This is a genomic window from Amycolatopsis sp. NPDC003731 (assembly GCF_053586895.1).
Window position 1 is genome coordinate 1 of the sequence record NZ_JBSFNC010000048.1, and the last position, 56,400, is coordinate 56,400.

General features: G+C 72.9%; 53 protein-coding genes (1 of these 53 only partly in view). 23 read left to right on the forward strand and 30 right to left on the reverse strand.

Annotation, left to right across the window (positions count from 1 at the left end; genetic code table 11):
- From ACWDN5_RS21350 to ACWDN5_RS21365, 4 genes are all read left to right on the forward strand, one after another.
- A partial coding sequence (locus ACWDN5_RS21350; protein WP_449677508.1) for an AMP-binding enzyme occupies positions 1–358 on the forward strand: 358 nt, incomplete at its 5' end.
- Complete coding sequence (locus ACWDN5_RS21355; protein ID WP_449677509.1) at positions 358–1,338, forward strand: phosphotriesterase family protein; 981 nt, start codon at positions 358–360, stop codon at positions 1,336–1,338. The genes ACWDN5_RS21350 and ACWDN5_RS21355, both read left to right, overlap by 1 nt.
- 14 nt (positions 1,339–1,352) lie before the next feature.
- Entirely contained in the window at positions 1,353–1,979 is a 627-nt protein-coding gene (locus ACWDN5_RS21360) for a TetR/AcrR family transcriptional regulator (RefSeq protein ID WP_310977220.1), read from the forward strand.
- A gap of 60 nt (positions 1,980–2,039) precedes the next feature.
- Positions 2,040–2,858 (forward strand): hypothetical protein, encoded by an 819-nt coding sequence (locus ACWDN5_RS21365; protein ID WP_449677510.1) that lies wholly within the window; start codon positions 2,040–2,042, stop codon positions 2,856–2,858.
- A 7-nt stretch (positions 2,859–2,865) separates the two neighbouring features.
- Here the strand turns inward: ACWDN5_RS21365 and ACWDN5_RS21370 are convergent, their stop codons facing one another.
- The 9 genes from ACWDN5_RS21370 to ACWDN5_RS21410 all read right to left on the reverse strand — a co-directional run bounded on the left by ACWDN5_RS21370 (position 2,866) and on the right by ACWDN5_RS21410 (position 12,648).
- A complete protein-coding gene (locus tag ACWDN5_RS21370) occupies positions 2,866–3,744 on the reverse strand; it encodes an alpha/beta fold hydrolase (RefSeq protein ID WP_310977222.1) in 879 nt (292 codons plus the stop codon).
- 138 nt (positions 3,745–3,882) lie between these two features.
- A complete protein-coding gene (locus ACWDN5_RS21375) occupies positions 3,883–5,397 on the reverse strand; it encodes a hypothetical protein (RefSeq protein WP_449677511.1) in 1,515 nt (504 codons plus the stop codon).
- A gap of 95 nt (positions 5,398–5,492) precedes the next feature.
- On the reverse strand, positions 5,493–6,587 hold the full coding sequence (locus ACWDN5_RS21380; RefSeq protein WP_449677512.1) for an acyl-CoA dehydrogenase family protein: 1,095 nt from the start codon (positions 6,585–6,587) through the stop codon (positions 5,493–5,495).
- A complete protein-coding gene (locus ACWDN5_RS21385; RefSeq protein WP_310977225.1) occupies positions 6,584–7,768 on the reverse strand; it encodes an acyl-CoA dehydrogenase family protein in 1,185 nt (394 codons plus the stop codon). Before ACWDN5_RS21385 ends, ACWDN5_RS21380 begins: the two co-directional genes overlap by 4 nt.
- Complete coding sequence (locus ACWDN5_RS21390) at positions 7,765–8,988, reverse strand: acyl-CoA dehydrogenase family protein (protein ID WP_310977226.1); 1,224 nt, start codon at positions 8,986–8,988, stop codon at positions 7,765–7,767. Before ACWDN5_RS21390 ends, ACWDN5_RS21385 begins: the two co-directional genes overlap by 4 nt.
- Positions 8,989–10,005 (reverse strand): phosphotransferase family protein, encoded by a 1,017-nt coding sequence (locus ACWDN5_RS21395; RefSeq protein ID WP_310977227.1) that lies wholly within the window; start codon positions 10,003–10,005, stop codon positions 8,989–8,991.
- An 89-nt stretch (positions 10,006–10,094) separates the two neighbouring features.
- The gene (locus ACWDN5_RS21400; RefSeq protein WP_310977228.1) at positions 10,095–10,547 is read right to left on the reverse strand and encodes a MaoC family dehydratase; all 453 of its coding nucleotides are present in this window, start codon (positions 10,545–10,547) and stop codon (positions 10,095–10,097) included.
- Positions 10,548–10,552: 5 nt separating this feature from the next.
- Positions 10,553–11,314: a 3-oxoacyl-ACP reductase FabG gene (gene fabG, locus ACWDN5_RS21405; RefSeq protein WP_310977229.1), complete on the reverse strand. Its 762-nt coding sequence runs from the start codon at positions 11,312–11,314 to the stop codon at positions 10,553–10,555.
- Positions 11,315–11,517: 203 nt separating this feature from the next.
- Positions 11,518–12,648, reverse strand: a complete 1,131-nt coding sequence (locus ACWDN5_RS21410) for a polysaccharide deacetylase (protein WP_449677513.1) — start codon at positions 12,646–12,648, stop codon at positions 11,518–11,520.
- A 206-nt stretch (positions 12,649–12,854) separates the two neighbouring features.
- Here ACWDN5_RS21410 and ACWDN5_RS21415 point away from each other — a divergent pair, with 206 nt between their 5' ends.
- Positions 12,855–16,994, forward strand: coding sequence for a hypothetical protein (locus ACWDN5_RS21415; protein ID WP_449677514.1), 4,140 nt, complete (start codon positions 12,855–12,857; stop codon positions 16,992–16,994).
- 13 nt (positions 16,995–17,007) lie between these two features.
- Positions 17,008–17,433, forward strand: coding sequence for a hypothetical protein (locus ACWDN5_RS21420; protein ID WP_449677515.1), 426 nt, complete (start codon positions 17,008–17,010; stop codon positions 17,431–17,433).
- 30 nt (positions 17,434–17,463) lie between these two features.
- Here the strand turns inward: ACWDN5_RS21420 and ACWDN5_RS21425 are convergent, their stop codons facing one another.
- Both ACWDN5_RS21425 and ligA read right to left on the reverse strand, forming a co-directional pair.
- Complete coding sequence (locus ACWDN5_RS21425) at positions 17,464–17,904, reverse strand: hypothetical protein (protein ID WP_310977233.1); 441 nt, start codon at positions 17,902–17,904, stop codon at positions 17,464–17,466.
- Positions 17,905–18,004: 100 nt separating this feature from the next.
- The gene (ligA, locus tag ACWDN5_RS21430) at positions 18,005–19,996 is read right to left on the reverse strand and encodes an NAD-dependent DNA ligase LigA (protein WP_310977234.1); all 1,992 of its coding nucleotides are present in this window, start codon (positions 19,994–19,996) and stop codon (positions 18,005–18,007) included.
- A gap of 72 nt (positions 19,997–20,068) precedes the next feature.
- Between ligA and ACWDN5_RS21435 the strand changes: the two genes are divergently transcribed.
- A complete protein-coding gene (locus tag ACWDN5_RS21435; RefSeq protein WP_310977235.1) occupies positions 20,069–20,908 on the forward strand; it encodes an LLM class F420-dependent oxidoreductase in 840 nt (279 codons plus the stop codon).
- Between the two features lie 3 nt (positions 20,909–20,911).
- On the opposite strand, the gene ACWDN5_RS21440 is transcribed toward ACWDN5_RS21435, so the two are convergent.
- Both ACWDN5_RS21440 and ACWDN5_RS21445 read right to left on the reverse strand, forming a co-directional pair.
- Entirely contained in the window at positions 20,912–21,370 is a 459-nt protein-coding gene (locus ACWDN5_RS21440) for a redoxin domain-containing protein (protein WP_449677516.1), read from the reverse strand.
- Positions 21,371–21,382: 12 nt separating this feature from the next.
- Positions 21,383–21,898: an RNA polymerase sigma factor gene (locus ACWDN5_RS21445; protein WP_449677517.1), complete on the reverse strand. Its 516-nt coding sequence runs from the start codon at positions 21,896–21,898 to the stop codon at positions 21,383–21,385.
- A gap of 673 nt (positions 21,899–22,571) precedes the next feature.
- Here ACWDN5_RS21445 and ACWDN5_RS21450 point away from each other — a divergent pair.
- From ACWDN5_RS21450 to ACWDN5_RS21465, 4 genes are all read left to right on the forward strand, one after another.
- Complete coding sequence (locus tag ACWDN5_RS21450) at positions 22,572–22,940, forward strand: roadblock/LC7 domain-containing protein (RefSeq protein WP_310977238.1); 369 nt, start codon at positions 22,572–22,574, stop codon at positions 22,938–22,940.
- Between the two features lie 43 nt (positions 22,941–22,983).
- Positions 22,984–23,355 carry a hypothetical protein gene (locus ACWDN5_RS21455; RefSeq protein WP_449677544.1) on the forward strand — a complete coding sequence of 124 codons (372 nt, stop codon included), beginning with the start codon at positions 22,984–22,986 and terminating at the stop codon, positions 23,353–23,355.
- Positions 23,356–23,361: 6 nt separating this feature from the next.
- Positions 23,362–24,030, forward strand: coding sequence for a hypothetical protein (locus ACWDN5_RS21460; RefSeq protein WP_310977239.1), 669 nt, complete (start codon positions 23,362–23,364; stop codon positions 24,028–24,030).
- Positions 24,031–24,096: 66 nt separating this feature from the next.
- Positions 24,097–24,660, forward strand: coding sequence for a copper resistance CopC family protein (locus tag ACWDN5_RS21465; RefSeq protein WP_449677518.1), 564 nt, complete (start codon positions 24,097–24,099; stop codon positions 24,658–24,660).
- Between the two features lie 6 nt (positions 24,661–24,666).
- On the opposite strand, the gene ACWDN5_RS21470 is transcribed toward ACWDN5_RS21465, so the two are convergent.
- A complete protein-coding gene (locus tag ACWDN5_RS21470; RefSeq protein WP_449677519.1) occupies positions 24,667–25,785 on the reverse strand; it encodes an epoxide hydrolase family protein in 1,119 nt (372 codons plus the stop codon).
- A 63-nt stretch (positions 25,786–25,848) separates the two neighbouring features.
- Between ACWDN5_RS21470 and ACWDN5_RS21475 the strand changes: the two genes are divergently transcribed.
- The 5 genes from ACWDN5_RS21475 (at position 25,849) to ACWDN5_RS21495 (ending at position 30,767) form a co-directional block, all read left to right on the forward strand.
- Positions 25,849–26,799, forward strand: a complete 951-nt coding sequence (locus ACWDN5_RS21475) for a helix-turn-helix transcriptional regulator (RefSeq protein WP_449677520.1) — start codon at positions 25,849–25,851, stop codon at positions 26,797–26,799.
- Between the two features lie 256 nt (positions 26,800–27,055).
- Positions 27,056–28,471 (forward strand): DHA2 family efflux MFS transporter permease subunit, encoded by a 1,416-nt coding sequence (locus ACWDN5_RS21480; protein ID WP_449677521.1) that lies wholly within the window; start codon positions 27,056–27,058, stop codon positions 28,469–28,471.
- A complete protein-coding gene (locus ACWDN5_RS21485) occupies positions 28,464–29,219 on the forward strand; it encodes an isocitrate lyase/PEP mutase family protein (protein WP_449677522.1) in 756 nt (251 codons plus the stop codon). The genes ACWDN5_RS21480 and ACWDN5_RS21485 overlap by 8 nt, the downstream gene beginning before the upstream one ends.
- Positions 29,212–29,811, forward strand: a complete 600-nt coding sequence (locus tag ACWDN5_RS21490; RefSeq protein WP_449677523.1) for a maleylpyruvate isomerase N-terminal domain-containing protein — start codon at positions 29,212–29,214, stop codon at positions 29,809–29,811. Before ACWDN5_RS21485 ends, ACWDN5_RS21490 begins: the two co-directional genes overlap by 8 nt.
- Entirely contained in the window at positions 29,808–30,767 is a 960-nt protein-coding gene (locus ACWDN5_RS21495; RefSeq protein WP_449677545.1) for an RNA polymerase subunit sigma-70, read from the forward strand. Before ACWDN5_RS21490 ends, ACWDN5_RS21495 begins: the two co-directional genes overlap by 4 nt.
- Positions 30,768–31,107: 340 nt before the next feature.
- Here the strand turns inward: ACWDN5_RS21495 and ACWDN5_RS21500 are convergent, their stop codons facing one another.
- From ACWDN5_RS21500 to ACWDN5_RS21510, 3 genes are read right to left on the reverse strand one after another with little or no spacing between them, the layout of a single operon-like run.
- Positions 31,108–31,743, reverse strand: a complete 636-nt coding sequence (locus ACWDN5_RS21500) for a DedA family protein (protein ID WP_449677524.1) — start codon at positions 31,741–31,743, stop codon at positions 31,108–31,110.
- A gap of 39 nt (positions 31,744–31,782) precedes the next feature.
- Positions 31,783–32,157, reverse strand: a complete 375-nt coding sequence (locus ACWDN5_RS21505; protein WP_310977263.1) for a bacteriophage spanin2 family protein — start codon at positions 32,155–32,157, stop codon at positions 31,783–31,785.
- Positions 32,158–32,159: 2 nt separating this feature from the next.
- On the reverse strand, positions 32,160–33,083 hold the full coding sequence (locus ACWDN5_RS21510; protein ID WP_449677525.1) for a TerC family protein: 924 nt from the start codon (positions 33,081–33,083) through the stop codon (positions 32,160–32,162).
- Positions 33,084–33,268: 185 nt separating this feature from the next.
- On the opposite strand from ACWDN5_RS21510, the gene ACWDN5_RS21515 reads away from it, so the two are divergent.
- Positions 33,269–33,583: a helix-turn-helix transcriptional regulator gene (locus ACWDN5_RS21515; protein ID WP_310977265.1), complete on the forward strand. Its 315-nt coding sequence runs from the start codon at positions 33,269–33,271 to the stop codon at positions 33,581–33,583.
- On the opposite strand, the gene ACWDN5_RS21520 is transcribed toward ACWDN5_RS21515, so the two are convergent.
- Complete coding sequence (locus tag ACWDN5_RS21520) at positions 33,564–35,213, reverse strand: glycoside hydrolase family 13 protein (RefSeq protein WP_449677526.1); 1,650 nt, start codon at positions 35,211–35,213, stop codon at positions 33,564–33,566. The genes ACWDN5_RS21515 and ACWDN5_RS21520 overlap by 20 nt on opposite strands.
- A 47-nt stretch (positions 35,214–35,260) precedes the next feature.
- On the opposite strand from ACWDN5_RS21520, the gene sigJ reads away from it, so the two are divergent.
- Both sigJ and ACWDN5_RS21530 read left to right on the forward strand, forming a co-directional pair.
- Complete coding sequence (gene sigJ / locus ACWDN5_RS21525; protein ID WP_449677527.1) at positions 35,261–36,205, forward strand: RNA polymerase sigma factor SigJ; 945 nt, start codon at positions 35,261–35,263, stop codon at positions 36,203–36,205.
- 82 nt (positions 36,206–36,287) lie between these two features.
- Positions 36,288–37,451, forward strand: coding sequence for an NAD(P)/FAD-dependent oxidoreductase (locus tag ACWDN5_RS21530; protein WP_449677528.1), 1,164 nt, complete (start codon positions 36,288–36,290; stop codon positions 37,449–37,451).
- On the opposite strand, the gene ACWDN5_RS21535 is transcribed toward ACWDN5_RS21530, so the two are convergent.
- Genes ACWDN5_RS21535 through ACWDN5_RS21555 form a run of 5 tightly spaced genes read right to left on the reverse strand, consistent with a single transcriptional unit; the run spans position 37,417 to position 43,505 of the window.
- Entirely contained in the window at positions 37,417–39,402 is a 1,986-nt protein-coding gene (locus tag ACWDN5_RS21535) for a DUF2264 domain-containing protein (RefSeq protein ID WP_449677529.1), read from the reverse strand. The genes ACWDN5_RS21530 and ACWDN5_RS21535 overlap by 35 nt on opposite strands.
- Complete coding sequence (locus ACWDN5_RS21540) at positions 39,399–40,412, reverse strand: hydroxyacid dehydrogenase (protein ID WP_449677530.1); 1,014 nt, start codon at positions 40,410–40,412, stop codon at positions 39,399–39,401. The genes ACWDN5_RS21535 and ACWDN5_RS21540 overlap by 4 nt, the downstream gene beginning before the upstream one ends.
- Complete coding sequence (locus ACWDN5_RS21545) at positions 40,409–41,218, reverse strand: carbohydrate ABC transporter permease (RefSeq protein WP_449677546.1); 810 nt, start codon at positions 41,216–41,218, stop codon at positions 40,409–40,411. The genes ACWDN5_RS21540 and ACWDN5_RS21545 overlap by 4 nt, the downstream gene beginning before the upstream one ends.
- Before the next feature lie 41 nt (positions 41,219–41,259).
- Positions 41,260–42,192: a carbohydrate ABC transporter permease gene (locus ACWDN5_RS21550; protein WP_310977271.1), complete on the reverse strand. Its 933-nt coding sequence runs from the start codon at positions 42,190–42,192 to the stop codon at positions 41,260–41,262.
- Positions 42,192–43,505: an ABC transporter substrate-binding protein gene (locus ACWDN5_RS21555; RefSeq protein ID WP_449677531.1), complete on the reverse strand. Its 1,314-nt coding sequence runs from the start codon at positions 43,503–43,505 to the stop codon at positions 42,192–42,194. The genes ACWDN5_RS21550 and ACWDN5_RS21555 overlap by 1 nt, the downstream gene beginning before the upstream one ends.
- 105 nt (positions 43,506–43,610) lie before the next feature.
- Between ACWDN5_RS21555 and ACWDN5_RS21560 the strand changes: the two genes are divergently transcribed.
- Both ACWDN5_RS21560 and ACWDN5_RS21565 read left to right on the forward strand, forming a co-directional pair.
- A complete protein-coding gene (locus ACWDN5_RS21560) occupies positions 43,611–45,419 on the forward strand; it encodes a heparinase (protein WP_449677532.1) in 1,809 nt (602 codons plus the stop codon).
- On the forward strand, positions 45,416–46,525 hold the full coding sequence (locus ACWDN5_RS21565; RefSeq protein ID WP_449677533.1) for a substrate-binding domain-containing protein: 1,110 nt from the start codon (positions 45,416–45,418) through the stop codon (positions 46,523–46,525). The genes ACWDN5_RS21560 and ACWDN5_RS21565 overlap by 4 nt, the downstream gene beginning before the upstream one ends.
- A 142-nt stretch (positions 46,526–46,667) precedes the next feature.
- Here the strand turns inward: ACWDN5_RS21565 and ACWDN5_RS21570 are convergent, their stop codons facing one another.
- The 4 genes from ACWDN5_RS21570 to ACWDN5_RS21585 form a co-directional block, all read right to left on the reverse strand.
- Positions 46,668–47,513: a protein kinase domain-containing protein gene (locus tag ACWDN5_RS21570; RefSeq protein WP_449677534.1), complete on the reverse strand. Its 846-nt coding sequence runs from the start codon at positions 47,511–47,513 to the stop codon at positions 46,668–46,670.
- A 94-nt stretch (positions 47,514–47,607) separates the two neighbouring features.
- Entirely contained in the window at positions 47,608–48,708 is a 1,101-nt protein-coding gene (locus ACWDN5_RS21575; protein ID WP_449677535.1) for a LacI family DNA-binding transcriptional regulator, read from the reverse strand.
- Between the two features lie 113 nt (positions 48,709–48,821).
- A complete protein-coding gene (locus tag ACWDN5_RS21580) occupies positions 48,822–50,174 on the reverse strand; it encodes a serine/threonine-protein kinase (protein ID WP_449677536.1) in 1,353 nt (450 codons plus the stop codon).
- A gap of 195 nt (positions 50,175–50,369) precedes the next feature.
- On the reverse strand, positions 50,370–51,761 hold the full coding sequence (locus ACWDN5_RS21585) for a protein kinase domain-containing protein (RefSeq protein WP_449677537.1): 1,392 nt from the start codon (positions 51,759–51,761) through the stop codon (positions 50,370–50,372).
- 260 nt (positions 51,762–52,021) lie between these two features.
- Here ACWDN5_RS21585 and ACWDN5_RS21590 point away from each other — a divergent pair, with 260 nt between their 5' ends.
- Positions 52,022–52,447, forward strand: coding sequence for an STAS domain-containing protein (locus ACWDN5_RS21590; RefSeq protein ID WP_449677538.1), 426 nt, complete (start codon positions 52,022–52,024; stop codon positions 52,445–52,447).
- A 34-nt stretch (positions 52,448–52,481) separates the two neighbouring features.
- Complete coding sequence (locus tag ACWDN5_RS21595; RefSeq protein ID WP_449677539.1) at positions 52,482–53,666, forward strand: MFS transporter; 1,185 nt, start codon at positions 52,482–52,484, stop codon at positions 53,664–53,666.
- Here the strand turns inward: ACWDN5_RS21595 and nrfD are convergent.
- The 3 genes from nrfD to fdh form a co-directional block, all read right to left on the reverse strand.
- Positions 53,626–54,612, reverse strand: coding sequence for an NrfD/PsrC family molybdoenzyme membrane anchor subunit (gene nrfD / locus ACWDN5_RS21600; protein ID WP_449677540.1), 987 nt, complete (start codon positions 54,610–54,612; stop codon positions 53,626–53,628). The genes ACWDN5_RS21595 and nrfD overlap by 41 nt on opposite strands.
- A gap of 130 nt (positions 54,613–54,742) precedes the next feature.
- Positions 54,743–55,768, reverse strand: coding sequence for a 4Fe-4S dicluster domain-containing protein (locus ACWDN5_RS21605; protein WP_449677541.1), 1,026 nt, complete (start codon positions 55,766–55,768; stop codon positions 54,743–54,745).
- Positions 55,765–56,400, reverse strand: partial view of a formate dehydrogenase gene (gene fdh / locus ACWDN5_RS21610; protein ID WP_449677542.1) — the end only. 2,643 nt of this gene lie beyond the right edge of the window; 636 of the gene's 3,279 nt are visible here — the last part of the coding sequence; its start codon lies off the right edge, out of view — the gene reads right to left on this strand; it ends in the stop codon at positions 55,765–55,767. Before fdh ends, ACWDN5_RS21605 begins: the two co-directional genes overlap by 4 nt.

Below are 56,400 nucleotides of genomic sequence, written 5' to 3' on the forward strand. Positions count from 1 at the left end.
GGCATCGCGCTCTCCGGCGACTTCCTCTCGGCGGCGTCGTTCCTCGGCATCGCGGGAGGACATGATCAACGCGTCCGGCTTCAAGGTCTGGCCGCGCGAGGTCGAGGACGTCCTGTACACGCACCCGGCGGTCCGCGAGGCGGCCGTCGTCGGGATCGCCGACGAATACCGCGGCGAGACGGTCAAGGCGTACGTCAGCCCGGCGCCCGGGGCCACCGCCGATCCCGCGGAGCTGGTCGCCTGGTGCAAGGAACGGCTCGCCGCCTACAAGTACCCGCGCACCGTCGAAGTCCTCGACGAGCTGCCGAAGACGACCAGCGGCAAGATCCTGCGCCGCGAGCTGCGGGCGAGGGGCTGATGATCGACACGGTGCGCGGCGCGATCGCGCCGGAGGCGCTGGGCCGGGTGCTGATGCACGAGCACCTCTTCGTGCTGAGCCCCGAATTCGCCGACAACTACCCGGAGCACGAAGGGTTCCGCGAGGAGGAGCAAGTCCCCGAAGCGATCCGGCGGCTGACGGAGCTGAAGGAAGCCGGGATCGACACGATCGTCGACCCGACGGTGATCGGCCTGGGCCGCTACATCCCGCGCGTGCAGCGGGTGGCGGCCGAGGTGGACGTGAACATCGTCGTCGCGACCGGGCTCTACACGTACCACGACGTGCCGCACTACCTGCACTTCCGCGGGCCCGGGACGCTGTTGCAGGGCGAGGACCCGCTGATCGCGATGTTCGTCGGGGACATCCGGGACGGCATCACCGACACCGGCGTGAAGGCCGGGCTGCTCAAGTGCGCCACCGACGAACCGGGGGTGACGCCGGGCGTCGAACGCGTGCTGCGCGCGGTGGCGAAGGCGCACGTCGAGACGGGCGCGCCGATCATGACGCACACGCACGCGGGCACCCGGCGCGGGCTGGAGCAGCAGGAGATCTTCGCGGCCGAAGGCGTCGACCTGACCCAGGTGCTGATCGGGCACTCGGGCGACTCGGCGGACCTGGGCTACCTGACCGAGCTCGCCGACTCCGGTTCCCTGCTGGGGATGGACCGGTTCGGCCTGGACCTGCTGCTGCCGTTCGAGGAGCGGGTGAACACGGTCGCCGCGCTGTGCGAACGCGGGTACGCGGGCAGCATGGTGCTCTCGCACGACGCGTCGTGCTACATCGACTGGCTGCCCGCGGCGCAGCTGCCGGTGATCGCGCCGAACTGGCACTACCTGCACATCACCCGCGATGTGCTGCCGGCGCTGCGGGAGCGCGGAGTGTCCGAAGCGGACATCACGACGATGCTCGTGGACAACCCGCGGCGGTTCCTGTCGTGGCGTTATCCTGGTGCGTCCTGAGAGGGGGTCCTGCGGTGACTCGAGCAAGCACCCGCAAGCCGGGCGAGGCCACCGGCGACGACCAGGCCGCCGTGCCCCGGCGGCTGCTGGAGCACGCCACGAAGCTGTTCGCCAAGAAGGGCTTCGACCGCACGTCGGTCCAGGAGATCGTCGAGGCGGCGGGCGTCACCAAGGGCGCGATGTACCACTACTTCGGCTCGAAGGACGACCTGCTCTACGAGATCTACGCCCGGGTGCTGCGCGAGCAGACCCGCCAGCTGGAGAGCGTCGCCTCGTCGGCCGCGCCCCTGCGCGAGCGGCTCGCGGCGGCGGCGTCCGACGTGGTGGTGTCGAGCATCGACAACCTCGACGACAACACGATCTTCCTGCAGTCGATGCACCAGTTGTCCCCGGACAAGCAGAAGGCGGTCCGGGCGGAGCGCCGCAAGTACCACGAGCGGTTCCGCGGGCTGGTCGAGGAGGGGCAGGCGTCGGGGGAGTTCCGCACGGACAAGCCGGCCGACGTGGTGGTCGACTTCTTCTTCGGCTCGGTGCACCACCTGGGGTCGTGGTACCGGCGGAGCGGCTCGCTGACGGCCCGGCAGATCGGCGACCACTACGCGGACCTGCTGCTGGACGCTCTGCGCCCGCCCTCGGCCTGAGGCCCGTGTCAGCCGGATGAAGTCTTTCCCCGCCCGGGAGGGGGTCCGCATACTGGCCGGGTGGAGGGGACATCCGGGCACCAGCGGCAGCCTCGGCCGCCGGTGCGGCGGGAGGAGGTCACCGGCGAGGCCCGGACCGGTGCGGTCCCGGCCGACCCGTTGCTGCTGCTCCAGCGCACCGCCGGCAACGCCGCGGTCGGCGACCTGGTGCGCGTGTTCCTCCAGCGTCAGTCCCGGCCCGGTCCGGCCGCTCCACCCGCTCCGGGAGCACCGCAGCGGGTGGTCAGCATCTACGTCATCACCACGGGCGACCGCGCGGAACCCCGGTTCACCGGCACCGCCGGCCGGCATCCCCGGCGGCCGCGCACGATGACGGACATGTTCCGGCTGCGGGCCCGGTCCGCCGGGGCCGACTACGTCGTCGCCGCGTCGAGCGTCGCCGGGGTCCAGGCGGAACTGCGGCGGATCGCGCAGGAGCTCGCCCGGCAGGGCGCCCGGGTCGGCACCCTCGGCTTCGTCGGCCACGGCGCGGGGGACCGCGGCGACTTCATCGTCGCGATCACCGGGTCGGCGGCCAACCCCAGCCGTGAGCTGATCGACGACGCGAACTTCGCGGACGTCGTCGCACCGCTGGTGGAAGGCCACGGCCTCCTGACGCCCGGCGCCCGCGTCGTCCTCGAAGGCTGCTGGACCGAGAACGGCCCGCTGCCCGGCCGGATCCGGCAGGTGCTGGCGCAGCACCACGTGTCCGGCACCGTCTCCGGCTTCGCCGGCCAGGCGAACTTCGCGTGGGACCCACCTGCGCCCGGGACGAGGCGGCCGCGGCGGGGTCCGGCGGGGCAGGTGACCGTCACCGGAACCTCGCTCAGCGACCTGTGAGCACCCGCTAGTGCCGCTGGACGTGGTCGAGCAGCAGGGCGCTGACCTCGTCCGGGGCCTCCATGGCCATCCACTGGCTGGCGCCCTCGATGATCTGGAAGCGGTACTCCGCGTCGATGTGGTGGACCGTCTGCTCGGCCGCGCTCTGGCCGAGGTACGGGTCCTCGCGGCCCCATAGGTAGAGCGTCGGGACCTTGATGCGGCCCGCCGGGATGTCGAACTCGTCGTTCGTGGCTCCGCGGTACCAATTCAGCGTCGCCGTGAGGGCGCCCGGCTCGGAAAGCCTGGTCACCGTGCCTTCGACGACGGCTTTCGGAATGCGACGGCTGTAAACAGCCCGTAATTGCGCGGCTTCGTCGCGTAAGAGGTATTTCTCGGCTTTCCCGGCCTCGCGGCGGAAGAAGCGGATGTAGCCGAGGTCGTGGGACTGGCCGTCGTCGGTGGCCACCGCGCGCTGGAGCGCCGCCGGGTGGGGCGTGGACAGCACCGTCAGCGACCGGAGGCGGTCCGGGTGGGCCGCCGCTAGGGCCCAGGCCACCATGCCGCCCCAGTCGCGGGCGACCAGGTGGAAGCGGTCCGCGCCTTGGCTTTCGGCGAACGCCAAGGCGTCGCCGACCAGGTGGTCCAGTGTGTAGTGCTCGACACCCTCCGGGCGCGCGCCCGCCGCGTACCCGCGCTGGTCGACGGCCAGCGCGCGGTAGCCGGCCTCGCCGAGGGCGTGGAGCTGCTCGGTCCAGGCGTCGGCGAACTCGGGCCAGCCGTGCAGCAGCAGGACCAGCTCGCCCGACGCGGGTCCGGCCGCGAGCGCGCTGTGGCGGTGACCACCGACGGTCACGGTCAATCGCTCCAGCACCCCGGCGTCCGTCGGCGCGACGGCTGTTTCCATGGCGCACAGGTTAGATCCGGGCGTCGACAAGAACCATGGGAAGAAGGGCATTTTTGTCACCCTTTTACCCGTGAAGTGGCCTGGCTCACAAGATTTTCGCTCAGGTGAGCACAAACTCCGAAAGAAACTGAACTTTCTTCATGAAAACTGGCCCAGTCGCCGGAGGTCGAGCACGGCCTTGTCGAACGTGAAGACGTCGGCCGGGAGGTGCTTCGCCGAGTCCGCGGCCGCGCCGCCGAGCAGAGTGACGTAGCAGCCGTAGTCGATGGCGTACCCGTCGTACAGCCGCCCCGGGCGGCGCGGGTCGACGACGCCGCGCCGGAGGATGTGGAGCAGCCGCGCGTCGCAGAGCGTGTCGATCGCCGCCGGGCGGTCGCGGGCCGGCAGCAGGAACGTCCGGCTGCGGCGCCGGCCGATCACCTCGTCGACCAGCAGGCCCAGGACCCGGTCGGCCTCGTCGTCGCGGCTGATGACCGACTGCTTGTCGCGCAGGTACCAGTCCCGGGCCGCCCGGCGGACGTGCGCGAGGGTGATCCGCCCGTCGCGGGCCTGCTGGGCGGCCAGGGCCGCGATGTTGATCGCGTCGCGCGGGACGCCCTCCGCCGCCCGGACGAGCTCGGGGAAGGCGCCGCGGTGGAAGGCGGCGTCGACGAACTCGCCGGGCACCGCCGTCCGCAGCATCGAGGCGAGGATCGGCCGGACGTGGCTGGCGAACAGCTCCCGGAAGAACGCCTGGGCCGCCTCCGGCGACTGGTCGAACACCAGGGCGTCGTCGAGGCTGACGGCGGACGCCGCGTCCGAGCCGACCTCGATGCCGAGGTAGTCGTCTTCGAGGGGCACGAAGAACCGCGCGCGGTGCTCGATCGCGGCGATCTTCACCGTGACGCCCCGGACCGGCAGGACGCTGCGCCGCAGCAGGTCGGCCAGGAACGGCTGCAGGTCTACGGGCACGCTGCTCCACTCGTCGAGCAGCAGCCACAACCGGGCGGGCCGGACGCCGTCGGCCACGGCCTGGACCGCCCGGCTCAGCGGCCCGAACAGCACCCGGTGCTGCTCGACGCCGGTGCGCTTGCGGCGGCTCGACGCCGTCGCCGACGTCTTCTGCCGGGCGGCGGCCCGGGCCCCGCCTTTCGGCGTCACCGACAATTCCGCCGAGCATTCCCGTTCCACGGCGTCGCCGAAAGTCTGTTCCTGTTCGGTTTCGCCGATGACTTCCACTTCGGTGGCCGCGGACACGAGTGCGTCGAGACCGCGCAGAAGCGCGTCCTGATCCGCGGAACGGCCGTCGACGGCGTAGGCGAAAAGCCGGTCGTGCACGGCTTCGAGGGTGTCGACCAGCAATTGCGTGCCGCGCTGGGCCGGGCTCAGCGCGGTGTTGGCGTACAGGCCGCCGGTGGACCCGATCGTCCGCAGGTCGAGGTGGATCGCGAGGTCACCGGTGCGCTCGACGAGCTCCTGCAGGTGGAGCAGCGCGTGCGTCTTGCCGGTGCCGCGGCGGCCGAACAGGATCTGGTGGTCGGCGGAATTGATCATCGCGGAAAACGATCCCGCGGCGACGTAGGTGGCGGCCAGTGTCGGACGGTCCGCGCTTTCGGCCCGCCGGGGAATGCGCATCAGAGCCTGGTTGAGGTGCATCTGGATGGCCTGCGCCATGGCAGTCAGGGTACGGCAGCGGCCGCACCGCCCGGCACGGCCGAATGAGTTGCGGAAACGGCCCGTTCGCGGGAACGGGCCGTTTCCGGGAAGAGTCAGGCGGGCAGGTCGATCAGGTCCGCCAGCCGGGCCCGGTGCCGTCCGGGGGTGCCGAGGGCGAGCTCGTCCGCCTTGGCGCGCTTCAGGTACAGGTGGGCCGGGTGCTCCCACGTCATCCCGATGCCGCCGTGCAGCTGGATCGCCTCCTCCGTCGCGCGGACGGCGATCGGCGCGTTGCGGGCCTGGGCCACCGCCACCGAAATCGGCACGTCGGTGCCCGTGGCCAGCGCGTCGGCGGCGTTGCGCGCCGCCGCGCGGGCCAGGACCAGGTCCGTGTACAGGTTCGCCAGCCGGTGCTTGAGCGACTGGAACCCGCCGACCGGACGGCCGAACTGGTAGCGGCCCTTGAGGTAGGTCACCGTCTCGGTGAGCGCCCACTCGGCGACGCCCGTCTGCTCCGACGCGAGGATGCCCGCGCCGAACAACAGCGCTTGCTCCAGCGCCGCCGCGGCCTCCGGGCCCGAGGCGACCAACGTGGCCGGGGCGTCCTCAAGCGCCACGTCGGCCACCCGCCGCGTCAGGTCGAACGACACCAGCTCCGACACCGTCGCCGCGGTCGCCTCGACCACGTACAGCGCGGGACCGTCCGGGCCGGCGGCCGGGACGACCAGCAGGTCCGCCACCGACGCGTCCGCCACCGTGCCCACACGGCCGCTCAAGGTCCCGTCCGCGGAAGCCGTCACCGACGACGGGAAGCCCGCGCCCGGCGCCGTCGACAGAGGCACGGCCAGCGCGCCGATCGCCTGGCCCGCCGCCAGCTTGCCGACGAAGTCCCGCGCGCCGACGTGCACCAGCGCCGTCGTCGCCAGCACGACGCTGCCGAGGAACGGCACCGGCGCGACACTGCGGCCCAGTTCTTCGGCGACGACGGCGACCTCACGGGCCGAAGCGCCGTGCCCGCCCAGCTCCTCCGGCACCGCCAGCCCGGCCACGCCGACCTCGTCGGCCAGCGTGCGCCACAGCTTCAGGTCGTACGGCTCGGCCGTCTCCACGCGCGCCAGCAGCGCTTCGGCACCGGCCTTGGCCTTGAGCAGGTCCCGGACCGAAGCCCGCAGGTCCTCTTCGACGTCCGAATACAGCAGGTCAGTCATCGGGGGAGGTCCTTCCAGGCGACGTCCTTGTCGACGCGCGGCTCCGAGGGCAGCCCCAGCACGCGCTCGGCGATGATGTTGCGCAGGACCTCCGAGGTGCCGCCCTCGATGGAGTTGCCCTTCGCGCGCAGGTAGCGGTAACCGGCTTCACGGCCGGTGAAGTCGACGATCGCCGGCCGCCGGAACGTCCAGTCGTCGTAGGCCAGGCCCTCTTCGCCGAGCAGCTCGACCTCCAGGCCGGTGAGGGCCTGGTTGAGCTCGGAGAAGGCGACCTTCATCGCCGAGCCTTCCGGCCCGGGCGCGCCGACGGCGAGCTGCTGGCGCAGCCGGGTGCCGGCCAGCCGCAGCGTCTCCGCCTCGACCCAGCGCTGGACGAGCCGGTCACGCAGCTCCGGCGTGCGCAGCTCGGGCCGTTCGCGCCAGGTCTTCGCCACGATCCCGATCAGCCCGCCTTCGCGCGGCTGGACGTGCCCGCCGATCGCGACGCGCTCGTTCATCAACGTCGTCTGCGCGACCTTCCAGCCTTCGCCGACCGCGCCGAGGCGCTGGGTGTCGGGGATGCGGACGTCGGTCAGGAAGACCTCGTTGAACTCGGCCTCGCCGGTGATCTGGCGCAGCGGCCGGACCTCGACGCCGGGCGCGGTCATGTCGCACAGGAAGTACGTCATGCCCTGGTGCTTGGGCACGTCCGGGTCGGTGCGGGTGACCAGGATCGCCCACTGCGACTCGTGCGCCCCGGAGGTCCACACCTTCTGGCCGGTGACGATCCAGTCGTCGCCGTCACGCACGGCCCGCGTGCCGAGCGCGGCCAGGTCGGAACCCGCGCCCGGCTCGCTGAACAGCTGGCACCACACCTCCTCGCCGGTCCACAGTGGACGCAGGAAGCGTTCGCGCTGTTCCGGGGTGCCGAAGGCGAGGATGGTCGGCGCGGCCATGCCGAGGCCGATGCCGATCCGGCGCGGGTTGTTGTCCGGCGCGCCCGCGTCGGTGAACACCTTGTCCACCACGGACTGCAGGGCGCGCGGCGCGTTCTGCCCGCCGAGCCCGGCGGGGAAGTGGATCCAGGCGAGGCCGGCGTCGAACCGGGCCCGCAGGAACTCCAGGCGGTCGGTCGACGCGGGGTCGTGCGAGGCCAGGAACTCGGTGGCCTGGCGGGTCAGATCTTCGGCGGTGACAGTCACTTCGCGCCCTCCGAGAGGTACTTCTTCAGTTCGCGCCGGGCCAGCGAGCGCTTGTGGACCTCGTCCGGCCCGTCGGCCAGGCGCAGCGTGCGGTTCCCGGCCCACATGGCGGCCAGCGGGAAGTCCTGGCTGACGCCGCCCGCGCCGTGCACCTGCACGGCCTTGTCGAGGATCCACTCGACCGCGGCGGGCGTGGAGATCTTGATGGCCTGGATCTCGGTGTGCGCGCCCTGGTTGCCGACCGTGTCCATCAGCCACGCGGTCTTGAGCACGAGCAGCCGCTGCTGCTCGATCCTGACCCGCGATTCGGCGATCCAGTCCTGCACCACGCCCTGCTGGGCGATCGGCTTGCCGAACGCCTCGCGCGAGATCGCCCGGCGGCACATGAGTTCCAGCGCGCGCTCGGCCATGCCGATGGCGCGCATGCAGTGGTGGATCCGGCCGGGGCCGAGCCGGGCCTGGGCGATGGCGAACCCGTCGCCCTCGCCGGCGATGAGGTTCTCGACCGGCACGCGGACGTCTTCGAACAGTACCTCGGCGTGGCCGCCGTGGTCGCTGTCGTCGTAGCCGAAGACGTGCATCCCGCGCTTGACCGTCACACCGGGCGTGTCGCGGGGGACCAGGATCATGCTCTGCTGCTTGTGCGGCGCGGCTTCGGGGTCGGTCTTGCCCATGACGATGAAGATCTTGCACGCGGGGTTCATCGCGCCGGAGATGTACCACTTGCGGCCGTTGACGACGTACTCGTCGCCGTCCCGCCGGATCGCCGTCTCGATGTTGCGGGCGTCGGAGGAGGCGACGTCCGGCTCGGTCATCGCGAAGGCGGACCGGATTTCGCCGTTCAGCAACGGTTCCAGCCACTGCTTCTGCTGCTGCTCGTTGCCGAACATGGCCAGCACTTCCATGTTCCCGGTGTCCGGCGCGGCGCAGTTGAGCGCGGTCGGCGCGAGCCGGATGCTGCGGCCGGTGATCTCGGCCAGCGGCGCGTACTGCAGGTTCGTCAGGCCCGCGCCGTGGTCGCCGGGGAGGAAGAAGTTCCACAGGCCGCGCTTGCGGGCCTCGGCCTTGAGCTCCTCGACGACCGGCGGGATGGCCCACGGGTCGTCGCGTTCGGCGAGCTGCTGCTCGAACACCGGCTCGGCAGGGTAGATGTGCGAGTCCATGAACTCGAGGAGCTTCCCGCGCAGCTCCTCGGTCTTCTCGTCGAACGCGAAGTCCATTTACTTCTCCTCTTTGAGAATCTCGTTGCCGTGCGCGATGAGCGGCGCGACCCCGGCGCCGACGCCTTCGAAGCCCGCCCCGACCGTCTGGCCCTTGCTGAAGCGGTAGTAGATGCCCTCCAGGATCACGGCGAGCTTGAAGAAGGCGAAGCTGACGTACCAGTTCAGCTGCGAGACGTCCCGCCCGGACAGCTCGGCGTAGCGGGCGACGACCTCGTCGGTGCCCGGGTAGCCCGGCGCCGAGCTGGCGTTGGACACGAACGGCAGCGACACCTTGTCGCGCTCGGCGTAGGCCACCAGCAGCGCGACGTCGGTCAGCGGGTCGCCCAGCGTCGACATCTCCCAGTCGAGCACCGCCGAGATCTTGTCGTTCCGGTCGACCAGGACGTTGTCGAGGCGGTAGTCGCCGTGGACGATCGACGGCCGGCCGGAGACCGGGACCGCCGCCGCGAGCCGGTCGTGCAGCTCGTCGACACCCGGGAGGTCCCGGCTGCGGGAGGCGTCCAGCTGCTTCTTCCACCGCCGCAGCTGCCGCTCCAGGAAGCCGTCCGGGCGGCCGAAGTCGCCCAGCCCGACGGCGGCCGGGTCGACCGCGTGCAGGTCGACGAGCGTGCCGACGAGGGCGTCGGCCATCGCCCGGGTGCGCTCCGGGCCGAGCTCGCCCAGCTGGTCCGCGGTCCGGTAGGGCGTGCCCTCGACGAAGCTCATCACGTAGAAGGGCGCGCCGATGACGTCGGGGTCGTCGCAGAGCAGCAGCGCTTCGGGCACCGGCACGGCGGTGTCGCGCAGGCCGGAGATCACCCGGAACTCGCGGCCCATGTCGTGCGCGGTGGGCAGCACGTGCCCGAGCGGCGGGCGGCGCACCACCCAGCGCGACCGGCCGTCGCCCACCACGTAGGTGAGGTTCGACCGGCCGCCCTCCACGACGTCCGCGGTCAGCTCCCCGGCGACCAGGCCGGGCCGCTGCGCGTCCAGGTGGGCGCGCAGGCGGCCCAGGTCGAGTCCTGGCGGGTTCATCCAGCCTCCTCAAGCTTCATCCGGGGGAGCATACCGACTAGTCGGTATGTAGTACAGCGGACCCGGCCGGGATCACCCCGGCCGGGCGTTCACGCCAGGAACCGGGTGACCCACTCGGCGACGCACGCGGGCTTCGCCTCGCCGTCGATCTCGATGGTCCACCGCGAAACCGCCTGCTTGCCGCCCGGGATGTCGGTGATCTCCACCAGCTCGGCTCCGGCGCGCACCTTCGAGCCGACCTTCACCGGCTGCGGGAAGCGAACCTTGTTGAGGCCGTAGTTGATGCCCATCTTGATCCCGTTGACCCGGTAGATCTTCGGGCCGAAGGCCGAGAGCAGCGACAGCGTCAGGAAGCCGTGCGCGATGGTGCCGCCGAACGGGCCCGCGGTCGCCATCGGCTCGTCGACGTGGATCCACTGGTGGTCGTCGGTGGCGTCGGCGAACTGGTTGACCCGCTCCTGGGTGACCGTCATCCACTCGCTGTACCCGAGGTGCTCGCCGGCTGCGGCGGCGAAACTGTCGAGGTTCTCGAATTCCCGCATCGGCCTCAGTCCTTCGGTCCGCCGGCGACGTAGATGACCTGGCCGGAGACGAATCCGGCGCCCTCGCTGACCAGGTACGACGTCAGGTTGGCGATGTCTTCGGGCGTGCCGACGCGCTGCACCGGGATCTGCGACGCGGCCGCCGCCTTGAAGTCCTCGAAGCTCATCCCGAGCCGCTCGGCGGTCGCCGCGGTCATGTCGGTGGCGATGAAGCCGGGCGCGATCGCGTTCGCGGTGACGTTGAACTTGCCGAGTTCGATGGCGAGGGTCTTGGTGAAGCCCTGCATGCCGGCCTTGGCCGCGGAGTAGTTGACCTGGCCGCGGTTGCCCAGCGCCGACGTGCTCGACAGGTTGACGATCCGGCCGTACTTCTGCTCGGTCATGTGCTTCTGCACCGCGCGGGTCATCAGGAACGAGCCCTTGAGGTGCACGCCGAGCACGGAGTCCCAGTCCTGCTCGGTCATCTTGAAGATCAGGTTGTCGCGGGTGATGCCGGCGTTGTTGACCAGCACGACCGGCGGGCCGAGCTCGGCGGCGACCTGCGCGACGGCCGCTTCGACCTGCTCGGCGTCACTGACGTCGAGGGCGACCCCGACGGCCTTGCCACCCTTGGCGACGATGGCCTCGGCGCCCTGCTTGACACCGGCCTCGTCCAGGTCGAGCAGCCCGACGGCGAAGCCGTCATCGGCCAGCCGCGCCGCGACGGCGGCACCGATGCCGCGGCCGGCACCGGTGACCACGGCGACACGGGAAGGGGAATCGGTCACGGGGGACCTCCTCGTCGTTGAGAAGCGGGCTCGTGCCCGCGAGCCTACTAAGCGGTTGGTCACAGACGATACGGCCCGCGGCCCGGTTTGCGATGCCAACGTACGCAGATTCCCGCGGCCGCGCCTGGTCCGGCGCGGTTTGCCGAGGACGACGGTGGTCTCCCGGCCGCCCGGTGGCCAACGTCACACGGGGACGCCGTCGCTCAGCCGGCTTGGGCGAGCGGCATCGACCGGTACCGGTCCAGGACGGCGGGGTCCTGCAGCGACATCCACTTCGTGACTTCGGCGTAGGTGGCGCAGACCGTCTCGGGCTTGGCGCACACCTCGCCCATGAAGCCTTCCGCGGCCCGGGAGAAGGCGCCGCCGGCCCAGTCGTTGAAGTGGTTGCCGATGACCAGCGGTGCCCGGTTGCCGTCGAAGGCGGCTTTGTAGGCGCCGCGGTAGGTCTCGAGGGTGGCCTGGGTGTACTGGCCGCTGTCGTTCTTCGAGTGGCCGAGCTGGTACCACAGGTTGTAGTCCATCATGATGACCTTCTTGTGCAGCGCGGGCACTTTCACGTACGGCATCCAGAACTCCCAGATGCCGTCGAGCTGCGTGGGCCACTTGACGCCGTCGGACGGCTGGCTGGAGTCGAAGGTGTAACCGGCGGCCCGCATGGCGGGGAAGGCGGCGGCCCAGTTGCCTTCGAGGCACGGCGTCCGGCCGCCGGTGACGTCCTTGGCGGACAGGTGCAGCCCCAGCCGGTCGTGGGCGTCGTCGACGAAGCGGCTGAACTGCCCGATCTCGTCGGTCCACCCCTGCGCGTTCCACCGGCCGACGCTCGGCTCGGCGCCGGCGCAGAAGTGTCCGTTGTAGTGCGTGCCGATCTGGTGCCCGGCGGCGACGGCGGCGTTGAGGTCCTGGACGCGGGTGGCGACTTCCTCGGCGCTGCCACCGAACCCGATCGAGGCGGAGCCCGGTTTGTGGCCGGGTCCGGTGTAGCGCGTCCGCTGCTGGTCGGTCAGCAGGTAGATGCCGGAGAGGAATCCGCTGAAGTGGGCGTTGACGGACTTGGCGAGGGAGAGGTAGCGGCCCCAGTGTTCGTGCGAGCCGGCCCCGTCGAAGGAGAAGAGCACGAACTGCGGCGGCTTCTCGCCGGGCCGCAGCGGACGCAGCCACTCCGGCGGCTTGGCCTCGATGGGCGTAGCGGACGGGGAAGTCGGCGTCGGGGGACCGCTGGTGGCCGCGGCCGGTCCGGCGTGGCCGCGGTCGAGGGTCAGGATCAGGACTCCGGCCAAGGCGAGCGCCAGAGTGACGGTGAACCATGTTCCCGGCCGCCGCACCAGTCGTGTCATCTCCGACGCCTCCCCCTGTTACGTAACGTCACTGGGAGGACGTCGAAGGGACGAACGGGGTGCATCGGAGTGAGATGCGTAACCGACATGCAACCCACCCGGGGCACGGAGAGTGTCGGCAGGCGCCTGTTCGGGCGGCCTAGCGTGCCCGCGCCACCGCCCGGCAGGCCGTTGCCGAGGGGAGGGGCGGCGGTTCAGATGGAACCATGCGGGGGAAGGCCGAAGCCGGCGACGAACCGGCCGAGCGCAGCCGCGGTGAGCAGCGCAGGCCGAAACCGCCGGGAGCGCAGCAGAGAGTCCTGGACCTGCAGCGGCTGGCGGGAAACCAGGCGGTCACCCGTTCGCTGACCGGCCCCGCCGTGGAGGTCTCCGGGGCTGCCGGTGCGTCGCCGGACGTTGCCGAGCCGTCGGGGAGTGCGGTGGGTGCGCGCTCGATCGTCCCGGCGGCCGCGGAAGCCGCTGCGGCGACTCAGGGTGCGAACGCCCCCGCGGAGCGCTCTCCCGCACCGGCCACCGAAGCCGTTGCAGAACCCCAGTCCGGCAGCGAGGAAGCCGCCGAGCCCGAAGAAACACCGCAGCTGACCCCGGCCCCCGAAACCACCGTCGCACCGGCGCCCGCCGTCCCCGTGGAGCGACCGCTCGCCCCGGCCGCCGCGGAGCTCTACGACGAGATCCGAACCCACGACGACGCCGGCCAAGCCGAACTCGAAGCCGCCTTCCAGGAGACCCTCGCCGGCCACCGCGCCGCCGTCGCGACCGAACAAGAACAACTCACCCAGCGCGAACAGGCCGAACTCGGCGCCGTCGGGCAAGCCGTCGACACCGCCCGGCAGCGGGTTGCCGGCGCCGTCGCCGCCGCGCAAGCCGCCGTTGCCGCGGCCGGGTCCGGTGCCCGGGCCGAGCTCGCCTCGCGCCACACCGCACAGCAGGCCGAGGCCGGGGCGCTCGTCGCCGAAGGAGCCGCACGCGTCCGGCAATCCGGCACCACCCGGGGCGACGAGGCCGTCTCGACCGCCGACACCGTGGCCGACTCCGTGCGCGGGGCCGTGGACGGCCAAGCGAACGAAGCCCGCCGGCGCGGTGCCGCCCGGCTCGGCTCCTTCCACGGCGAAAGCGAGGAATCCACCACCGCGATGCGCCGGGCCGCGCAGGAGGTGGCCGGCCAGACCGCCGAACAGATCCGCGACAGCCTCGGCCACACCGACGCCGACCTGCGAGGGGCCGGGCCCGAGGTGCGCGGCGATCTGCTCCGGCAGGCCGCCGCGCTGGCCGGGCAGGTCAGCTTGCAGACCGAGCCCGTGCACCGGCAGCTCGCGCGGACCACCGAGCAGGCGGCCGGCTCGATCGGCCGGGCCGCGGGCGAAGGCGCCGCCGCCGTGGCGGAGATCGGGAGCTCCGTCTCGGCCGGGCTCACCCGGCTGCTGACGACCGTCCGCACGTCCATCCGGCACCGCGCCGCCTCGGGACGGACCGCCGTGCAGCAGAGCGCCGGGCAGGTCGAGACCGCCCTCGCCGAGCAGGGCGCCCAGACCGCCGCTGCCGGGCGGGAGACCACCGCCGGGATCCTGGCGCAGGTCACCGGGCGGCCGGTCCGGCGCCGGTTTGCGCGGCAGCTCGGGGACACCCTCGCCGGCACGCTGCGCGAGGCCTACGGGATGTCCGCCGGGCAGGCGCGAGCGATGTCCGGGCAGATCGCGTCCGAGTTCAGCCGGGCCGCGGCGCAGGTGCACCAGTCGATCGGCGAAGCGGGCACGGCCGGTGCCGCTCAGGCCGGCTCGGTCGGTGCCGGCGGCGCGCGGCAGGCCGCGGGTCTGCAGGAACGGCTGTCCCGGCAGCTCACCACCCTGATGCGCGAGGCCGTGGCCCAGGGTGACCAGGTCGTCGACGGCACCGCCGAATCGGTCTTCCGGACCGCGACCGACGTCGACCAGGGCTTCGGTCAGGCCGTCCGCGACCTGCGGACCCGGCTGGAGCAGCACGCCGCCGAAGCCCGCACCCGCACCGGCGAACCGCTGACCTCGCTCGACAACCGGATGACCGACGCCGCCGAGCGCGCCCGCAGCCGCGTCGAGGACGGCTGGCTGCTGTCGCAACTGCGCGACGCCTGGGACGCGCTGACGCCCGGGTTCATCGCCGGTCTCGTCGTCGGGCTGCTGGTGACGATCGCGATCGTGGCGATCTGCGGCACCGGGATCGGCGCGCTGATCCTGGCCGGCGCGGTCGCCGGGGCCGCGTCCGCGCTGGCGTCCAACGCCACCGATTACGCGGCGGGCACCGGGAAGTACGCCGGCAACCACCCGTGGAGCTGGGCCGAGGTCGGCAAGGAAATGTTCTTCGGCGCGGTGTTCGGCGCGGCCGGCGGCGCGCTCGGCGCCGGGGTCAGCGGCGCGATCGGCGCCCGCACCGGCAGCACGATCCTCAACAGCGTCGCGCGCAGCGTCTTCGCCGAAGCCGCGACGCAGCAAGCCGCGAGCAAGGTGGCGAACGTCGTGGTCGGCGTCGGCATGGGCGTCGTGCAGAACGTCGTCGCCGACGGCACCGGCCGCGGCTGGGACCACGCCTTCGACCACTGGGACCGCGGGCTGCTCCTGAACGCCGCGGTCAGCGGGATCATGGTGTCCGACGCCGTCGGCGGCCGGATCCACGCGGCCACCGAAGGCGCCCGCGGCGCGATGGTCGACGCCGGGATGGCCTACAACGTGACGCCGGCCGAGGCCGCCGCGTCGACGGCCCGGACGGCTCCGGCCCCCGAACCCGCCCCGGCGGCGGGCGGCGGCCACGAAACCGCACCGCCGGCCCCGGAACGCGAACCCGTCTCGGGCCCGGACGCCCCGCTGACCGAGCCGACCGTCGCCGAACCGGTCGAGGCGCCTTCGCGGACGCCGATGCAGGAGCAGGTCGAGCGGGCCACCGGCGTCGACCGCGGCGCGGCGCACGAGCAGAGCATGGCCGACCTGCGTGCGTTCTACGAGAACCAGCAACGCGAAGCCGCGGTGTCCACCGACGTGAGCGGCACCCGGATCGACCAGATGGTGGACGCGTCGGGCACCCCGCGGACCCAGCCGGACGGCAGCCCGTACGGCTACGGCGTCCAGCAGGGCTTCGAGGTCCGCTCGTTCGACTACGGCCCGGGCGGGCGGCTCACCGAGGTGACCATGAAGGTCCGGCTCGAAGGCCGGCCCGGCGTCACCCCGGCGGAACTGGCCCGGCTGCAGGAGAACGTCCACGCCGGGGTCGACCAGCACTACAACAACGGCCAGACCCTGCCCAACGGCGACCGGCTGCACGTGACGGTCGAGTTCGTCACCGATGCCGCCGACGCGCACCTCAACGTGACCGTCGAGCCCGGCACCGGCGCGACGAACCAGAGCCGCTGGTTCGCCGGCGACAACCCGACCACGCTGGCCCACGAACTGGGGCACCAGCTCGGTTTCCTCGACGAGTACGTCGATCCGCGGACGGTCAACCGGGGCACCGCGACCGCGCCGGGTGTGCACCGGGACGGCAGCCTGATGGGCGACTTCTGGCTGCGGGACGCCGCCGGCAACCCGGTGCGCGACGCCGCGGGCAACCCGGTGGTCGACCCGGCGACCCGCCTGCAGGACCGGCACCTCGACCAGCTCGGCGCGGACATCGACGCCGCGCGCGCCGCGGGCGGAACCGGCGGCGCACCGGCGCCGGGCCCGCGGGAGACGGCGCCCGCCCCGGACGCGCTGACCGCGGGCGGCGAGGGCCTGCCGACCCGGTATTCGGAGGTGCTGGCCGCCGCCGACCAGCGGATCAAGACCGTCGAAGCCATGCTGCGCCGCAATCCTGAGCTGGCCACCCGGTTCCAGGGCGAGGCGCGGGCGTTGCGGATGGCCTACGGCGAGCAGCGGGACGTCTTCCTCGACGTCTCCCCGGACAGCGCGACCCGCAGCGGCGGGATGAACGCACTGGCCGCGACCGAACAGGGGGTGCTGCTGGAAAGCCGGGCCGCCGATCTGCTCGGCCGGATCGAGGAGGCCCGCACCGGCGGGGCGGCCGGCACCGGCGCGTTCGACAACGCCGTGTTCCAGGAGGAGATCCGCCGGCTGTCGCCGAACGAGCGGGTCGCCCGGGTCGAGCAGACGGCGGGCACGGTGGCCGAGGGCAACGGCTGGACCTACGACAGCAGGCTGAGCTCGATCAACAACCGGAGCGTGTACCGGGATTCCGCGACCGGCACGCTCTACGCTGTCGACACCCAGCACGGCACCTTCGAGCGGTGCGCCGCCAACGGCCGGCACCTCGGCGAAGTCAACTTCGTTTTGGAGCCCACCGAGGGCCGCGACACCAGCGGTGGCCACGACCTGACCGTCCCCTGACCGAGGAGAGGCATTGGCACACGTGTGGTACGAGGCGGGCAACGAGCACAACCCGGCCGACCCGTTCGGCCGCGTGACGCTCGAGGTCGAGCCCGGCGGCGAGCTGCGGCTGTCCCGCCACAGCCGCGACGGCGCCGAAGCCTGGACGGCCCGCGTCGAGCCCGCCTTCTTCGACCACCTCACCGGCGCCCTGCGCACCGCGGGCTTCCCGAAGGCGCCGTCGATCCTGCCGAGCCCGGACGACCGGCTCCGCGACCTGCGGATCACCGGCTCGGGTGCGGTCCTGCTGCCCTGGTACGAGGCCGCGGACCTGCCGGGCTACGCCGAAGCGTTCGCGCTGCTGGACGGCGTGGTCGCCCAGGTCACCGGCCTGGACCTGCGGGTGGGCCCGCCGCCGTCGCCGGCGACGGACGTCGTTCGGGTCGATCCCGTCAGCTGATCAGCGACGTCAAGCGCCGGGGATCCCGGCTCACTGCTTGCAGGGACCGAAGTACCGGCACTCGATCAGCGCCCGCGGGTCGAGGGCCCGCGCCCGCGGCTCGAGGGTGTCGAGCAGGGCGGCGATCCGCTCCAGGTCGACGACGCCGCCCGCGGTCAGCGGGAAGAACCGCTCGCGGGTGTCGTGTTCCGGGCAGCCGCTGCCGCGGAGGTTGCCCGCCGGGACGACGGCGAAGACCTCGTCGCCCTCGTTGTCGAACGTGAAGTAGCTCTGCAGCCGGACCGGGGTGGTGTCGGCCACCTCGTTGATGCGCCGGCCGCCGTAGGTTTCGGGGTAGTGCCAGCCGGCCCGGACGTCGTCGGCGAACCACACCCTCGCCGGGTCGCTGTCGCCGTCGAGGAGCCAGCCCCGTGCGGTGAGGAACTCGTGCACCCCGAGCTGGCGGGCGACCATGAGGTCGGACGTGGTCATCGCGGTCCCTTCTGACGGAGTCGGTTCGCACGCTCAGTGTCGCGCTTGGTGGACTTTCCCGACCGGGTGACCTGTGTCCGAGAAGCGGGACGCGGGCCGGCTACACGATGCCCGCCGCGATCAGCTGCTGCCAGATCTCGCCCTGGTCGACGACTTCGACGCCGAGCTTTTCGGCCTTGGTCAGCTTGCTCGCGCCGACGTCCGCGCCGGTGATGAGCAGGTCCGTGCCGGCCGAGACCGACGTCGCCGTGGTCGCGCCCGCCTTTTCGCAGAGCCGCTGGAACGTCGGGCGGGGGACCTTCTCGCCGGACCTCGGGTCGCTGATCGCGCCGGTGACCACCACCGTCTTGCCCGCCAGCGGCGCACCCGCCGCGACGACCGGCGGGAGGTCCTCCTCGCGCACGTCCAGCGAAACCCCCGCTTCCCGCAGGCGCTCGAGCTCGGGACGCAGCCGGGTCAGGTGCTCGATCAGCGACGCGGCGACCTTCGGCCCGATGTCGTCCACGGCCACGAGCCCGTCGACGCCCGCCTCCGCGACGTCCTCCAGGGAGCCGAACCCGGCCCGGCACAGGCGGGCGGCGGTGCCCTCGGACGCCATCGGGATCGCCAGCCCGATCAGCGCCCGGCGCAGGCCGACCGCCCGGCTCGCGTCGATCGACTCGATCATCCGGGTGGCCGAAACCTCGCCGATCCGGTCGAATTCGAGCAGCTTTTCCTTCGTCAGCCCGTAGAAGTCCGACGGGTTCTCCAGGATCCCCGCCTCGGCCAGGCGTTCGATCCACACGCCGCCGATCGCGTCGATGTCCGCCGCCGCGCGCGACGCCCAGTGGATCAGCCGCCGCACCGTCTGCGCCGGGCAGGACACGTTGGTGCAGAACAGTTCCCGGCTGTTGCCCTGCTCGGTCAGCGGCTGCCCGCACGACGGGCACGCGTCCGGCGGGACGATCTCCCGCTCGGCGCCCGTGCGCTTCGAGGCGTCGAGCACGCCGGCCACGAACGGGATGACGTCGCCGGCGCGGCGCACCAGCACGGTGTCGCCGATCTTGATGCCGCGGGCGCGGATCACCTCCTGGTTGGCCAGCGTCGCGCGGGTGACCGTGCCGCCGCCGACGAACACCGGCTCCAGCCAGGCGACCGGCGCGATCTTGCCCGTCTTGCCGACGTCCCAGACCACATCGGACAGCACGGTGGTCTTCTCCTCGGCCGCGAACTTGAACGCCAGCGCGCCGCGCGGTGAGCTCGACCGGGTGCCGGCCGCCGCGTACGCGTCCCGGCTCGCCAGCCGCAGGACGGCGCCGTCGAGGTCGTAGTCCAGGTCGTTGCGCTGCTGTTCGATCTCGCCGATCACGCTCTGCGCCTCGGCCGCGTCGGCGCAGCGCCGCATGTCGGCCGCGGTGAAGCCGAGCGTGTGCAGCGCGCTGCCGAGGTCGGTCTCCGCGCTGTCGGGCTCGGTGTGCAGGTCGAAGGCGAAGAACCGCAGCCGCCGCTCGGCCACGGTGGCCGGGTCCTTCGCGCGCAGGGTGCCGGCGGCGGCGTTGCGCGGGTTGATCAGCGGCTTGTCCGGGTGGGCGGTGTTGTAGGCGGCGAAGGTGGACCGCAGCATGACCGCCTCGCCGCGAACCTCGACCCGGCCGGGTGCGTCGATCTGCTCCGGGATCCCGTCGGTCAGGGCCCGCACGAGCACGGTGACGTCGTCACCGGTCGTGCCGTCGCCGCGGGTGACCGCCCTGGCCAGCCGCCCGTTCTCGTAGACGACGGCCAGCGACAGCCCGTCCAGCTTCGGCATGACCACCACCGGCTGACCCGGGAAGCGGGCGAAGAACGCCTCGACCTGCTCGGGTTTGGTGGCCTTCTCCAGCGACAGCATCGGGCGCGAGTGCCGGATCGGCGCGTGCAGCACCGCGGGCGCGCCCACCTGGTCGAGCGGGTTCGGGTCGGGGGTGAGCTCCGGGTGCGCCTCGATCAGGCTCCGCAGCTCGTCCTCGACCGTGTCGTACTCCGCGTCGGCCACCAGCGGCGAGCCACGGTAGTAGGCGTCGCGCAGCACCGTGATGCGGTCGGCGAGCTCCTGGATGCGTTGCTGGCTGTTCACGGGAGTGACGTTACCGGGCACCACCGACAAAAACCGGCAGCCTGGAGGAACTCCGGGTTTACGATCAAGATCATGCGATTCGCCATCAAGACCTCGCCCCAGAACACCCAGTGGGCCGACATGCTCGCCGTCTGGCAGGCCGCGGACGAGATCGAGCTGTTCGAGTCCGGGTGGACCTTCGACCACTTCTACCCGATCTTCTCCGACTCGACCGGTCCCTGCCTGGAAGGGTGGGTGACGCTGACCGCGCTCGCGCAGGCCACCCGGCGGCTGCGGCTGGGCACGCTGGTCAGCGGCATCCACTACCGCCACCCGGCGCTGCTGGCGAACATGGCCGCGACGCTCGACATCGTCTCCGGCGGGCGGCTGGAGATCGGCATCGGCGCCGGCTGGAACGAAGAGGAGTCCGGTGCCTACGGCATGGAGCTCGGCACGATCAAGGAGCGCAGCGACCGGTTCGAGGAAGCCTGCGAGGTCCTCGTCGGGTTGCTGACGCAGGAGACCACGACGTTCCAGGGGGAGCACTACCAGCTGGCCGACGCCCGCTGCGAGCCCAAGGGCGTCCAGAAGCCGCACCCGCCGATCTGCATCGGCGGCAGCGGCGAGAAGCGCACCCTGCGCACGGCGGCGAAGTACGCCCAGCACTGGAACTTCGTCGGCGGCCCGCCCGAGGAGTTCGCCCGCAAGCGGGACGTCCTGCACCGCCACTGCGCCGACGTCGGCCGCGACCCGGCCGAGATCACGCTGTCCTCGCACGTCCGGCTCGAGCCGGACCTCGACTACGCGAAGGTCGCCGCCGAGGCGGAGGCCCTCGCGGAAGTGGGCCTCGACCTGGCGATCGTGTACCTGCCGCCGCCGCACACCCCGGCCGTGCTGGAGCCGCTGGCGAAGGCGCTCGAGCCGCTGCGCTGACCGTCAGGCCGGGGCGCCCAGCGCGGCGACGGCCGCGGCGATGCCCGCCCGGTCGAAGCCGGCGGTGGGCAGGGTGGCGCTGTGCGCGTGGCGGACCACCCCCCGGGCGTCGACGAGGACGCTGCCGGACCGCTGGAGCGTGCCGAAGACGGCCCGGTGCAGCCCGACGAGCTCGTGGGGCGAGTTCTCCCGGCCGGTGAGAACCGGGAAGGGGACGTCGTGCTTCGCCCGCCACGCGGCCGCCGTCTCGCGGTCCTCGGGGACGGCGATCAGGACGCGGACGCCGGCCGCTTCCAGTGCGGCGGCGTCCTCGGCGAGGGCGCGGACGTGGTGGCGGCAGACCGGGCAGGTCGTCGAGCGCAGGAAGTAGAGGAGGGTGGCGCGGCCGCCGGGGACGCCGACGGGCCGGCCGTCGGTGTCCTCCAGTTCCAGGTGCGGGGCGGGTGATCCGGCTTCGAGCATCTTGTTTTCCTTTCAGACGGTGTGCAGCCGGGCCCGGACGGCCGCCCGGGCCCGGTGCAGGTGGGACTTCACGGCCGCGGTGCTCAGGCCGAGCGTGTCGGCGACCGCCCGGCCCGGGTGGCCGAGGACGTCGCGCATGACGAGGACGCGGCGCTGGACGTCGGGCAGCTCGCGGATGGCTTCGGCGACGCGCTCGGCTTCGAGCCGCTTGAGGGCCTCGTCCTCGGCTGACGCGGCTTGGCCGGGGTCGGCGGTGTCGTCGAGGAGGCGCCGGGCGCGGCGGAGGCACTCGTTGCGGACGATGCGGAACATCCACGAGGCCAGGGCCGCCGTGGCGCGCAGCGAGCCGATCTTGCGGTAGAGGACGATCAGGGCTTCCTGAGCTGCGTCTTCGGCGTCCTGGGGGGATGCGCACAGGTTTTCGGCGAAGCGGCGGACGTGCGGGTGGGCGCCGTGCACCACCGCGGTGAGCGACTCCAGGTCGCCGTCCTGTGCCGCTGCCACGAGCTGCTCGCTCACCCACGCCATCGGTTCTCTTCCTGTTGAGGTGACCACGCCTGATAAGAGGCTTTGACCCCTCGAAAGGATTCACCTTGTGGGTGATGGGTTGGCCGTGATGCCCTGCCGGGCACGGGAGAAGCCTTCGCAAGCGCGGCTGGTGTTCCTCCGCCGACCCGAACGCCGGATTGTTCAACGGCCGGCAGGCCGTGTCAAGGCGGGAAAGCGTGCCTTGACACGGCCTGCCGGCCGCTGAGGCGGCTGCGTATCGGTTCGGCAGGGGGGTGCGGCCGGGAGCCTTTGCTGGGTGCGGCCTGGGTTCAAGCCTCCGGATGGGCGATGGCTTGTTCCGGCCTCTCGTTGCTCAGCGTGTGCGGGGTCGTCTGGTTCGGGGTGCCGCGGGGCTTCTGGTGGGCGGCGCGTGGGTGCCGCCCTGTGCCCGCTTGTCGCGTCGTGGCTTTTCCCGGCTGCTTCCGGAAACGTCGAACATCGAAATCTCCGGGTTCGTGATCAATGGACATGGTTACTTATTTCTGTTACGACTCCGAATCTGTTTCACTCGATCGTGTGACACTGAAATTCGGGGCTGGGTGCTTGTTGGCGAAAAGTAATGGCGACGGTAAGGTCGTGGCCTGGAGAACAACCCGAATGGTTGATTATCGCCACCTCGCCTTCCGCAAATTCGGAGTAGGAAGAAACAGTCTTGGATTTCGAAGCACTGGCCGGCGAGCTGCGGAACCTGCGGGAAACCGTCGCCGGGGTGACCGATACGGTGCTGGCCGCCGTCGATGGGATTCCGATCATCGCCGATGCCGCCGATGACATCGATCCGGCGAAGATCTCCGCGCTCGCCGCGGCCGATCTCGGGATTGCCCGGCAGGCCGCCGAAATCACCGGCAAGGGGACGTTGCACCAGACCGTCGTGTTCGGCAGCGAAGGCTACATGGCCGTCTACGCCATCGGGCGGCTCGCCCTGATGGTCGTGCTGGGGGACAAGGGCCTGAACGTCGGGCGCCTGCTGTTCGAATCCCGGCCCGTCATCGAGCGGATCGGCTCGATCCTGGCCGCGTAGCCCGCCGGCCGGTCACCCCGTCCACGAAAGGATGCAGCAGATGATGAACATCGACACGGCACTCAAGGAAGCCATGTCCATCAGCGGCGCCGTCGGCGTCGCGCTGGTCGACTACGAAAGCGGGATGTCGCTCGGCACCAGCGGCGGCGGCGACTGGCTCGACCTGGAGGTCGCCGCGGCCGGGAACACCGAGGTCGTCCGGTCGAAACTGCGGGTCATGTCCTCGCTGGCGCTCAACGATTCCATCGAGGACATCCTGATCACGTTGCACCGGCAATACCACCTGATCCGGCTGATGAATTCGGTCGGCTCGCGCAATTCGCTGTTCCTCTACCTGGTGCTGGACCGCGACCGGGCGAACCTGGCGCTGGCCCGGCACTACCTCAAACGCATCGAAACGGATCTGCAGGTGTAACCGGGGATGACCGGAGGCGGCTCCCGCGCCGCACTCGTGATCGGCTCGGCGTTCGTGCACGACATCGGCTCGCTGTTCCCCGTGACGATGAACCTCGCCGGTGACGAGCTGGCGTTCACGTTCGTGTCGTCCTGCCCGTCGCCCGACGCCGTCGAGGAGTGGGTGCGGCGGCGTTCGGGCACCGTCGTGGCCGGCCGGGTGCCGCGCTTCTTCGTCGACGCCGGCGGACGGCGCATCCGCGTCGAACTGGCCGGATCGGCGATCCGGGCCCTGGTCGTGCTCGCCGACGAGGTGACCGCCGCCCCCGCGTCCGTCCCGCGGCTCGGCCGCTGGCAGGACCAGATGCCCTGCCGAGTGCGGGGCGCGATGGACGAGCTCGCGCGGATGCTGTCGCGCTGCCACCACCGTGCGGGCGGCCCCGCGCCGCTGATCGACCTGGAACTGGCCTACCGCCCGGACCGCGAGTACGAGACCCGCGTGGCCGGCGCGCACGAGCGGGTGCGGGCCTACATCGCGCCGGTCCGCCCGGTGCTGGCGATGCGCTGGCGCTCGGCAACGTCGGCGCAGCGCAAGGCGTTCCTGTCGGAAGTTCCGGACGGCTCGCCGGCCCGCGGCTGGCTCCGGCGGCGCCGGACAACGCGAATCATGGGAATGGAAGTGGAGGTGGCGCCCTGACGGGTCAGGCCGGCCGGGTGCTGCCAGACTGCTCCGGTACGGCCGTCGTCGGATCGAGGGACTCGCATGAAGATCGCCCGGTTGTTCGGAGCGCTGGTGCTCGCGTTGTCCGGCGTGCTGCTGGTGGCCGGGCCCGCGTCGGCCCACACCGAGCTCAAGTCGAGTTCGCCCGCCGAAGGGGCGAGCCTCGCCGCCGCGCCGCGCAAGATCGAGCTCACCTTCGAGGAGCCCGTCACCCTCCAGCCGGATCCGATCTCGATCACCGGCCCGGGTGGGGCGAAGTGGACGGTCGGCACACCTTCGGTCGTCGACGCGGTGATCACGGCCCCGGTGACCGCGGCCGGCCCGGTCGGCGCCTACACGCTCACCTACAAGGTCGTCTCGGACGACGGCGACAAGGTGACGGCCGAGGTGCACTTCACGCTCACCGCGCCGGTCCCGTCCAGTTCCGCGGCGCCGACCTCGGCGGCTGCCGCGCCGGCCACCACCGCGTCCGCGACGCCGAAGCCGGATCCGGCGAGCGAGATCGGCACCAGCGTTCCGGCCTGGGTGTGGATCCTGGTCGCCGTCGTCGTGGTGGTGGCCGCGGTCGTCGTCGCACTGCGGCTGCGTCGACGACCCCGGCCGTAAGGCTGCTCACCGCAGTTCGGCGAAGAATTGCCGGACGTCGCCGACCAGCAGATCGGGCGCCTCCAGTGCCGCGAAGTGGCCGCCGCGGGGGAACTCCGACCAGTGCACGATCGTGTGCTCGCGGTCGAGCGCGCCGCGGATCGACAGGTCCAGGGGGAACACCGCGACACCGGTCGGCACCGGGGACCGCTCGCTCGCGCCCCACGCGCCGGCGTGGGCCGTCTCGTAGTAGCAGTTGGCCGACGAACCGCCGGTGCCGGTCAGCCAGTAGAGCATCACGTTGGTGAGCAACAGGTCCCGATCCACCGCGTCCTCGGGCAGCTCGGCCGCCGGGTCGGTCCACTCCTTGAACTTCTCGACGATCCAGGCCAGCTGCGCCACCGGCGAGTCGTGCAGCCCGTGCGCCAGCGTCTGCGGCCGGGTCGTCTGCACCGCCACGTACCCGCCCTGCTCGGTCCGCATGTACTCGAACTGCTGCAGCCGCGCCTTTTCGGCGTCCGTGAGCTCGACGTCGTCGTCCGGCGCACCGAACGCGTAGAGCCCGTTCGCGTGCACGCCGACGACCTTGTCCGGGTTGAGCCGGCCGAGTCCCGGGCCGACGACCGCGCCGGTGTCGCCGCCCTGGACGCCGTAGCGGTCGTAGCCGAGCCGGTCCATCAGCTCGGCGAAGGCGCGGGTGATCCGGCCGGTGTCCCAGCCCGCCTCGCGGGTCGGCCCGGAGAAGGCCGTGCCGGGGATCGACGGGATCACGAGGTGGAACGTCTCGCTCAGCGGGCCGATCACGTTCAGGAACTCCACGACCGACCCGGGCCAGCCGTGGATCAGCAGCAGGGGCAGGGCGTCCGGCGCGGCCGAGCGGACGTGCATGAAGTGGATGTCCTGCCCGTCGATCTCGGTGACGAACTGCGGGAAGGCGTTCAGCTTCCGCTCGTGGGCGCGCCAGTCGTAACCGTCGCGCCAGTACCCGGCCAGCTCCTTGAGGTAGCTGACCGGCACCCCGCGGCTCCAGCCCACCCCGGGCAGGTCCGCGCCCCAGCGGGTGCGGGCGAGCCGGTCGCGCAGGTCGTCCAGTTCGGCCTGGGGGACGTCGATGGTGAAGGGCCGGATCTCTTCGTTGTTCTGCATGTCTCCAACCCTAGGAGCCGGTTAGGTCAGGTTCGGTCCTAGCTTCGGGGCAGAATGCAGTTCATGTGGGAAACCTCGGCACGGCTCCTGCGGCTGCTCTCGCTCCTGCAGACCCGGCGCGACTGGTCCGGAGCGGAACTGGCCGAACGCCTGGAGATCACCCCGCGGACCGTGCGCCGCGACGTCGAACGGCTGCGCGCGCTCGGCTACCCGGTGCTGGCCACCGCGGGCACCGCCGGCTACCGGCTGGGTGCCGGCGCGGACCTGCCGCCGCTGCTGCTCGACGACGACGAGGCCGTCGCCGTCGCGATGGGCCTGCGCACGGCGGCGGGCGGCTCGATCACCGGCATCGAGGAGACGTCGGTGCGCGCGCTGGCCAAGCTCGAGCAGGTGCTGCCGTCGCGGTTGCGGCACCGGATCAACGCCCTGCGGTCGGCGACGGTGCCGCTCGCCAACACCGGCCCCACCGCCGACCCGGACACCCTCACCGCCATCGCCGCCGCCGTCCGCGACTCGGTGCGGCTGCGCTTCGGCTACCGCGCCCACGACGGCACCGAAAGCGTCCGCACCACCGAGCCGCACCGGCTGGTGCACACCGGGCGGCGCTGGTACCTCATCGGCTGGGACGTCGACCGCGAAGACTGGCGCACCTACCGCGTCGACCGCCTCGAACCCCGCACGCCCACCGGGCCCCGGTTCACCCCGCGCACCCCGCCCGACCCCGATCTCGGCGGGTACACCTCCCGGGCGATCTCGACCTCGGCCTACCGCTACCAGGGCCGGTTCACCCTGCACGTCAGCGCCGAGACCGCGGCCGAGCGGATCAGCCCCACCACCGCGGCGCTGGAGCCGATCGACGAGCACAGCTGCACCCTGCGCGCCGGCTCGGACTCGCTCGACGAGCTGGCGATCTACGTCGCCGGCAAGGGGTTCGACTTCCAGGTGCACGAGCCACCGGAGCTCGTCGACCACATCCGGGCGCTGGCGGCGAGGTTCGGCCGGGCGGTCGGCTGAACCGACGTCGTCCCGGGGCGCTGCGGGCCTCCTGGCGGCACGTGGAAGCCAGCAGCAGCACCAGGAAAAGCACCGCGACGAGCCACCACCAGTTCCGCCACGCCCGGCTGCAGGACCACCTGGCCCGGACCTTCGCGGAACCGGCGGCCTCGGCGCAGGAGCCGGTTCCGCGGTAGCACCGATTCCTTCGGGGACTTCGCGGTGTCCAAGTCTTCGGAAGCGGCGAGACGCCGGTGACCGGAGCAAGGAGACACGAGTGCGCACCACGACTTCACCCACCCCCGTGGCCGCGGGGGCCGCCCAGCGAAGATGGGTGCTGGTCATCACCGCGGTGGCGTCGTTCATGGTCGTCCTCGACGCGCTGGTCGTGGCGACCGCGCTGACGGCGATCCGGACCGACCTCGGAGCGTCGGTCACCGAGCTCGAATGGACGGTCAACGCCTACGGCCTGAGCTTCGCCGTCCTGCTCATGACGTCGGCGGCGGCCGGTGACCGCTGGGGACGGCGGCGGGTCTTCGCGGCGGGGGTGACGCTGTTCGCGGCGGCGTCGCTGATCTGTGCGGTCGCGCCCGGTGCCGAGGTCCTGATCGCCGGGCGGGTGCTGCAGGGCGCCGGGGCCGCATTCGTCATGCCGCTCGCGCTCGCCCTGCTCGGGGCCGCCTTCCCGGCGCAGCTGCGGGCCAAGGCGCTCGGGGTGTTCGCGAGCGTCAGCGGGGTCGCGGTCCCGCTCGGGCCGCTGCTCGGCGGCGCGGTCGTGGAAGGCATCTCGTGGCCGTGGATCTTCTGGATCAACGTCCCGATCGGGCTGGCGCTGGCGTACTTCGCGCTGACCCGGATGCCGGAGAGCCACGGCCCGGACCCGGCCCTCGACGTCCCGGGCCTGGTGCTGGCCGGTGCCGGCTCGTTCGGGGTGGTGTGGGGCCTGGTCCAGGGCAATTCGGCCGGCTGGACCAGCGTGAGCGTGCTGGGGCCGCTGGTGGCGGGCCTGGTGGCGCTCGGCGCGTTCGTGGCGTGGCAACGGCGAGCGGCCCATCCGATGCTGCCGCTGCACCTGTTCCGCTCACGCCGGTTCGCCGCCGGCAACGCGGTGATCTTCTTCCACTGGGCGTCCGCGCTGGGCGCGGTGTTCTTCATGGCCCAGTTCCTGCAGGACGGACTCGGCTACGGGCCACTGGCGGCCGGGCTCGGGCTCGCGCCGTGGGGGCTGACGACGACGGTCGTCCCGCAGCTGGCGGGCCGGCTGGTCGGCCGGTTCGGCGAACGGCCCTTCATCGTGGCCGGGCTGGGGTTGCACGCTCTCGCTATGGTGTGGCTCGCCCTGGTCGCCGGGCCTGAGATCGGCTACTGGGTGATCGGTGTGCCGCTCGTGCTGTCGGGCACGGGGATCGCGATGTGCCTGCCGGCGGCGCAGAGCGCGGTGCTGACGTCGGTCGCGCCGCGGTACCTCGGCAAGGCTTCCGGCGCCTTCAGCGCGATGCGGCAGCTGGGCGGGGCGTTCGGCGTCGCGGTCCTGGTCGCCGGGTTCTCGCTGGCCGGCAGCTACGCGTCCGGTGCGGCGTTCTCCGCCGGGTTCACCGCCGCCGCGGTGGCCGGCGCCGTCCTCGCCGCGGCGGGCGCGGTGGCCGGTTCCGTCATCCCCCCACGTTCCGCCGAGGAGCCGAGCGATGTCTGACCTGAAAGCCGGTGTGCTGCGCGAGCTGCACCACGGGAAGCCGCTGGTGCTGCCGAACGCGTGGGACGAGGAGAGCGCCTCGCTCGTGGTGGCGGCCGGGTTCCCGGTGGTGGCGACGTCCAGTGCGGCGGTGGCCGGCGCGCTGGGGCACGAGGACGGCGAGCGGGCGCCGTGGCGGGAGATGTTCGCCGCCGTCGCGCGGATCGCCCGCGCGGTGCCGGTCCCGGTGACGATGGACGCCGAGGCGGGCTACGGCCTGGCGCCGGATCAGCTCGTGGCGGAACTGCTGGCCGCCGGCGTGGTGGGCTGCAACCTGGAGGACACCGACCACCGGGCCGGGGGACTGGTGGCGGCGACGGCCCAGGCGGACCGGCTGGCCGCGATCCGCGCGGCGGCCGGTGCCGCGCTGGTGATCAACGCGCGGATCGACACTTTCCTGCCGCCGAGCGGGTTTTCCGGACCGGAGCGGACGGCGGAGGCGATCCGGCGCGGGCGGCTCTACCGCGAGGCCGGAGCGGATTGTGTGTACCCGATCGGGGTTTCGAGCGCGGACGACCTCCGTCGCCTGGTGGCGGGCGTGCCCGGGCCGGTCAACGGGAACACCGGCCCGGAACTGGACCTCGGCACTCTGGCGTCATTGGGGGTCGCCAGAGTGTCGTTCGGGCCGCGGTTCTACCGCGCCGGCCTGGCGGCGATGCGTGGCTCGCTGGAGGAGCTGCGCCGCGCGGCGGGGTTGGCGGATGCGTGACGGCCGGTCGCCCGCCGATTCCCGCCCCGCGGCGGGAACGGCGGCGACGCTCGCCGCCGCGCTCGAGTACGCCGTCGTCTCGGCGGCGGAGGTCGGGCTCGCCGATCTCGGCCGGCCCTCGGCCTGCGACGCCTGGACCGTCGCCGAGACCCTCGCTCACCTCGTGCGCTCCCTCCGCTGCGTGGCGGCTTCACTCGCCTCCGGCGAAGTCCCACCGGTGACACCGCCGCGAACCGGGCCGAACACCGCCCGCTCCCTCCGGCGCGACCTCGCCGGCGCCGCGGCCGCGCTCACGGCCGCGGCAGGGGATCTCCGCGGCCGCCGCTCGGTCGCCGTCGACGGGTTGCCGCTGCCGTGTCACCGGCTGATCGTCGTGGCCGCCATCGAAGCCACCGTCCACGGCTGGGACGTACGGCCGGCCCGGCCGATCCCCGACGACCTCGCCACCCGGCTGCTCGCCGAACTGCCGTCGGTGCTCGACCGCGGCACCCGCCCGGGCCTGTTCGCCGAGCCCGTCGCCCGGCCGCCGGGGTGTGGACCCGGTGCCCGGCTGCTGGCCGCCCTCGGGAGGGATGATCGACGATGTCCATGACGAACGAGGAGCGCGTGGTGTCTTCCGAGGAGCGGCTGCGGGACGAGTTCGGCTCGCTGCGCCCGGCGCTGGTGGCGCACTGCTACCGGATGACCGGGTCCCACCAGGACGCCGAAGACGCCGTCCAGGAGACCTACCTCAAGGCCGCCCGCGGGGTGGCCGCCTTCGAGGGGCGGTCGTCGCTCAAGACGTGGCTCTACCGGATCGCCACCAACACCTGCCTCACCGAGCTCAATCACCGCAGCCGGCGCGTGCTGCCCGCCGGGCTCGGGCCGCCGTCGGACGATCCGGGGACGCGCGTGTTCGCCGACGACTCCGTCGCGTGGCTCGGGCCGCTGCCCGACGCCGTGCTCGGCGACCCGGGGGAGGTGGTGGTGCGGCGCGAGTCGGTCCGGCTGGCGCTGGTCGCCGCGCTGCAGCACCTCCCGCCCCGCCAGCGCGCGGCTTTCCTGCTGCGTGAAGTGCTTTCGTGGTCGGCCGCGGAGATCGCGGACACGCTCGCGATCAGCGTGCCGGCGGTGAAGAGCCTCCTGCAGCGGGCGCGTGCGGCGCTCGACGAGCTGGACTTGGACACCCGGGTGCCGGAGCCGGACGAGCGTGCGCTGCTCGACCGCTACATCGCCGCGTTCGAGGCCGAGGACACCGCGGCGCTGCGCGCGGTCATCCAGGACGACTTCAGCCTCGAAGCCGTGCCGCACCCGGTGTGGTTCAAGGGCGTGGACCGGTGCTTGCCGTTCCTGGAGCGCGCGTTCGCGGCCCCGGGTGGAGCGGCACGGCTGCTGCCGACCCGAGCCAACGGCCAGCCCGCGGCGGGCAGCTACCGCCTGGACGCCGCCGGAGTCCGCCGCGCCGACGGGCTGTGGGTGTTCACGATCGCCGGCGGCCGGTTCGCGAAGGCGGTCAAGTTCCACGGCCCGGCCCTCGTCGCGGCGGCGGGCCTGCCGGACCGGCTCTAGGCTGTTTCGAGGTGCTGACCAGCCAGGTAGTGCCCGATAGATCGGTCAACGACCAAGAAGGTCGAGAACACCGGAGACCTCGTGGCCGGCCTGACGGCAGCGGGCGAGCCGATCTGACCGACGCGCAGTGGGCGATGCTCCTGGCGGCGTTGCACACTCGGGCGGACGCGGCCGGGCTGCCCGCACCGACAGTGCCCGGCAGAAGGAACCGCCCGGTGGTGTCGGGGAGCCCGAGCCAGCCGATCACGCGCTGGGGGTGATTCACCGCAGTTCGAGGCGGTACTGGCCATTGAAACAGGCTCTAGTGGGCGAGCGGTTCCACGCCCACGACGGCGTAATTTCAAACGGGCTTGCGTCCCCGGACGCGGCGGACCACGAACACCCCGATGGCGACGGCGATCGCGGCGAACACGACGTACTGGAAGATCGCCGCGTACCGCTCGACGAGCTGCCAGTGTTCGCCGAGCAGGTAGCCGGCGACCACGAACCCGGTGTTCCAGATGAGGCTGCCGGCGGTGGTGTAGAGCAGGAACCGCCCGAACGGCATGCGTTCGACCCCGGCGGGCAGCGAGACGAGGCTGCGGAAGACGGGGATCATCCGCCCGAAGAAGACGGCTTTGCCGCCGTGCCGGGCGAACCACGTGGCGGTCCGGTCGAAATCGGCGGTCTTGACGAGCGGGATCCGGCCGACGAGCCGGCGCGTGCGGTCGTGCCCGAGCCGCTGCCCGAGCAGGTAGACGACGACGGCCCCGGCCACCGACCCGAGGGTGGTCCAGAAGAGGGCACCACCGAGGCTGAAGGAGCCCCGCCCGGCGGCGAATCCGGCGAGCGGCAGGACGAGCTCGCTGGGAAGGGGCGGGAAGAGGTTGTCGAGCCCGACGACGAGGGCGGCCCCGGGACCTCCGAGCGACTCCATGAGCCCGACGGCCCATCCGGCCACCCCGGTCATCTCCCCGGCGGTGGTGGGTGCGGTCATGAGGGCTCCTGGGGTGGGTGTCACGTGCGGTGCGTGGCTTCAGCCGGCGCAGGCCCGGGTCAGCGCCGTCACCTGGTCCGCCTTCTTCCGGGCCCAGTCCGCCGGGGTCTTCACCAGGTCGTCCACGGTCGTCTCGCGCAGCGTTGCCGCCAGGCTGTTGATGGCCTCCGCCGCGGTGGTGTTCGCCGCCTTCGCGGCCAACCCGGTCAGCTCGTCGGCGGCCGCGTGGGCGCGGTCGGCCGCCGCCTGGGGGTTCGTCGGGTCCGGGTTCGCCGTGGCGATGCGGACGGCGTCCGCGCAGACCGCCGCCGTCGAGGCCGCGTTGCTCACCTGGCCCGCCGTTTCCGCTGCCACGCCGCAGCCCGTCAAGGTCAGCAGGAGGCCTCCGGCGAGGACTGTGGTGGTCAGGCGCATCGTCATTCCTTCCGGGAGACAGCCGAGGTTTTGAGCAGGCTGGCCGTGACCGCCGTCGCGAGGATCGCGGCGACCACGCCCAGCGAAAGGGCCGTCGGGATCTTCCAGACGTCCAGCAGCAGCATCTTCACGCCGACCCAGACCAGCACCAGGGCCAAGCCGAGCTTCAGGTACACGAACCGGTGCATCACGTCGGCGAGCAGGAAGTACATCGCCCGCAGGCCGAGGACGGCGAAGGCGTTCGAGGTGAACACCAGGAACGGTTCCTGGGTGACCGCGAAGATCGCCGGGATCGAGTCGACCGCGAAGACGACGTCGGTGACTTCGATCAGGACCAGGACGGCGAGCAGCGGCGTGGCCACCCAGCGGCCGGCCTGCCGGACCAGGAACTTGCCGCCGTGGTCGCCGTCGGTGGACGGCACGATCCGGCGGAACAGCCGCAGCACCGGGTTCCGCTCGTAGTCGACCGCCTCGTCCTTGTGGAACGCCATCCGCACGCCGGTGAGGACGAGGAACGCGCCGAACACGTAGAGGATCCAGGCGAAGCTCGCGATCAGCACCGAGCCCGCCGCGATGAACACCGCCCGGAACACCAGGGCACCGACCACGCCGTAGAACAGGATGCGGTGCTGGTACTCGCGGGGGACGGCGAAGTAGCTGAAGATGATCGCGAACACGAAGACGTTGTCGACCGCGAGGGACTTCTCGATGACGTAGCCGGCGAAGTACTGGCCCGCGAACTCCCCGCCCCAGGCCCACCAGACCACGCCGCCGAAGGCGAGCCCGAGCACCACCCACGCGCCGGACCACGCCAGCGCCGACCGGACGCCGACGACGGGGGACTTGCGGTGGGCGGCCAGGTCGATCGCGAGCATGGCGAGGATGACGCCGAGCACGGCGGCCCAGGCCCAGAACGGGACAGTCACGACACAATCCTCCGGTTCGGTGACGAACCGGAGGTCTCCCCGGTCACCCGAAGGTGACGCCGGCACCGGGCTGCTCTGGGGCAGCCGGATTGACGATGCCGGACCGGGCGGGTACTCCCCTCCGCTGCCACCAGAATGACGAACTGCTCTTCGTCTGTCAAGTTCGGACGTCTACTGTGGCCGGTATGGCCTCGTGGACGTTCCTCAGCAACCACGCGCACGTCCTGCTCTGCGTGGCCGCGGATCCCGACCGCACGCTGCACGACATCGCCGGGCGCGTCGGGATCACCGAACGCGGCGTGCAGCTGATCCTCGCCGACCTGATCGCCGAGGGCTACGTGGAGCGCGAGCGGGTCGGCCGCCGCAACCACTACAAGATCCACCCGGAAGGCCGGCTGCGTCACCCGTTGGAGGCGCACCACCGGGTGGCCGACCTGGTCGCGGCCCTCGGCGTCGAACCCGCGAACCACCCGCCCGGGCTCAGGAGCCCGCAGGCGTGAACCAGGCCGCCGCGTCGGCCGCCACCACGGCGGACCCGCCGCTGGTGAGCACGGCCTCGCCCCAGCCGTCCGGCACGGTGAACGGCGTGCTTCCGGTGTTCACCACGCACACCAGGTCCCCGCGCCGGAACGCGAGGACCCCGGGCGCGCCTGTGTCCAGCCACTCGACCGGGCCCGGCGCGCCGAGCCGCCGTTCCCGCCGCGCCCGGACCGCGCGGCGGTACAGCTGCAGCGTCGACGTGTCGTCCTTCTCCTGCACGTCGACGGCGTAGCGGCCGAACCACTCCGGCTGCGGCAGCCACGGCGTCCCGGTGCCGAACCCGAACGCGGGCGGGTCCGCGACCCACGGCAGCGGGACCCGGCAGCCGTCGCGGCCCTTCTCGAGGCCGCCCGTCCGGTGGAACACCGGGTCCTGGCGGGCTTCGTCGGGCAGGTCCTGGACTTCCGGCAGGCCGAGCTCCTCGCCCTGGTACAGGAACACCGAACCCGGCAGGGCCAGCACGAGGAGCAGCGCCGCGCGGGCCCTGCGGTCGCCGAGCTCGACGTCGACTTCGCCGCGGGGGCGCATCAGCGCCGCGAAGGCGTCGTTGCTCTCCGGGGCCGGTTCCGGGCGGACGATCCCGTACCGCGTCACCGCCCGGTGGACGTCGTGGTTGGCCAGCGTCCACGCCGCCGGGGCGCCGTGGACCTCGGTGCGGGCCGTGGCGCGCTCGATCGCGCCGCGCAGGGCGCCTGCCTCCCACGGCTGGACGAGCAGGTCGAACGAGAAGGCCTGGTGCAGTTCGTCCGGACGCAGGTAGCTGTCCAGATCGGCCGGGTCCGGCACCCAGACCTCGCCGACCAGCAGCAGGTCGCGCTCCGGGCCGTAGCCGGCCGCCAGCGCGCGCCACCTCCGGAAGATCTCGTGCACCTCCGGCCGGTTCCAGCTGTAGGCGTTGTAGCCGCCGTCCGCCGGGTCCCAGTCGCGCAGGGCCGCGTCCTTGATCAGGCCGTGGCAGACGTCGATGCGGAAGCCGTCCACGCCGCGGTCGAACCAGAAGCGCAGGACGTCGTCGAAGTACGCCAGCACCTCTGCGTTGCGCCAGTCGAAGTCCGGCTGCTCGCGGGTGAACAGGTGCAGGTACCACTGCCCGGGCGTGCCGTCGGGTTCGGTGACGCGGGTCCACGCCGGACCGCCGAAGACCGACTGCCAGTTGTTGGGCGGCTCGTCGCCCCGGCCGTCGCGGAAGACGAACCGCGCCCGCTCGGGGGAACCGGGGCCGGCGGCCAGTGCCGCCGTGAACCACGGGTGCTGCTCGGAGCAGTGGTTGGGCACCAGGTCCATCAGGATCCGCAGGCCGCGGGCGTGCGCCTCGGCGACCAGGCGGTCGAACGTCTCGAGACTGCCGTAGTCGGGGTTGACGCCGAGGTAGTCCGCGATGTCGTAGCCGTGGTCGGCCTGCGGCGAGGGGTAGCAGGGGTTGAGCCAGATCGCGTCGGCGCCGAGCCCGGCGATGTGCCCGAGCCGCCGGATCACCCCGCCGAGGTCTCCGACGCCGTCGCAGTCGCTGTCGGCGAAGGAACGGACATAGAGCTGGTACACCACCGCGTCGTCCCAGAACGAGCGCGGGCGGGAGGAAGTCGGCGACACCCCGCGATCTTCGCACGCGCGTACGGGGCGGATGGTTCACTGGGGCCATGTCTGTGGGGACGCACGAGCTCGAGGTGTTCGAGGGGGCCAGGGCGCGGCTGGAGGCCATCGCCTACCGCCTGCTCGGGTCGGCCACCGATGCCGAGGACGCCGTGCAGGACACCTTCCTGCGCTGGCAAGCCGCGGACCGGGAGCTCGTCGAGACGCCCGAGGCGTGGCTGACGAAGGTGCTCACCAACCTCTGCCTCAACCGGCTCACCTCGGCGCGGGCCCGGCGGGAGACCTACGTCGGCCAGTGGCTTCCGGAGCCGGTCTTCGCCGGGGACCGCATGCTCGGTCCCTCCGACACCGTCGAACAGCGGGAATCGGTGTCCATCGCGATGCTCACGCTGATGGAGCGGCTTTCGGCCAAGGAACGCGTCGTGTACGTGCTGCGCGAGGCGTTCGGGTACTCGCACGGCGAGATCGCCGAGGTGCTCGACCTCACCGAGACCAACTGCCAGCAGATCCACCGGCGCGCCAAGCAGCACCTCGTCGCCGACCACCGCCGGGTCGAGGTCGACGCGGCCGCCGCCCGCAGGATCGTCGAGGAGTTCCTCGCCGCGGCGCTCAGCGGCCGGACCGACTCGCTCGTGAAGCTGCTGGCCGACGACGCGATCAGCATCGGCGACGGTGGCGGCGTGGTGTTCTCGGTGCCGCGGCCGATCACCGGTGCCCTGCGGGTGGCGCGGTTCCTGCGCACGCTGTTCACGCCGAGCGAGGCCAAGTGGGAGATGGTCGGCGGCCGCCCCGACCTCTACGCCGCGGTCGCCAACGGCGCGCCGGCGCTGGTCATGGTGGTCGGCGACCGGGTCGTCGGCGTCTTCGCGCTGGACGTCACGGCGGACGGCATCGCGGGGGTCCACGCCCAGGCGAACCCCGCCAAGCTCGCCCGCGCGAGGGGGCAGTGGGACGCCGTCGAGCACGGGGAGCCACTCGCCGGCACCTGGTGACTCAGGTCACAGCCGACTTCTGTCAGGTTTCGCGCCGCTGTCCGGTTCAGGAAGCACACACCGACCGGACAGGAGCAAAACCATGAAGCACCGCATCGTCGTCCTCGGGGCCGGGTACGCCGGCGCCAACGCCGCCGGCCGCCTCGCCAAGCGCCTGCACCCCGCCGATACCGAGATCACCCTCGTCAACGCGGAGCCCGAGTTCGTCGAGCGCGTCCGCATGCACCAGCTGGCGACCGGCCAGGACCTCAAGCCCCGCCCGCTGGCGGAGGTCTTCGCGGGCACCGGCGTGCAGGTGCGGATCGCGCGGGTCGCCGCCGTCGACGCCGAACGCCGGCGCGTCGCCCTCGCGGGTGGTGAGGAGCTCGCCTATGACACGCTCGTCTACGCCCTCGGCAGCACCGCCGCCGACGTCCCCGAGCACGCCCACAGCGTCGCGGGCAAGGAAGCCGCGCTGCGCCTGCGGGCGCGGCTGGCCGAGCTCCCCGCGGGCGGGACCGTGCTCGTCGTCGGCGGTGGCCTCACCGGGATCGAAAGCGTCACCGAGATCGCCGAAGCCTGCCCGGACCTCGACGTCGCCTTCGCCGCTCGCGGTGGCCTCGGGGACTGGCTGAGCGAGAAGGGCCGCGACCACCTGCGGAAGGCGTTCGACCGGCTCGGTATCACCGTGCACGAGAACACGGCCGTCACGAGCGTCGAGCCGGCCACGGCGAGCACCGCCGACGGCCGCGTGATCCCGGCGCAGGTGACCGTGTGGACGGCCGGGTTCGCGGTCCACCCGATCGCCGCGGCCACGACGCTGGCGGTGTCGGCGACCGGGCAGGTCGTCGTCGACGAGACGATGCGGTCGGTCTCGCACGCCGACGTCTACGCCGTCGGTGACGCCGCGCTCGCCCCGGGCGCGAACGGCGCGCCGTTGCGGATGTCCTGCGCGTCGGGAGTGCCGACGGCCCACCAGGCGGCCGACGCGATCGCCGCCCGGCTGACCGGACGCCCGCTGCCGGAGAACAAGATCGGCTACGCCGCCCAGTGCATCAGCCTCGGCCGCCACGACGCCGTCGTGCAGTGGGTGACCCACGACGACCAGCCGAAACCGTCCGCCCTCACCGGCAAGACGGCCGCGCGCGTCAAGGAATTGATCTGCAAGAGCGCGGCCTGGAGCGTCTCGCACCCGACGTCGATGGCACCGGCCCGCCGCCGTCGCACCGGCATCACGCCGGAGCGGGCATCGCGACTCGCGCGGTGACGCCGTCGGGCCAGGTCAGCGTGACAGCGCGGCCGTCCCCGGCGACCGTCAACGACGGATCGGCGTCGTCCGGGCCGCCGCGGTCCAAGACCACCACGGCGGCGTACACGGCTCCCGGCTCCGGCGGCCCTTCGGTGGCGACGAACGGGATCGCGGTCCACTCACCCAGGGGGGAGACACCGGACTCGACCACCACGTCCGCCGTGGTGAACCCCCGCAGCGGACGCACCTCCGACCGGAGCTCCGGAGTCCGTGCGGAAGCCGCCTGGGTTTCCGGCGGTGTTTCGCCTGCGACCGGCCAGCCGCTCAGCCGCAGCGAACACACCCCGTCATCGACGTCGTCGAGCCGCGCGAGCCGCACCTCGACACCCCGCCGCACCACGGACACCACCGTCAGCACCGGCCCGGCCACCACCGGCCCGCCGCGGCCGGAGCCGTGGTCGGGGGAGTCGTCGGCGGACGTGTCGACCCAGCGGACCCGGCCCTGGGACGCCGCGGCCAGCACGCCGCCCGGCAGTTCGGTCGAGTAGCACGTCGAGAACCCCGCCCGGTGGCTCGCCCGGCCGTCCGCGTCGAGCACGGCCACCGTGTTGTCGGGCACCGCGGCCGCCGGGAACGTCGCCGTCGAATAGCCGAGCCGGGCGTAGAGCGGCGCGTCGGAGCGCGGGTCGCCGGGGCGGGCGTGGTCCGTGCCGTGGTTGACCACCAGGGCGATGCCGTCGCGGCGCCGTCCCGACACCAGCCAGCCCGGCGCGGCGACCACCCGGGCGACGTCCCCCGTCTCGATCGGCAGCGGCTGTTCGACGTCCGTCCACACGGGATGGTGCGCGGGCAGCGCGAGCCCCAGCAGGCCTTTGGCCGCCCAGTACGGCGACCCGGGCCCGGAGTACGCCTGGCGCATCGCGGGCCAGGCGTGGTGCCAGCCGAGGGTGAGCAGGTCGTCGGAGGCGCCGAAGTGCCGGACCATCCCGCCCGCCACCCGGCGCGTCAAGCCGGGGGCCAGCCCCGACGTCCCGGTCAGCGCACCCACCCAGAACGGTGCCGCGGCCGCGAAGCGGTAGACCAGGCTGCGGCCCTGCAGCAACGGCGAGCCGTCGCTGCCCACCAGCCGGACGGCGTCGTCGAGGTACTCGCGCAGGTCCGCGCCCCACTGCAGCCGCAGCGAGCCGGGGCACAGGGTGCCGGTGACGTCGAAGAAGTGCGTCCACAGCAGCGGATACAGGTGCAACGCCCAGCCCGTGTAGTGGTCGTAGGCGCGCTCGTCGCCGTCGCTGAGCCAGCCGCCCGGCCGCCGCAGCGACGCGTGCACGGCCAGGTCCTCCTCGACGTCCGCCGCCGACCACGGGCCGCCTGCCTCGCGCAGGAACGACTCCACGACGATCCGGAACCACACCCAGTTGATCGGCGGGTAGGGCTGCCCGATCACCGTCGCGAGCCAGGCGACGACCCGCTCGCGCACGCCGTCGTCCAAGCGGTCCCACAGCCACGGCCGGGTCAGCTGGAGGACCAGCGCGATCGACGCGGCCTCCACTTTGGCCTGGCCGAGCTCGTCGGGCCGCGGCCACGCCTCGGGTGACGCCGGATCGGTGCCGGCCGCCAGCCCGCGCGCGTAGTGCTCCAGCACCCCGCCCGGGTCCGCGCCGCCCTCCCCGGCCACGCGGAACCCGGCGATCAGGAACGTCCGGGCGAACCCTTCCAGGCCGTCCGAGACACGGCCGTTGCGGCTGGCCGGGCCGGGCAGGTCGAGCCGGGCGCCCGCCGGCGACCGGTACTGCCCGGCCGCCGCGAGCAGCCGGTCGGCGTAGGCCGCCCAGTGCGTGCGGGTCCAGCCGGTGTACGGCGACAGCCGCCGGTCCTCGACCGCGGTCGCCGGTGTCGCGAATGACTCATTCGGGACCTCCGACGTCCCGAATGAGTCATTCGCGGCGTTCGGACCCTCGACGGCGGTCATGCCTGCACGGCCAGGGAATGCCGGGTCACCGGGGCCCGGGGTGGCAAGCCGGCGACGTACCGTTCCAGCTCGCCGAGCGCCTCGGCGCTCATCCGGCGGGTCTCCGAGCCCAGTGACCCCGCGATGTGCGGCGTCAGCACCACGTTCGGCAGGTCGTAGAGCGGGGACCCGGCGGGCAGCGGCTCGGGCTCGGTGACGTCGAGGACGGCGTGCAGGCCGTCGGCGGCGCAGGCGTGTTCGAGCGCCGCGGTGTCGACCAGCGCGCCACGTGCGGTGTTGATCAGCACCGCGCCGGGCGGCAGGGCGGCCAGCTCGGCGGCGCCGATCATGTGGCGCGTCTCCGGCAGCGACGGCGCGTGCAGGCTCAGCACGTCCGCCTGGGGCAGGGCCTCGGCCAAGGAAGCGGGTTCGGCCCCGGCCGCCCGGATCTCGCCCCGGCCGGCCACCGGGTCGACGACGAGCACGCGCGCCAGGTCCAGCAGCCGCAGCAGCGCGGCGACCCGCCGCCCGACGCGGGAGAAGCCGACCAGCACCACCGTCCGGTCGCGGCCGGACAGCTCGCCGCGCTGCTCGCGGTAACCCCAGTCCTCCCGGAACTTCCGGGCGTCGGCGGCCAGGAACGGCACCTTCTTGAACGCCCACAGGATCGCGCCCAGCGTGTACTGGGCGACCGGCTCGGCGTTGGCGTCGGCGGCCGTGGTGACCAGCAGGCCGCGGTCGAACACCGCCGCGCCGACGTGGTCCCGGACGCTGCCGGCGGCGTGCAGCACCGCCCGCAGGTTCGGCGCGGCCCGCAGGACGGCGTCGTCGAGCGGGGGACAGCCCCAGGACGTGATCAGCACCTCCACCTCCGCCAGCCGCGCACGCACCGCGTCCGAGGCCAATTCGTCGGTGCACAGAGGCTCGCCCAGCCGGGCCGTGGCGCGCAACCGGGCCAGCTCGCCCGCGCCGAACTGCAGCTCCATCGTGTCCCGCGCCATCACCAGCAGGGTCTCCGGGCGCCGCGTCACTTGACGCTGCCCGCCGCCAGCCCGGACCGCCATTGCCGGTGCAGCAGGACGAACGCGACGACCAGCGGCAGCACGGCCAGCAGGGAGCCGGTGATGACGAGCGGGTTGTACTGCGGGAACTGGGTCACGCGCGTGCTCCACTGGTACAGGCCGAGGCTCATCGGGAACAGCTTCGGCTCGGTGAGCATCACCAGCGGCAGGAAGAAGTTGTTCCAGATCCCGACGAACTGGAACAGGAAGATGGTGACCAGGCCGGGCCGCATCATCGGCAGCGCGATGGTGAAGAACGTCCGCAGCTCGCCCGCGCCGTCGGTCCGGGCGGCTTCGAGGACTTCACCGGGCACCGCGGCCTCGGCGTAGACGCGGGCGAGGTAGACGCCGAAGGGGTTGGTCAGCAACGGGATGAAGACCGCCCAGAACGTGCCGACGACCTCCAGTTGCGAGGCCAGCAGGTACAGCGGCAGGGCCAGCGCGGTCGTCGGCACGAGCACCCCGGCCAGCGTCACCGCGAACAGCGCGCGGCGGCCCGGGAAGTCGAGCTTCGCGATCGCGTACCCGCAGGCGGCGCAGATCAGCGACCCGAGCACCGCGCCGAGGCCGGCGTAGAGCAGCGAGTTGCGGATCCAGGCGAGGAAGACGCCGCCGTCCTGGGTGAACAGGGTGCTGAGGTTGGCGCCGAGGTCGAACTGCCCGAACTCGAACGCCCCGGTCGTGGAGAAGTCGCCGACGGACTTGGTCGCCGAGGTGACCAGCCAGACCAGCGGCAGGACCGCGTACAGCGCGGCCAGCACCAGCAGGACGTGCACGACGGTGCGGGACGTCCACCTCGAACCGGCAGGGGACAGGGTCACCGGGACCTCCGGTCGGACAGGCGCATGACCAGCGCCGAGAGCAGGGCGGAAACGAGCGCCAGCAGCACGGACGCGGCGGCGGCGCGGCCGTAGTCGTTGGCGATGAACGCGGCCTCGTAGACGTACAGGCTCGGGGACCAGGTGCTCGTCACCGAGCCGGTGAAGCCGCGCAGCACCAGGGGTTCGGTGAACAGTTGCAGGGACCCGATGACGGTGAACACGAGGGCGACGAACATGGTCGGCCGGATCATCGGGACCTTGACCGACCACGCCGTCCGGACGCCCCCGGCGCCGTCGGCGCGCGCGGCTTCGAGGACGTCCCGCGGGACCGCCTGCAGCGCCGTGTAGAAGATGATCATGTTGTAGCCGACCCACTGCCAGGTCGCGATGTTCACGATCGAGGGCAGGATGCCGGTCTTGCCCAGCGGGTCGAACGGCAGGAGCGCGGTCAGCCCCGAGTTCGGGCTGTAGAGGTAGGCCCAGATGAGCCCGGTGATCACCGTCGGCACCGCGTAGGGCAGGAAAACGGCGAGGGAGAAGACCCGCTTGAGCCGCACGACGGCCGAGTCGACCAGCAGGGCCAGCAGCAGGGCCAGGCCGAGCATGATCGGGATGTGCACCAGGACGAACAGCGCCACGTTGCCGAGGCCGGCGTGGAAGGCGCTGTCGGTCAGCACGTCGACGTAGTTGCCGAGCGCGACGAACGCCTGCGTCGGGCCGGAGAAACCCAGGCCGGACAGGCGATCGGTGAACAGGCTGAGGTAGAGCGCGTACCCGATGGGCACGAGCACGGTGGCGGTCAGCAGCAGCGCGAACGGTGCGGCCAGCACGAGGCCGGCCCGGCCGTGGCCACGGCGGGCCGGGGTGGCGGTGCCGGGGCGGGCCTGCGCCGGCACCCTCGCGGCGCGTTCCGGGGTGAGGACGGTCATCAGGCTTTCCCTTCCAGCACGGTCAATCCCCGCTCGCGCAGCTCGGCGACGGCGCCGGCCTGCGTCTGCCGGACGGCGGCGGCCAGCGTCGTGCCGCCGGTCTTCACCCCGCCCATCCGGTCGACGACGGTGGAGAACGTCCGCAGCGCGTTGGGACCCCACGTCCAGTCCGGGACGCGCCGGGCGGCTTCGTCGAGCACGTCGTACACCGGGGCGCCGAGGAAGTACCCGCCCCGGTAGGCCTTCCGGGCGACGTCCCGGCTCGGCAGGTAGCCGGGGAACGGCGTCGTGAAGGTCGTTCCGATCTTCGCGACCGCCGGGTCGGTGCTCAGCCAGCGCAGGAACTTCACGGCGGCATCGGGCACCTTGCTCTCGGCCGAGACGGCGAACGCGCTGCCGCCCTGCACGCCGTTGGCCGGGACGCCGTCCCAGGTCGGCATGGTGGCGACCGCCCAGCGGCCCTTGTCCCGCGGGATGGACTTCACCAGCGAGCCGACGCTCCAGGACGCGCCGAGCAGGCCCCACAGCCGTCCGGTGTGCATCGCCCCGATCCAGTCCTGGTCGCCGGTCGGGGCGGTGGCGACCAGGCCGTCGCGGATCAGGCCCTGCCAGTGGTCCGCGGTGCGCAGGGTGCCGGCGCCGTCGATGTTCACCCGCCACGAACCGCCGTCGACCCGCCACCAGGGATCGCCCGCCTGCCAGCACATCCCGGCGAAGAAGGAGCCGTCGTTGAGCGGGAACGTCGTCACGCGCGCGGCCGGGTCGGCCTTCTTGACGGCCTGCGCGGCGGCGCGGAAGTCGTCCCACGTGCGCGGCACCGCGATGCCGTGCCGGTCGAAGAGGTCCTTGCGGTAGTAGAACACCATCGGGGCGAGGTCCATCGGGACCGCCCAGGTGCGGCCGCCGGGGCGGACACCCTGCCAGGCCGCGGGGGAGTAGCCGCGCTCCAGGTCCGCGAGGTCGCCGGTGAGGTCGCGCAGGCCGCCGGTGGTGAGCAGCTGCGGCAGGCCCTGGTACTCCGCGTGCAGGATGTCCGGGGCGTTGTGGGCGCGCAGGGCGTTGGTCTGCTGGGCGTAGCCGCCCTTCAGGCCGGACGCGATCACGTTGAGCTCCACCGCGATGTCCGGGTGCGCGGCGTTGAACGCGGCCACGTACTTGTCCATGCCGGTGAGCCACGACCAGATGGTCACGCGGGTCGCGCCGGACGCCGTGGTCGTCGACGCGCAGCCGCCGAGCAGCCCGCCGGCCGCGAGCCCGGCCGTGGCCGATAGGAACCTCCGGCGGTTCAGTCCCGCCGATCCCCGAAGCGTCATTGCTCCTCCGTCGAAGTGATGGCTGTCACTGTCGGGCTGTGCCATAGTGCGAGTCAACAATTCAGCTCAAAAACAATCACAACCGATCAGAAGCGAAGGAACAACGTGGTTCTGAGCGCTCTCTTCGCCGGCCGTCCGGTGGCCCGGCCCGCCTTCCCGGACGTACGCGACCGGGCGGTCTGGGACGCGGCCGACGGCGCCGCGCTGATCGCCGACGCCCGCGTTCTGCTCACGCGGCCGGCGCCGGTCCTGACGGCCACGGCGTGGGCCCGGACGTTCCGCGACGGCGTCCGGACCGACTACGAAGACGCTGCCCGCGAGCTGCGCGAACGCGTGACCACGCTGGTCCTGGCCGCGGTGCTGACCGACGAACTGTCCGTTTTGGACGGTGCGATCGACGGCCTGGTCGCGCTGGCCGAGGCCACCACCTGGTGCTGGGCGCCGCACGACCGGCACACGGCCGCCCGCGGGGAGGTGCTGGCCGATCCCGGCGACCCGTTCCTCGACCTGGGCGCGGCGGAGGTCGCGTCCCTGCTCGCCTGGGCCGATCACGTGCTGGGGCCCCGCTTCGACGTCCGGGCGCCGGGCTTGCGCCGTCGCCTGCGACGCGAAGTCGAACACCGGGTGCTGACGCCGTTCGAGCGCGTCCGCGACTGGCACTGGCTCGGCCTCGACGGCGACGCGCACAACTGGAACCCGTGGATCCACAGCGCCGTCCTCACCGCCGCGCTCCTGCTCGTCGACGACGAAGAGCGGCGACAGCGGCTCGTGCGGCTGGTCGTCGAAGGCCTCGACCACTACCTCGCCGTGCTGCCCGACGACGGCGGCATCGACGAAGGCGTCGCCTATTGGTGGCACGGCGCCTGCCGCCTGCTGGAATGCCTCGACCTGCTGGCCGGGGCCACCGGCGTCGACGCGCGGGAGCTCCCCCTGCCGGCGCCGCTGATCCGCTTCCCGCACCGGATGCACCTGGGCGGCGACGCGTACGTCAACGCCGGGGACGCCCCGGCCCGCCTGCCCCTGGCCCAGCCGTGGCACGTGCTGCACCGGTGGGGCGAGCTGCTCGGCGACGACGAGGTCCGGGCGCACGCGGTGAGCCAGGCCCGCGCGAGCGGGCGGCCGGTGTGGCCGCAGGCCGGGCTCGGCCGGGCCCTGTCCGCCCTGGCCGACCCGGGCTGGCGCAAGGCGTGGGCGGGGGATCCGGACGGACCCTGGCTGGCCCGCGACCAATGGCTGCCGCGGGTGCAGGTGCTCGTGGCCCGGGAGACGGCGGGCTCGGTGCGCGGGCTGACCGTGGCGGTGAAGGCCGGGCACAACGGCGAGCGGCACAACCACCTCGACGTCGGGTCCTACTGGGTGGCCGTCGAGGGCGTGCCGGTGGTGGCCGACGTGGGGCAGCCGACCTACACCGCGGCCAGCTTCGGGCCGGACCGGTACCGGGCCTGGCCGCTGCGCAGCGAGTGGCACAACGTCCCTGAGCCGGGGGTGACGCAGGAACCCGGGGACGCCTTCGGGGCGCGGGACGTCCGGGTGGGGCTCACCGCGTCCGAAGCCGTGCTGTCCGCGGACCTCGCCGGGGCCTACCCGGGCGTGGCGCGGTGGATCCGTTCGGTGCGGCTGGTCCGGGACACACCCGCGCACGTCCTCGTGGAGGACGACGACAGCGTCCGGCCGGTGCGGCTGCGGCACGTCCTCGCCGGGGACGTCGAGCTGACCGAGGGCGAGGCGTTCGTGTCCCTCGGCGGCCGGCGGGTGCTGCGGCTGAGCTGGGACCCCCTGGCCACCACCGCGGAACTCGAGCGGCGGGCGCTGGACGACCCGCTGCTGCGGGCCTCCTGGGGCGCCCACCTCAGCCGGCTCACGCTGCTGGTGCGCGAGGGCCCGGCGCGGGTCCGGCTGGAGCAGGTCCGATGATGCTCGCCTCCGAACGGCACCAGCTGATCCTTTCCCTGGTGCGCGAACACGGCGCGGTCCGGCTCACCGAGCTGGTGGCGCGGCTGGGCGTCACCGCGGTCACCGTGCGGCGGGACGTCACCGAGCTGGCGGACCGCGGCCTGCTGACGCGGGTGCACGGCGGCGTCACCCTGACCCGGCCCCGCGGCGGCCACCCGGAGCCCGGGCGCGCCGCGTCGCCGTTCGGCCCGTCCGCGCCCGGCGCGCTGGTCGGCATGGTCGCGCCGTCGGTCGAGTACTACTGGCCGCCGGTGATCCAGGGCGCGCAATCCACGGTGGCCGCGGCCGGTGGGCGGCTGGTCCTGCGCGCGTCCAGCTACGACGCGGCGGAGGACCGCCGTCAGATCACCACGCTCCTCGAACGCGGGGTGCAGACGCTGCTGGCCGCGCCGGCCACCAGCGGCCGCGGAGCGCTGGACCTGCTGCGGTGGCTGGGTTCGCTGAGCGTCCCGGTGGTGCTCGTCGAACGCCTGCCGCCGCCGGAGCTGCCCACGCTGGCCCTGGACGCGGCGACCACGGCGCACGCGCTGGGTGCGGGACTGGCCGTGCGGCACCTGGTTTCCCTCGGCCACCGGGCGGTGGGGCTGGTGACGTCCCGGTCCAGCCCGACGAGCCGGGCGCTGCGGGCCGGCTGGCGGGAGACGATCGCCTCCCTGGGCCTGGACGCCGGCGCGGCGCTGGACCTCGACGTCCCGGTCTACGGCTCCCCGGGGTGGGCGGGGGAGTACGACACGCTGCTGGACCGCTGCCGCCGCGCCGGCGTCCGAGCGTTGCTCGTGCACGCCGACCGCGAGGCCATCGGCCTGATCCAGCGCGCCCGCGACGGCGGCATCGCGGTGCCCGGCGAGCTGGCGGTGGTTTCCTACGACGACGAGGTCGCGGCGGCGTCCGACCCGCCGCTGACCGCGGTGTGCCCGCAGAAGCACCGGCTGGGCGCGGTGGCCGCCGAGCTCGCGCTGGCCCGGCTCGCGGACACGACCGAGCGGCCGGTGCACCGGCTGCAGCTGTGGCCGACGCTCGTGGTGCGGGAATCGTGCGGAAGCGCGGCGGAATCGCGGCTGCTGTGAAATCGTCGAATTCAACCACGTTTCTTCGGCGGCCTGCGGCCGGGCCTTCGGAAAAGGACGCACCGGATCCCGACCGCCTGATGCGCCGGCTGGTCGCGGGCGCGGCGGCGGTGACGGCGCTGAGTGCGTACGCGGTGAATCCTCAGGGGGCCGTGAGGCGGCGGAGGGCGGCGTGGGTCGTCACCGCCGTGCCGACGGCGAGCGCGAACACCGTGCCCGCCACCAGGACCCGGCTGCGGGACCGCGCGGTCCGGCCCGGGATCGCCGCCAGGGGACGGGAAACCGCCAGATCGGTGAGGATCCGCTCGGCCTCGGCCATCGACGGGCGGGCCGCCGGTTCCGGGCGCACGAGGTCCAGCACGGCGTCGAGGACCGGCCCGTGCGCCCGCGGCGGGACGGCCGTGCCCGGCACCCGCCCTTCGAGCGCGAAGTACAGTGTGGCGCCCAAGGAATAGACGTCCGCGGGACACCCCGGGCTCGCGCCGCGGGCCAGCTCCGGGGCGGGGAAGCCGCCGGTGCCCAGCCCGAAACCCGCGATCTTGGCCGTCCCGTCCGCGGTGACCAGCACCTTGTCCGGGCCGAACCCGCGGTGGAGGATGCCGTCGGCGTGCGCGGCCGCCAGCGCCGAAGCCAGCTGGGCGCCGAGCGCCGCCACGCGGTCCGGCGGGACGCCGCCGCGCCGCTCGACCAGCTCGGCCAGGGTGCCGGCCGCCAGGTCCTCGGTCACCACGTACGGCGTCAGGTCGTGTTCGAAGACGTCGTGCACCACCACGACGTGGGGGTGGTGCAGCCGGACGGCCACCCGTGCGTCGCGGATCGCCTTCGCCCGGACGCGGTCGGAATGGGCCGCGTCGAAGGGGCAGCCCGGCGGCAGCCGATCGACGACGACGAATCGGTCCAGCAATTCGTCCTTGGCCCGCCACGCCCGCCCGCCGGTCGGTTCCAGCAGCCGGTATCGCCCGGCCAATGCGCCCTTTTTCGCTGCCACCGTGCTCCCCTGTCGACGTCGGCGACCCCTCTACGAGGAAATACGGCCGCAACGGGAGACGGGTTCGGTCCGGAAGCCGATTGTCCGGGAATTCTCACCCGCCGGAGAGCGTCGCCCCGTGCCGGACGGCCGGGGCCGCCGCGGTGCTTTCCCCGGCGGCCAGCGCGGGCGCCACGGTGCCGGGCTCGGCCGGTTCGCCGTCGAGCTGGCGCACCGCCTGCCGGACCGACAGCACCCCCAGCTCGGCCGCCGGGACGACGACCGCGGTGGGCCGGATCCGCTGCTGGCCCGCCACGGTGTCCGAACAGATCGCGACGACCGAAATGTCCGCCGGGACCTGCCGCCCGCGTCGGCGCAGGGTGCCCAGCACCAGCGGAAGAGCGGCTTCGTCGCGGACGACCAGCGCGGTCGGGCCACCTTCGACGAGCAGCTCGTCCAGGCAGCGGGCAACGTCTTCGGCGGCCGACGCGCACGGTGGGGAAATCGCTTTCACGCCGCGCTCTTCGGCGGCCGCGCCGAAGGCTTCCTCGAAGCCCTTCAGGTACCGGAGCCGGTGGCCGGGCGAGGTCGCCGACGGGCCGAGGTGGGCGACCGACCGGTGGCCCAGGTCGGCGAGGTGGGCCAGGCAGGCCCGGGCGGCCGGGGCGAAGTCGAGCGTCACCGACGCCAGCCCGCGGTGCTGCCCCGGCGCGCCGACCAGCACCGCGGGGCGGCCGGAAGCCAGCAGGACCGGTACGCGCGGGTCGTCGTCGCCGGCGTCCAGCACGATCACCGCGTCGGCCAGCGCGGCCGACGTCACCCGGTGCAGGCCGGACGTGCCTTCGTCGTCGGTGACCAGGAGCAGGTCGAAGCCGAGTTCACGGGCCGCGCCCGCGGCCGCGGAGAAGAATTCCATCTCCATGCCCAGCTGCCGGTCGCCGAGCGGCGGCACCGCCACCGCGAGGATCCCGGCGCGGGGCGACGGCGAGCTGCCGCGGCGCCGGTAGCCGAGGGCACGGATGGTTTCCTCGACCCGGCGCCGGGTGGCCGGGGAGATCGTCCGCTTCCCGGTGATCACGTAGGACACCGTGCTCGCGGACACGCCGGCCGCGTTCGCGACGTCGGTGATCGTGACCGCGCCGCGGCCGCCGCCGGGCGCTTCGTCCGCCGCGTCGCGGAAATTCGTCATCTTCGTGAGGACTTTCTCGAGACCCATTGTCCGATCCGTTGTCCGGCCGGAAGTTAGCGCTAACAGGTGGGGTGGGTGACGACCCTAATGCCGGTCAACGACGCTGGTCAAGACACCTTCGTCAGATGATCGAAAACGATTCATTCCCCCGGACGGCAGTCGGTGACCGGCAGGCCGCGGTGGCCGCCGCGGGTCAGGGCGATGAAGCCGAAGGTGGTCGATTCGCCGGGCTTCAGCCGGGCATTCCACTCGGCGTTCACGATCGCCGAGGTGGCACCGGTTCGCACGAGCCTGCCGTTCCACAGGTCGTCGATGCGCGTCCCGGCCGGGGTCTGCCAGCTGACGGTCCACCCGGTGACCTCGGCCCGCCCGCTGTTGCGCACGGTCACCAGCCCCTTGAAGCCGCCGTTCCACGATTCCACCACCTCGTAGCGGGCGGCGCAGCCGGGCGGGCCGGTGGTCCGGGACGGGACCGGGTTCGCCGGCGGGGTCGTGGACGGCGCCGACGCCAGCTGGGCCGCCGCGCTCGCGGGCTCCCGGCCCGGCGGGAGCGACGTCGCCGCCACGACCGCGGCCGCCGTCAGCGCCAGGGCCGTCCCCGCGAAGGCCGGCCGGGACCGGCGGCGCCGGGGCGGCGCGGGCGGCTGGTCCGCCGGGACCGCCACCGGGGTCACGCCGGGCGCGGTGGCGCGGGTGAGCAGCCGGACCGCCCCGGTCATCGCGGGACGGGCGGCCGGATCCCGGGCGAGCAGCCGGAGGACGGCGTCGGTGACCGGGCCGCTGGTGGCGGGCGGGGTGACGGCGCCGGCGCCGACCCGCTTGAGCAGGGCCAGCTGGTTTTCGTCGGTGCCGAACGGTGGCCGCCCTTCGAGAGCGGTGTAGAGGGTCGCGCCGAGTGAGTAGACGTCGGACGGGAAGCCGGGTTCCTCGCCGTCGGCGACTTCCGGGGCGAGGTAGGCGGGCGTGCCGACGACCAGCCCGCGGCCGGTCGCGGTGCCCTCCCCACGCGCGTGGGCCACCCCGAAGTCGGTGATCTTCGCCGAGCCGTCGGTGGTGACCAGGACGTTGTTGGGGCTGATGTCGCGGTGCACCACGCCTTCCGCGTGCGCGGCGGCCAGTGCCGACGCGAGCTGGGCGCCCAGTTCGGCCACGTACTCCGGCACCAGCGGGCCGTGTTCCTCCAGCAGTTCGGTCAGCGTCCGGGCCGGCAGGTATTCCATCGTGATGTAGGCCGCGGTTCCCTGCTCGACGACGTCGTACACGACGACGGCGTGGGGGTGGCGCAGCCGGGCGGTGACGCGGGCCTCCCGGATCGTCCGGTCGCGCGTGCGCTCGGCGGCCGCCGGATCGGCGGGGGAGTCGGGGAAGAGCTGCTTGATCGCGACCAGGCGGTCGAGCCGCTCGTCCTTCGCCCGCCACACGGTCCCCATCGCGCCGTGACCCGCCCGGCCGAGCACGCGGTACCGGCCGGCGATCACTGCCCCTTCGTGCACGGGCACGCTCCCCTCTGTCGTCTCCGTCAAGAGGGAACACGGCCCGTTCCCCGGCGCAGTTCGGCTCGTCGGAGCAATTCACTCACCTGGGTGGGGGTACGAAATTGCGTTCGACGTATTCGTTCCGGATGCCGGAAACGGAAGAGGTCGCTACGGAAGAATCGGCAATCCGGTTGTGACGGAACGATAACGGTCTCAGTTCGACCGGCAGTTGACGACCGGGAGGGCCGGGACGACCGCGCGGCCGGGCGTGACGTCCTGGTTGAGCCCGAACGAAGCCGAACCGTCCGGCTCGACGAGGGCGTTCCAGCCCGCGTCGGTGACGGTCACCGCCGAGCCGACCTGGGTCAGGGTGCCGTTCCAGAGGTCCCGGATGCTCGCGCTGCCGGGCTGCACCCAGGTCACCGCCCAGGCGATGAGCCGCCTCGGCCGGTCGTTGTGCACGGTCACCTGCACCTGGTAACCGCCCGGCCAGGCGTTCGTGATCTCGTAGCGCGCGGTGCACCCGGCGGTGGCGCCGAGCGGTGCGGGCGGCGTGGAACGCCCCGCCGGTCCGTCGGACACGCGAGCCGACGCCGGCGCGGGTGCCGTGGTGGTGCTGCTGACGGTGCGGGAGGTGGTGATCGTCGCCGGCGGGTGCTCGATGGGGGCCGCCGTGGTGGTCGCGGGCCGGTCGGCGAGGGCGAGGCCGGCGGCCACGCTGACCGACGTCAGGCACGCGGCGGCCCCGGTCACGGCGACGCGGCGGAACCGCGACCGGCGCGGTGCGGCGTCCGGGCCCGGCTTGCCGACCGCGGCCAGCAGGTCCACCGCCTCCTGCATCGACGGCCGGGCGGCGGGATCGCGTTCGAGCATCCGCATCAGCACGGCCGTCAGCGGGCCGCCGTGGACCGGCGGGGTGAGCTGGTTCTCGGTGATCCGCCGGAGCAGGGTGATCGGGTCGTCGCTGGTGCCGAACGGCGGCGTGCCCTCCAGCGCCGTGTACAGCGTGGCGCCGAGCGAGTAGACGTCGGACGGCAGGCCCGCTTCGCCGCCGCGGGCGACTTCCGGAGCCAGGTAGGGGAGCGTGCCGACGACGACACCCTCGTCGGCGGCCGGGTGCTCGCCGAGCGCGCGGGAGACGCCGAAGTCGGTGATCCGGGCGGCGCCGTCGTCGGTGACGAGCACGTTGTTCGGCGTGACGTCCCGGTGCAGGATCCAGTCGCCGTGGGCCGCGGCCAGCGCGGCGCCGACCTGGCGCCCGAGCCGCAGCACGTCGCACCGGGGCAGCGGCCCGCGCGCGACGAGCAGCTCGGTCAGCGAACGCGCGGGCACGTACTCCATGACCAGGTACATCGAGCCGGCGTCCTCGAAGACGTCGAACACCGCGACGGCGTGCGGGTGCCGCAGCCGGGACGCCAGCCGCGCCTCCCGGATCGCGCGTTCGCAGACGTCGCCGCCCGCGCCCGGCTCGTGCAGGAACTGCTTGACGGCCACGACGCGGTCCAGGCGCTCGTCCTTGGCCCGCCACACCAGGCTCATCGCGCCGCGGCCGAGGTGCCCCAGCAGCCGGTACCGCCCGTTGACGAGCTGTTCCTCGAAAGCCACCCACACCCCTGCGTCGGTCGACGAAACGATGCACTTTTTAGCAGAAGATGGGCGTTCGGTGGGGTTCGGGACCGGCCGGATCTCCGAACCGTTATCCGGATCACCGGCGGGGCATTCCCGGAATTCGGGAGCCGGCGTCCGCATTCGACGAATTCGGCGCCGACGCGGAAGTCCCGGCCGCAACGGCGTACGGTGTGGGGCAACGCGGTTCAGCCGGCAGCCGCCCCCCTGCGCGTCCGTCCCCGTCCGTGGGAGGCCCTGTGCTCGACCAGATCGCCGCTCCGCAATTCCGCGTCGACGTCCCGGCCGCGATGACCTTGCGGGTGACGGCCACGGCGGAGGCGACGACCGTCGCGGTCCGCGGCGAGATCGACCTGCCGGTGCTGAGCCGGCTGCGCACCCGGCTGGGCGAGGAGATCGACCTCGCGCCGCGGGCGCTCGTGCTGGACCTGTCGGAAGTTTCGTTCTGCGGCACGGGAGGGATCACGGAGCTGCTGGTCGCGGCGTCGGAGGCGCACGTGAGCGGCGTGCCGTTCGCGATCGCGACCGGGGCACGGGCGGTGCTGCGGCCGATCCGGGCGCTGGGCCTCGAGCGGCTGCTGCCGATCCACGAGAGCGTCGAGGCGGCTTCGGACTGGCTCGCGGTGCTGCCCCGGTTGCGGGGGAGCGCGTCCGCCTCCGCTTGACCTCGACCATGCTGGAGGTCCTAGCGTCGCCACCATGACCGGGACGACACTCGCCGACGTGCGGAGGCCGCCGAAAGCGGCGCTCATGACGCTGCTCGGCGTCAGCACCATGACCATCATGGCCAGCGCCACCATCACCCCCGCGCTGCCCGGCATGGAACGGCACTTCGCCGCCGAACCGCACGCCCAGCTGCTGGTCCGCTTGGTGCTCACCCTGCCCGGACTGGCCATCGTGCTCGCCGCGCCGCTGCTCGCGCGGCTCAGCGGCCGGACCGGCCGCGTCCCGGTGCTCGCCGGGTGCCTGCTGCTCTACATCGTCGGCGGCGGCTCCGGCCTGGTCCTGGATTCCCTGCCCTGGCTGCTCGCCGGGCGCGCCCTGCTCGGCGTCGGGATCGCCGGCGTGATGACCACCTCGACCGCTCTGCTCGCCGACCACCACTCCGCCGGCGAGCACGGCCGGGTGCTGGGGCTGCAGGGCGCGGCGATGGGCTTCGGCGGCGTCGTCGCGCTGCTGCTGGGCGGCCTGCTGGCCGCGGTGAGCTGGCGCGGCCCGTTCGCCGTCTACCTGCTCGCGGTGCCGCTGGTGGTCCTCGTGCTCCGGTACGTCCCCGAAGCGGAGGGGCACCAGACGGGGGGAGACGTCCCGGCCGGGTCGCCGTGGCAGCCGCGGCTGTTCGGCCGTTGTGCGCTGATGTTCCTCGGAATCGTGGTCTTCTACACCGTGCCGACGCAGGCGCCGTTCTGGCTGGACCACGTGGGTGGCGCGGGCCCGGCCGTGGCCGGCGCGCTCATCGCCGCGGTCAACCTGGTGATGACCGTGGTGGGGCTGAACTTCCGGCGGCTGCGGGCGCGCTGGGACTTCCCGGTGCTGGCGATCGCGGTGTTCGCGGCGTTCGCCGCCGGGCTGGTCCTGCTCGGTTCGGCCGGCTCTCTCGGTGTCGCCGCGCTCGGCATGGTCGTCGTCGGGTTCGGAATCGGCCTGCTCAACCCCACGGTCAACGGCTGGGTGGTGGCCTCGGTCGAGCCGGGCGCACGCACCAAGGCGCTCGGGCTGCTGACCTCGGCGTTGTTCCTCGGCCAGTTCGCCTCGCCGCTGCTCGCCCAGCCGATCGCCGACGCCGCGGGTCTCGGCTGGACCTTCGGCTACGCGGGGATCGCCGCGGCGGTGATCGCGGTGGTCACGGCCGTCGCTGCCGCTGCGGCACGACGACGTACTTAGGATCCTTTGTGGACGCCACACCCGCTTCGAACACCCCGAAGCGCTGCAGGGCGCTCCCGGCGAACAGCGCCGCCCCGGCCGCCACGGAGACCGCCCGGCTGCGGTGCCCGGCCAGCGCCCCGAGCAACCCGGCCGCGGTCAGGCGCTCCGACCACTTGCGCAGCCGGTGGGCCTTGCCGGTCGTGTACGCCTCCGCGGTGAGACCGAGCCGCTTCTCCAGCACCTTCGAGGCGACCAGCTCGGTCGCCGCACCGATGGCCGCCAGCGTCCGCGCCGGGCCCGCCTCCTCGACGGGGACCAGCGCCATCGCGAAGCCGCCGGAACTCGCCGCCGCCGAGCCGGTGAAGACGAACGGCAGTTCCGCGTGGGCCTCGTGCCAGGCCGGCACCGCCGTCTGGGACAGCAGGACCGCCGTGTAGGAGGCGACGGCGGGAGCGAACACGGCCGAAACGAGCCCGGCCGGCCGCGCCACGGCGGCCACCAGCCGCCAGGGCACCACTTCGGCGGCCGCGGCCACGCCCATCCCGGGCCCGAACGCACTCAGGACCCAGGTGCCGACGCTCATCGGCGACGTCGGTTTCGCGACGCGCAGCATGTGGTGGAAGCGGGCCGGCCGCCCGAGGTCGGCGACCAGCAGGTAGACGCTGGCCACCAGGGCGCCCAGTGACCCGGCCCGGCCCACCCGGCGCAGCGCGGGCCGCCCGGTGAGATCGGCCCCGGCGGCGAGCAGCGAGGTGCCCGCGGCGAGCCCGCCGGTGAACAGGTAGGCGGGAACCTTCCACTCCCACACGGGCGGCTTGAGCACCGGCCGCCCGTAGTAGGACCGGAATTCGGCGCGGGGAACCATGAGTTCTTCACCGGAGCCGCCGCGTTTGCGGCGGCCGCCGAACACGCGCGCGCGGGTGTCGGCGGCTCCGGCGTCGCTGCGGGGTTCGCGTGGGGTCACCGGCGCCCCCTCTCGAAGGTGGCTGCCGCGGCGGTGGGTGGCCCTTCGCCGGAGCCGCGGCGTTCGCGGTGGCCGGGCACGGGGGCGCGGGTGTCGGCGGCTCGGGCATCGCCGCGGGGGTCGCGTGGGGTCACCGGCGCCGCCTTCCGAACGGCCCGAACGACGCCACCGCGGCGGCCAGCAGGGCCGAGGCCGCCATCCCGGCGTACTTCCACATCGCGGGCAGCTCGCGGGTCGGCACCACCGGGTCCGGCGGGAGCCCGTAGACCTCGGGTTCGTCCAGCAGCAGGAAGAACGCGCCGGCGCCGCCGACGCCGTCCTCCGGGTCGTGCCCGTACAGGCGCGCTTCCGGCACGCCCCGCGCGTGCAGGTCCGAAACCCGGCGGGCGGCCCGCTCGCGCAGCTCGTCGAGCTCGCCGAACTGGATCGAGTCGGTCGGGCAGGCCTTGGCGCAGGCCGGCTCGAGGCCGTCGTGCAGGCGGTCGTAGCAGAGCGTGCACTTCTGGGCGCGGCCGTCGTCCGGGCGGCGGTCGATCACGCCGTACGGGCAGCCCGAAACGCAATAACCGCAGCCGTTGCAGATGTCCTGCTGCACCACCACCGTGCCGAACTCGGTGCGGAACAGGGCTCCTGTCGGGCAGACGTCGAGGCAACCCGCGTGGGTGCAGTGCTTGCAGACGTCCGACGCCATCAGCCAGCGGAAGTCCGTCCGGCCCTCGGCGCCGGTCCGCGCGCCGGGCAGGTCGAACGACGGCATCCCGAGGTTCTCCGGCGCCCGCGGGGCGGGAGCGGTGCCGAGCGGGGCGTCGCGCAGCTCGCCGGCGACGAACGCGGTCGTCACGTCGATCGCCGACGGCCCGGTCGGCAGCCCCTCGAGGCCCGGCGACTGCCCGCCGAGCGGGCGCTGCTGCTCGATGAAGGCCACGTGCCGCCAGGAGTTCGCGCCGAGGGCGCCGGTGTTGTCGAACGACATCCCGAGCAGGTCGAGGCCGTCCTCGGGGACGTTGTTCCACTCCTTGCAGGCGACTTCGCAGGCCTTGCAGCCGATGCACACCGACGTGTCGGTGAAGAACCCGACGCGCGGCGGGTGCCCGGTGTGCCCGGCCTCGCCGGCGACGTCCGGCAGCGGCCCGGAGAGCCGGTTCTCGGTCGTCATGGTCGGTCCTCCGTCGTGTGGCCGGGTTCGACGTGCTCGGTGCCGTGCGCGGTCGCCACCCGGGTACCCGTCTCCGGCGTGATGCCCGCCCGCGTGCGGTATTCCTCCAGCAACGCCAGCAGTTCGGCGCCGCGCGGCCGCCGGCCCGGCTGGACGTCGCAGGTGGCGACCTTGCTCTCCTGGATGAACACGTTCGGGTCCACCACCACGCCGAACAGGTCGTTGACGACGTCGCGGGACACCAAGCCCGAGCTGCCCCAGTGGTAGGGCATCCACACCTGGTGCACGACCCGGTCCTGCACCCGCAGCGGCGCCATCCGGTCGGTCACGAACACCCGCGCCTCGACCGCCGCCCGCGCCGTGACGACGTGCGCCCAGCCCAGGTGCGCAAGACCGCGCAGCTTCGCGAGCTCGGGGGAGACCTCGACGAACAGGTCCGGCTGCAGCTCCGACAGGTACGGCAGCGTGCGGCTCATCCCGCCCGCGGTGTGGTGCTCGGTCAGCCGCGCGGCGGTGAACACGAACGGGAACACCTCGCCCCCGGCCTCGGGCGGCGACGGGTGCGACGGGTTGTCCCGGCGGCCGTAGACCTTCCGCGTCGGATTCCCCTGCTGCGTGTAGAAGGGGTTCCG

Bases quoted from the DNA above. Each gene is read 5' to 3' on its own strand.
- ACWDN5_RS21475 (WP_449677520.1), top strand. From the start codon at position 25,849: ATGTGGGAAACCTCGGCACGGCTCCTGCGGCTGCTCTCGCTCCTGCAG.
- ACWDN5_RS21435 (WP_310977235.1), top strand. From the start codon at position 20,069: ATGCGATTCGCCATCAAGACCTCGCCCCAGAACACCCAGTGGGCCGAC.
- ACWDN5_RS21415 (WP_449677514.1), top strand. From the start codon at position 12,855: ATGCGGGGGAAGGCCGAAGCCGGCGACGAACCGGCCGAGCGCAGCCGC.
- ACWDN5_RS21555 (WP_449677531.1), bottom strand. From the start codon at position 43,505: ATGACGCTTCGGGGATCGGCGGGACTGAACCGCCGGAGGTTCCTATCG.
- ACWDN5_RS21595 (WP_449677539.1), top strand. From the start codon at position 52,482: ATGACCGGGACGACACTCGCCGACGTGCGGAGGCCGCCGAAAGCGGCG.
- ACWDN5_RS21375 (WP_449677511.1), bottom strand. From the start codon at position 5,397: ATGGCGCAGGCCATCCAGATGCACCTCAACCAGGCTCTGATGCGCATT.
- ACWDN5_RS21465 (WP_449677518.1), top strand. From the start codon at position 24,097: ATGAAGATCGCCCGGTTGTTCGGAGCGCTGGTGCTCGCGTTGTCCGGC.
- ACWDN5_RS21395 (WP_310977227.1), bottom strand. From the start codon at position 10,005: ATGAACCCGCCAGGACTCGACCTGGGCCGCCTGCGCGCCCACCTGGAC.
- ACWDN5_RS21355 (WP_449677509.1), top strand. From the start codon at position 358: ATGATCGACACGGTGCGCGGCGCGATCGCGCCGGAGGCGCTGGGCCGG.
- ACWDN5_RS21575 (WP_449677535.1), bottom strand. From the start codon at position 48,708: ATGGGTCTCGAGAAAGTCCTCACGAAGATGACGAATTTCCGCGACGCG.
- ACWDN5_RS21445 (WP_449677517.1), bottom strand. From the start codon at position 21,898: ATGGCGTGGGTGAGCGAGCAGCTCGTGGCAGCGGCACAGGACGGCGAC.
- ACWDN5_RS21390 (WP_310977226.1), bottom strand. From the start codon at position 8,988: ATGGACTTCGCGTTCGACGAGAAGACCGAGGAGCTGCGCGGGAAGCTC.
- ACWDN5_RS21550 (WP_310977271.1), bottom strand. From the start codon at position 42,192: ATGACCGTCCTCACCCCGGAACGCGCCGCGAGGGTGCCGGCGCAGGCC.
- ACWDN5_RS21425 (WP_310977233.1), bottom strand. From the start codon at position 17,904: ATGACCACGTCCGACCTCATGGTCGCCCGCCAGCTCGGGGTGCACGAG.
- ACWDN5_RS21530 (WP_449677528.1), top strand. From the start codon at position 36,288: ATGAAGCACCGCATCGTCGTCCTCGGGGCCGGGTACGCCGGCGCCAAC.
- ACWDN5_RS21470 (WP_449677519.1), bottom strand. From the start codon at position 25,785: ATGCAGAACAACGAAGAGATCCGGCCCTTCACCATCGACGTCCCCCAG.
- ACWDN5_RS21495 (WP_449677545.1), top strand. From the start codon at position 29,808: ATGACGAACGAGGAGCGCGTGGTGTCTTCCGAGGAGCGGCTGCGGGAC.
- ACWDN5_RS21460 (WP_310977239.1), top strand. From the start codon at position 23,362: ATGACCGGAGGCGGCTCCCGCGCCGCACTCGTGATCGGCTCGGCGTTC.
- ACWDN5_RS21380 (WP_449677512.1), bottom strand. From the start codon at position 6,587: ATGACTGACCTGCTGTATTCGGACGTCGAAGAGGACCTGCGGGCTTCG.
- ACWDN5_RS21440 (WP_449677516.1), bottom strand. From the start codon at position 21,370: ATGCTCGAAGCCGGATCACCCGCCCCGCACCTGGAACTGGAGGACACC.
- ACWDN5_RS21490 (WP_449677523.1), top strand. From the start codon at position 29,212: ATGCGTGACGGCCGGTCGCCCGCCGATTCCCGCCCCGCGGCGGGAACG.
- ACWDN5_RS21515 (WP_310977265.1), top strand. From the start codon at position 33,269: ATGGCCTCGTGGACGTTCCTCAGCAACCACGCGCACGTCCTGCTCTGC.
- ACWDN5_RS21605 (WP_449677541.1), bottom strand. From the start codon at position 55,768: ATGACGACCGAGAACCGGCTCTCCGGGCCGCTGCCGGACGTCGCCGGC.
- ACWDN5_RS21400 (WP_310977228.1), bottom strand. From the start codon at position 10,547: ATGCGGGAATTCGAGAACCTCGACAGTTTCGCCGCCGCAGCCGGCGAG.
- ACWDN5_RS21485 (WP_449677522.1), top strand. From the start codon at position 28,464: ATGTCTGACCTGAAAGCCGGTGTGCTGCGCGAGCTGCACCACGGGAAG.
- ACWDN5_RS21410 (WP_449677513.1), bottom strand. From the start codon at position 12,648: ATGACACGACTGGTGCGGCGGCCGGGAACATGGTTCACCGTCACTCTG.
- ACWDN5_RS21370 (WP_310977222.1), bottom strand. From the start codon at position 3,744: ATGGAAACAGCCGTCGCGCCGACGGACGCCGGGGTGCTGGAGCGATTG.
- ACWDN5_RS21505 (WP_310977263.1), bottom strand. From the start codon at position 32,157: ATGCGCCTGACCACCACAGTCCTCGCCGGAGGCCTCCTGCTGACCTTG.
- sigJ (WP_449677527.1), top strand. From the start codon at position 35,261: ATGTCTGTGGGGACGCACGAGCTCGAGGTGTTCGAGGGGGCCAGGGCG.
- ACWDN5_RS21565 (WP_449677533.1), top strand. From the start codon at position 45,416: ATGATGCTCGCCTCCGAACGGCACCAGCTGATCCTTTCCCTGGTGCGC.
- ACWDN5_RS21535 (WP_449677529.1), bottom strand. From the start codon at position 39,402: ATGACCGCCGTCGAGGGTCCGAACGCCGCGAATGACTCATTCGGGACG.
- ACWDN5_RS21500 (WP_449677524.1), bottom strand. From the start codon at position 31,743: ATGACCGCACCCACCACCGCCGGGGAGATGACCGGGGTGGCCGGATGG.
- ACWDN5_RS21455 (WP_449677544.1), top strand. From the start codon at position 22,984: ATGAACATCGACACGGCACTCAAGGAAGCCATGTCCATCAGCGGCGCC.